Origin of the sequence: Streptomyces sp. TRM68367, from assembly GCF_014495685.1 — a bacterium.
In the GTDB taxonomy this organism is placed as follows: domain Bacteria; phylum Actinomycetota; class Actinomycetes; order Streptomycetales; family Streptomycetaceae; genus Streptomyces.
In genome coordinates this window covers 1-48,886 of the sequence record NZ_JACTVI010000059.1, presented here as the reverse complement: position 1 = coordinate 48,886, position 48,886 = coordinate 1, and the positions used below count along the sequence as shown (strand labels likewise).

Annotated in this window: 41 protein-coding genes, 1 pseudogene and 1 riboswitch; of the genes and pseudogenes, 25 read left to right on the top strand and 17 right to left on the bottom strand. The window is 69.4% G+C overall.

The annotated features are described in order from the left end of the window. Positions 1-178 precede the first annotated feature (178 nt). Positions 179-1,138 carry an IS481 family transposase gene (locus H8R17_RS29785; protein WP_187826329.1) on the top strand — a complete coding sequence of 320 codons (960 nt, stop codon included), beginning with the start codon at positions 179-181 and terminating at the stop codon, positions 1,136-1,138. Here the strand turns inward: H8R17_RS29785 and H8R17_RS29780 are convergent. The 7 genes from H8R17_RS29780 to H8R17_RS29750 all read right to left on the bottom strand — a co-directional run bounded on the left by H8R17_RS29780 (position 1,135) and on the right by H8R17_RS29750 (position 6,363). Further along, positions 1,135-1,782: a hypothetical protein gene (locus H8R17_RS29780; protein WP_187826328.1), complete on the bottom strand. Its 648-nt coding sequence runs from the start codon at positions 1,780-1,782 to the stop codon at positions 1,135-1,137. The genes H8R17_RS29785 and H8R17_RS29780 overlap by 4 nt on opposite strands. Beyond that, the gene (locus tag H8R17_RS29775) at positions 1,779-2,435 is read right to left on the bottom strand and encodes a hypothetical protein (protein ID WP_187826327.1); all 657 of its coding nucleotides are present in this window, start codon (positions 2,433-2,435) and stop codon (positions 1,779-1,781) included. Before H8R17_RS29775 ends, H8R17_RS29780 begins: the two co-directional genes overlap by 4 nt. Then, entirely contained in the window at positions 2,428-2,751 is a 324-nt protein-coding gene (locus tag H8R17_RS29770; RefSeq protein ID WP_187826326.1) for a hypothetical protein, read from the bottom strand. The genes H8R17_RS29775 and H8R17_RS29770 overlap by 8 nt, the downstream gene beginning before the upstream one ends. Before the next feature lie 250 nt (positions 2,752-3,001). Further along, positions 3,002-4,282 (bottom strand): putative T7SS-secreted protein, encoded by a 1,281-nt coding sequence (locus H8R17_RS29765; RefSeq protein ID WP_399477453.1) that lies wholly within the window; start codon positions 4,280-4,282, stop codon positions 3,002-3,004. Positions 4,283-4,338: 56 nt separating this feature from the next. Continuing rightward, complete coding sequence (locus tag H8R17_RS29760; RefSeq protein ID WP_187826324.1) at positions 4,339-4,638, bottom strand: hypothetical protein; 300 nt, start codon at positions 4,636-4,638, stop codon at positions 4,339-4,341. Between the two features lie 22 nt (positions 4,639-4,660). Further along, positions 4,661-5,719 carry a hypothetical protein gene (locus tag H8R17_RS29755; protein ID WP_399477452.1) on the bottom strand — a complete coding sequence of 353 codons (1,059 nt, stop codon included), beginning with the start codon at positions 5,717-5,719 and terminating at the stop codon, positions 4,661-4,663. Beyond that, positions 5,707-6,363, bottom strand: coding sequence for a hypothetical protein (locus H8R17_RS29750; RefSeq protein ID WP_187826323.1), 657 nt, complete (start codon positions 6,361-6,363; stop codon positions 5,707-5,709). Before H8R17_RS29750 ends, H8R17_RS29755 begins: the two co-directional genes overlap by 13 nt. A 219-nt stretch (positions 6,364-6,582) precedes the next feature. On the opposite strand from H8R17_RS29750, the gene H8R17_RS29745 reads away from it, so the two are divergent. The 6 genes from H8R17_RS29745 (at position 6,583) to H8R17_RS29725 (ending at position 15,126) form a co-directional block, all read left to right on the top strand. Beyond that, a complete protein-coding gene (locus H8R17_RS29745; RefSeq protein WP_187826322.1) occupies positions 6,583-6,807 on the top strand; it encodes a helix-turn-helix domain-containing protein in 225 nt (74 codons plus the stop codon). A gap of 503 nt (positions 6,808-7,310) precedes the next feature. Next, complete coding sequence (locus tag H8R17_RS47515; protein WP_262505605.1) at positions 7,311-7,496, top strand: hypothetical protein; 186 nt, start codon at positions 7,311-7,313, stop codon at positions 7,494-7,496. A 210-nt stretch (positions 7,497-7,706) separates the two neighbouring features. Further along, on the top strand, positions 7,707-8,171 hold the full coding sequence (locus tag H8R17_RS47510; protein ID WP_316959561.1) for a hypothetical protein: 465 nt from the start codon (positions 7,707-7,709) through the stop codon (positions 8,169-8,171). Positions 8,172-8,504: 333 nt separating this feature from the next. Beyond that, complete coding sequence (locus tag H8R17_RS29735; RefSeq protein ID WP_187826321.1) at positions 8,505-12,092, top strand: DEAD/DEAH box helicase family protein; 3,588 nt, start codon at positions 8,505-8,507, stop codon at positions 12,090-12,092. Further along, positions 12,089-13,576, top strand: a complete 1,488-nt coding sequence (locus H8R17_RS29730; protein WP_187826320.1) for a restriction endonuclease subunit S — start codon at positions 12,089-12,091, stop codon at positions 13,574-13,576. Before H8R17_RS29735 ends, H8R17_RS29730 begins: the two co-directional genes overlap by 4 nt. Continuing rightward, the gene (locus H8R17_RS29725; RefSeq protein ID WP_187826319.1) at positions 13,573-15,126 is read left to right on the top strand and encodes an N-6 DNA methylase; all 1,554 of its coding nucleotides are present in this window, start codon (positions 13,573-13,575) and stop codon (positions 15,124-15,126) included. Before H8R17_RS29730 ends, H8R17_RS29725 begins: the two co-directional genes overlap by 4 nt. Positions 15,127-15,315: 189 nt before the next feature. Here the strand turns inward: H8R17_RS29725 and H8R17_RS29720 are convergent, their stop codons facing one another. Next, positions 15,316-15,921 carry a hypothetical protein gene (locus tag H8R17_RS29720; protein ID WP_187826318.1) on the bottom strand — a complete coding sequence of 202 codons (606 nt, stop codon included), beginning with the start codon at positions 15,919-15,921 and terminating at the stop codon, positions 15,316-15,318. A 145-nt stretch (positions 15,922-16,066) separates the two neighbouring features. Between H8R17_RS29720 and H8R17_RS29715 the strand changes: the two genes are divergently transcribed. Both H8R17_RS29715 and H8R17_RS29710 read left to right on the top strand, forming a co-directional pair. After that, entirely contained in the window at positions 16,067-16,525 is a 459-nt protein-coding gene (locus tag H8R17_RS29715) for a hypothetical protein (protein ID WP_187826317.1), read from the top strand. Positions 16,526-16,760: 235 nt separating this feature from the next. Continuing rightward, positions 16,761-17,594 carry a trypsin-like serine protease gene (locus H8R17_RS29710; RefSeq protein ID WP_187826316.1) on the top strand — a complete coding sequence of 278 codons (834 nt, stop codon included), beginning with the start codon at positions 16,761-16,763 and terminating at the stop codon, positions 17,592-17,594. Positions 17,595-17,691: 97 nt separating this feature from the next. Here the strand turns inward: H8R17_RS29710 and H8R17_RS29705 are convergent, their stop codons facing one another. After that, positions 17,692-17,919: a hypothetical protein gene (locus H8R17_RS29705; protein WP_187826315.1), complete on the bottom strand. Its 228-nt coding sequence runs from the start codon at positions 17,917-17,919 to the stop codon at positions 17,692-17,694. A 440-nt stretch (positions 17,920-18,359) separates the two neighbouring features. Between H8R17_RS29705 and H8R17_RS29700 the strand changes: the two genes are divergently transcribed. The 6 genes and pseudogenes from H8R17_RS29700 to H8R17_RS29675 all read left to right on the top strand — a co-directional run bounded on the left by H8R17_RS29700 (position 18,360) and on the right by H8R17_RS29675 (position 25,302). After that, on the top strand, positions 18,360-20,483 hold the full coding sequence (locus H8R17_RS29700) for a type IIA DNA topoisomerase subunit B (protein ID WP_187826314.1): 2,124 nt from the start codon (positions 18,360-18,362) through the stop codon (positions 20,481-20,483). Between the two features lie 345 nt (positions 20,484-20,828). After that, positions 20,829-21,353, top strand: coding sequence for a DUF1453 domain-containing protein (locus tag H8R17_RS29695; RefSeq protein WP_187826313.1), 525 nt, complete (start codon positions 20,829-20,831; stop codon positions 21,351-21,353). After that, entirely contained in the window at positions 21,350-22,501 is a 1,152-nt protein-coding gene (locus tag H8R17_RS29690; RefSeq protein WP_187826312.1) for a histidine kinase, read from the top strand. Before H8R17_RS29695 ends, H8R17_RS29690 begins: the two co-directional genes overlap by 4 nt. Continuing rightward, positions 22,498-23,183 (top strand): annotated as a pseudogene (locus H8R17_RS29685) (response regulator). Before H8R17_RS29690 ends, H8R17_RS29685 begins: the two are co-directional and overlap by 4 nt. A 68-nt stretch (positions 23,184-23,251) precedes the next feature. Continuing rightward, positions 23,252-23,713 carry a DUF485 domain-containing protein gene (locus H8R17_RS29680; protein ID WP_262505604.1) on the top strand — a complete coding sequence of 154 codons (462 nt, stop codon included), beginning with the start codon at positions 23,252-23,254 and terminating at the stop codon, positions 23,711-23,713. Then, on the top strand, positions 23,710-25,302 hold the full coding sequence (locus H8R17_RS29675; protein ID WP_187826310.1) for a cation acetate symporter: 1,593 nt from the start codon (positions 23,710-23,712) through the stop codon (positions 25,300-25,302). The genes H8R17_RS29680 and H8R17_RS29675 overlap by 4 nt, the downstream gene beginning before the upstream one ends. Before the next feature lie 159 nt (positions 25,303-25,461). On the opposite strand, the gene H8R17_RS29670 is transcribed toward H8R17_RS29675, so the two are convergent. The 4 genes from H8R17_RS29670 to H8R17_RS29655 all read right to left on the bottom strand — a co-directional run bounded on the left by H8R17_RS29670 (position 25,462) and on the right by H8R17_RS29655 (position 30,363). After that, a complete protein-coding gene (locus tag H8R17_RS29670; RefSeq protein WP_187826309.1) occupies positions 25,462-26,142 on the bottom strand; it encodes a response regulator in 681 nt (226 codons plus the stop codon). Then, positions 26,139-27,815: a sensor histidine kinase gene (locus tag H8R17_RS29665; RefSeq protein ID WP_187826308.1), complete on the bottom strand. Its 1,677-nt coding sequence runs from the start codon at positions 27,813-27,815 to the stop codon at positions 26,139-26,141. Before H8R17_RS29665 ends, H8R17_RS29670 begins: the two co-directional genes overlap by 4 nt. Before the next feature lie 208 nt (positions 27,816-28,023). Then, positions 28,024-28,956 (bottom strand): sucrase ferredoxin, encoded by a 933-nt coding sequence (locus tag H8R17_RS29660; protein WP_187826307.1) that lies wholly within the window; start codon positions 28,954-28,956, stop codon positions 28,024-28,026. Between the two features lie 117 nt (positions 28,957-29,073). Then, positions 29,074-30,363 (bottom strand): citrate synthase, encoded by a 1,290-nt coding sequence (locus H8R17_RS29655; RefSeq protein WP_187826306.1) that lies wholly within the window; start codon positions 30,361-30,363, stop codon positions 29,074-29,076. Positions 30,364-30,496: 133 nt separating this feature from the next. Between H8R17_RS29655 and H8R17_RS29650 the strand changes: the two genes are divergently transcribed. Further along, positions 30,497-31,663: a citrate synthase gene (locus tag H8R17_RS29650; RefSeq protein WP_187826305.1), complete on the top strand. Its 1,167-nt coding sequence runs from the start codon at positions 30,497-30,499 to the stop codon at positions 31,661-31,663. A 439-nt stretch (positions 31,664-32,102) separates the two neighbouring features. On the opposite strand, the gene H8R17_RS29645 is transcribed toward H8R17_RS29650, so the two are convergent. Both H8R17_RS29645 and H8R17_RS29640 read right to left on the bottom strand, forming a co-directional pair. Continuing rightward, complete coding sequence (locus tag H8R17_RS29645; RefSeq protein WP_187826304.1) at positions 32,103-32,339, bottom strand: hypothetical protein; 237 nt, start codon at positions 32,337-32,339, stop codon at positions 32,103-32,105. Between the two features lie 247 nt (positions 32,340-32,586). Then, the gene (locus H8R17_RS29640) at positions 32,587-33,102 is read right to left on the bottom strand and encodes a DUF6082 family protein (RefSeq protein WP_187826303.1); all 516 of its coding nucleotides are present in this window, start codon (positions 33,100-33,102) and stop codon (positions 32,587-32,589) included. Between the two features lie 368 nt (positions 33,103-33,470). Here H8R17_RS29640 and H8R17_RS29635 point away from each other — a divergent pair, with 368 nt between their 5' ends. After that, entirely contained in the window at positions 33,471-34,628 is a 1,158-nt protein-coding gene (locus tag H8R17_RS29635) for a GTP-binding protein (protein ID WP_187826302.1), read from the top strand. Here the strand turns inward: H8R17_RS29635 and H8R17_RS29630 are convergent. Continuing rightward, positions 34,625-37,078, bottom strand: coding sequence for a DNA topoisomerase (ATP-hydrolyzing) subunit A (locus H8R17_RS29630; RefSeq protein WP_187826301.1), 2,454 nt, complete (start codon positions 37,076-37,078; stop codon positions 34,625-34,627). The two genes, H8R17_RS29635 and H8R17_RS29630, sit on opposite strands and share 4 nt — an antisense overlap. A gap of 279 nt (positions 37,079-37,357) precedes the next feature. Here H8R17_RS29630 and H8R17_RS29625 point away from each other — a divergent pair, with 279 nt between their 5' ends. From H8R17_RS29625 to H8R17_RS29610, 4 genes are all read left to right on the top strand, one after another. Then, positions 37,358-38,728, top strand: coding sequence for a pitrilysin family protein (locus H8R17_RS29625; protein ID WP_187826300.1), 1,371 nt, complete (start codon positions 37,358-37,360; stop codon positions 38,726-38,728). Beyond that, the gene (locus tag H8R17_RS29620) at positions 38,725-40,113 is read left to right on the top strand and encodes a pitrilysin family protein (RefSeq protein WP_187826299.1); all 1,389 of its coding nucleotides are present in this window, start codon (positions 38,725-38,727) and stop codon (positions 40,111-40,113) included. The genes H8R17_RS29625 and H8R17_RS29620 overlap by 4 nt, the downstream gene beginning before the upstream one ends. Positions 40,114-40,305: 192 nt before the next feature. Continuing rightward, positions 40,306-40,474: riboswitch (cyclic di-AMP (ydaO/yuaA leader) on the top strand. A gap of 12 nt (positions 40,475-40,486) precedes the next feature. Next, complete coding sequence (locus tag H8R17_RS29615) at positions 40,487-41,251, top strand: M23 family metallopeptidase (RefSeq protein WP_187826298.1); 765 nt, start codon at positions 40,487-40,489, stop codon at positions 41,249-41,251. Between the two features lie 251 nt (positions 41,252-41,502). Beyond that, positions 41,503-42,198: a GntR family transcriptional regulator gene (locus H8R17_RS29610; RefSeq protein ID WP_187826297.1), complete on the top strand. Its 696-nt coding sequence runs from the start codon at positions 41,503-41,505 to the stop codon at positions 42,196-42,198. A 219-nt stretch (positions 42,199-42,417) separates the two neighbouring features. Here the strand turns inward: H8R17_RS29610 and H8R17_RS29605 are convergent, their stop codons facing one another. Next, positions 42,418-42,699, bottom strand: a complete 282-nt coding sequence (locus tag H8R17_RS29605) for an HPr family phosphocarrier protein (RefSeq protein WP_187826296.1) — start codon at positions 42,697-42,699, stop codon at positions 42,418-42,420. A gap of 175 nt (positions 42,700-42,874) precedes the next feature. Here H8R17_RS29605 and H8R17_RS29600 point away from each other — a divergent pair, with 175 nt between their 5' ends. The 4 genes from H8R17_RS29600 (at position 42,875) to H8R17_RS29585 (ending at position 48,459) form a co-directional block, all read left to right on the top strand. Beyond that, positions 42,875-45,808: a bifunctional GNAT family N-acetyltransferase/acetate--CoA ligase family protein gene (locus H8R17_RS29600; RefSeq protein WP_187826295.1), complete on the top strand. Its 2,934-nt coding sequence runs from the start codon at positions 42,875-42,877 to the stop codon at positions 45,806-45,808. A 129-nt stretch (positions 45,809-45,937) separates the two neighbouring features. Then, complete coding sequence (locus H8R17_RS29595) at positions 45,938-46,525, top strand: DUF5998 family protein (protein WP_187826294.1); 588 nt, start codon at positions 45,938-45,940, stop codon at positions 46,523-46,525. Continuing rightward, positions 46,525-47,766, top strand: a complete 1,242-nt coding sequence (locus tag H8R17_RS29590) for an alkaline phosphatase family protein (protein WP_187826293.1) — start codon at positions 46,525-46,527, stop codon at positions 47,764-47,766. Before H8R17_RS29595 ends, H8R17_RS29590 begins: the two co-directional genes overlap by 1 nt. A gap of 42 nt (positions 47,767-47,808) precedes the next feature. Continuing rightward, positions 47,809-48,459, top strand: coding sequence for a thymidine kinase (locus H8R17_RS29585; protein ID WP_187826292.1), 651 nt, complete (start codon positions 47,809-47,811; stop codon positions 48,457-48,459). Positions 48,460-48,886: the final 427 nt, after the last annotated feature.

Below are 48,886 nucleotides of genomic sequence, written 5' to 3'. Positions count from 1 at the left end.
TCCCCATGGGGAATTACGTGACCGCGGGGGTGGGGAATTACGTGACGCGGAACCCGCTCCACCTGGGGAATTTCGTGATCGCTCACAGGCGACACGCCCTGAGTGGTCCTTGAAAGGGGTGAGGGCCCCTGGGTTCGGTGTGGATTGCGACATCTACCCGACTGCCAGGAGGCCCTCGTTGTCCCACCGTAACGCCCCGCTGACGCCGACCGGCAGGCTGCGTCTGGCCCGGTGTGTCGTCGACGACGGCTGGCCCGTGCGGCGGGCAGCGGAACGTTTCCAGGTCAGCCACACCACCGCCGCTCGCTGGGCGGGCCGCTACCGCCACCACGGAGCCGACGGCATGCACGACCGCTCCAGCCGACCCCACCGTTCACCACGACAGACCCCGGCCGGCATCGAGGCGGACGTGGTGCGGCTGCGGCACGAGCATGGCATCGGACCGCTGCGGCTTGCTGCCCGAGCCCGGATTGCTGCCTCCACGGCCCATCGCATCCTCAAGCGGCATGGCCTGCCGCCCCTGGCCACGCTGGACCGGGCCACCAAAGAACCCGTCCGCCGCTACGAACGCGCCCGACCCGGCGAACTGGTCCACATCGATGTCAAGAAACTCGGCCGCATCCCCGACGGCGGCGGCCACAAAGTCCTCGGCCGGGCCGCCGGCCGCCAGAACCAGGCCCGCACCGGGCGCGGTTACCTGTACCTGCACACCGCCCTGGACGACCACTCCCGCCTGGCCTACACCGAAGACTTGCCCGACGAAACAGCCGCCACCTGTGCAGCCTTCCTCAAGCGGGCCACCGCCTGGTTCGCCGCCCAGGACGTCACCATCGAACGGGTCCTGACCGACAACGCCTGGGCCTACACCAAGAACACCTGGCGCAATACCTGCCACGACCTGGGCATCAGCCCGCGCTTCACCCGGCCCTGGCGGCCGCAGACCAACGGCAAGGTCGAACGCTTCCACCGCACCCTGCTCGAGGAATGGGTCTACCACCGGCCCTACACCTCAGAAGCCGAACGACAGGCAGCGTTTCCCGACTGGCTGGACTGGTACAACTACCACCGACCCCACACCGGAATCAGCGGCAACACCCCCGCCAGCCGCGTCACCAACCTGTCCGGACAACACATCTAGTCCTCCGGGTCCACGTCCCAGATACGGATCTGGATCTTGTGCGCCAGTTTCTCGATGTCCTTCGCAGCCTGGATGACCTGACCGACGTCGTCTGTGGCGGTCCACAGGACCGTATCCGTATCGATCTCACCGTCGTGCCAGGCGTACCTCAGCCAGGCCAGCACCTCCGGGGCGTCGTCCTGGCGTACGTACCGCAGTGCGCGCACGCCCTCCCCGAGATTCTCCGTGTGGAACGTCTCGACGACCGGAGGCTCGACTGCATCCGGATCATCTGCCTGTACCAGGGCACGCAGTGCCGCCTCGCGTTCGCCTTCCTCTTCTGCTTCTGCAGGCCGCACTGCGGCGAAGACAGGCAGGGGCGTACTCGTTGGCGAGGCGATATGCAGCAGAGCCCGTGTGTCGAACCGTTCCGGGGCGAACGCGTCCGCGCAGCGCCGCAGCGTGCCCGCGAGAAACGGGATCCCGGACTCGCCCGGGTCCTGGGCGTGTGACCGCCACAACAACTCGGCGCACTCGCTCGCCCAGGAGTCGATGTCGCTCCATGACTCCTCATCCCAACGGGGTGGAATTTCGAGCCACAGGCTCGCGTCGTAGTCGATGACGAGATCGAACTCGTGCTCCAGATCCACCCAGTTCTCCGTCATGCCCAGCTCCATCGGAAGGTCGCCATCAACGCATCGAACCATTCGACGAGCGCGTCGGCCAGGTCGTCTCTCGGGTCTCCGGCCCCGATGGTGGAGAAGGCAGCCACGAACCACCGGCTGGGATCGCCGGGCACGGACACCAGGTAATCCACTCTGCGACTGGCCATTTCAGCTCCGCGGCCAGGATCGGCGGGCATGACGCGTTCCTGCCGCACCGCGAGGGCACCGTCGATCTCTCCGCTGCTCAGATCCAACTCCGTGCCATTGCTCCGGGAGATCAAGCGTGCCGCGACCTCGGCCGGATCGGAAACCGCTACGGCGGAGGCATTGGGAGCGGAGTGTGAGGGCAGCCGAGCCTCCGAGACGACGATCGATGCGCCGAGGTTCATCTCGCCCGACAGCCGCATCGGCAGGTAGATCTCCAGCGCTTTGGCCTTCCGAGCGTCCGCGATGGCGGCACGGAGTCTGCGTTCCATCTCAAGCCGGAGCGGTGTCAGCTTGTCGCGCGGTATGTCACCGGGTGCGCGCCGGAATGCATCGGTGGCAATTCTGTGCACGATTTCTTCTGTTTTGCCTTGGCGCAGCGGAATCTGCACCCAGTCCGAAGGGAGGAGCAGACGGTAACCGGTGGGTGGGGAGGTGACCTCAGCCATGGTCGGCGCTCTGCTTGTTCGTGTACCAGATGCCGACGAATACCGAAACGCTGAAGATCACCGCAGGCCAGAGCTGCCAGCGGCCGTCGAGCAGGGCAAAGGGCAGGGCGTAAACGAGATAGAAGCCGCTGAAGAACCGCAGGTGCGACTCCAGCTGAAACACCCTCCCTCGCAGAGCCGGATCCCGGAATCGGAGCCACACCAGCAGAGGGGTGAGAGCAGCCGCGCTCCACTCCCAGGTCGGAAGCGGCAGAAGCGCCTCGCCCTGGATCCTCCTCGTGGCCATAGACAGAGCAACCCGCACGAACGCCAGCATGCAGATTGCCAGTAGCGTGTATCGGTATCGGTCACCGCGCAGCTCCTCGCGAGATTCAGCTTGGGAGGAGCCGACCTGTGAGGTGTGTGAGGTGCCATGAGCCGCGTCCTGGGCGGCCCGCGCCGAGCGGATCCCTTTGGAAGAAATGCGCGGGGAGCGCTGACCTGGGCTCCGTACGCGTCCTTGGCGCACCTTGCGCGGTCGGCGTTGCGGTGCCGCGTCTGATTCGTCCGTCACCAGCTTGTTTCCCTCACCATTGGGAACCGACAGGCGCGGAGAGCCGCGCCTTCGTGCGATCGTATTCGTCGGACGTCCATGGCAGCTCGCCCGCCAGCTTGTCGCCGGCATCGAGGCCGGTGCCCACGATCCACGATCCCTGGTAGGCGCTGAGGTGCTTGCCGGCGGCGGCCGCGCTTTCGTTCAGCGCCGCGCTGGTGGGGAACTGATCGCGCCAGAGCCGGATGTCCTTCACCTGCTTGATGATTGCCTTGTCGCCGAACACGCTGGCCGACTCCCGCAAGGTGGGCTGGGGCAGCTCAGCCTGCTTCACCTGGCGGGCAGCACTCTTGGCCTTCTGGAAGTCGGCGGTCCTGTGGAGGCGGCCAGCCTTGCCTCCTGCACGTCGCGCGGCAGCACTCGCGCGCTGTGCTTCCTGCCTGGCCTGCTTCTTGGCAAGGCCCTCCGCGACTTCGCGAGCACCCTTCTGCAGCCCTTTGATTGCCTTGGCGGCTTTGATTCCGTTTCTCGCCATTTTCAGTGCGCCGATGTCCATGAGAACGTCGAACCACGACCCATTTCCGGTTAGGGCCTGGGTCAAATGGATCAAGGCGACCGCCCCAGTCAGCGCCAGAGCCACGACACCGAAAGCCGGGAAGAAAATCGCCAGAACGGAGAGGCCCGTCGCGATCCAGCTCAACGCCTCGGCCAGCCCGTCAAGCCAGTCGGCATCGCCTACCCACGCTTTGAAGTCGTTCCACAGACTGTCTTCCATGTCGTCGTCGATCGACGACCGGATCTTGCCCGTGTAGTGATCCGCGCGCTCGTCGTAGAAGGACACCGCCGAGTTCAGCTTCCGGCGTGCCTCCTCCAGATCTTCCTCGGCCCGTTTGACGGCAGGGTCCTCGGACGCCCCACCCTTGTCGGGGTCCTTCTTCGTGCCGCCCTTCGTGTCGTCCGGCTTGTGGGCGTCGATGATCCGCCGGGCATCCTGGGCGTCCCGCAGAGCCCGATCGGCCTTCTTCTGGGCGGTCTCCATGTCGTCCGCCCAGCCGTCGAGGTGCCCCTTGACTTCCCGGTAACGGTCCTCGGCGAGGTCGAGCCGCTTGGACAGGCCGCGGGCCTTCTCGCCGATCTTGTCCGCGTACTTCCCCTTCAGGCCATCGCTGTCGGCGATCGCCTGCATGGCTGCCGCTTGATCACGGAGCTTCTTGGCGATCTTCTTCATGTGCGTGACCTCGTCGCGGATCCCGTCCGGGTCACCAGGAACAGGATCCGCTTCGGCGAGCGGAGACCAGTCAGCCGACCGTGCCATGCAAGATTCCCCCGTGCGGAGTAACGAGCGCCGTCGGTCGGTCGGCGCCCAAGTCGCTACTTCTTCTTCCCTTTGGTGGCGTTGGCCAGATCGTCGTCGAGGCCCTTGAAGGCGTCACGCGTCGTCTCGACCATCTCTCCGACCTCCTCGATCTCCTTGATCAGGCGCTTGCGGTTCTTGTCCCAGTTGTCCACGAAGTCGCCCATGGCCTTCTGGACGCGGGGGTCACCGACGACGGCCCTGACGTCCTTCTTCCACTCACCCAGACCGTTGAACTCATCGCGGATATCGCGTAGTTGCTTCGCGCTCGTGGACAGCAGGTGGAAGTCGACCTGGAGATCCGACTCCTTCGACATGCTCACTCCCCGTGCTTCCCGGTCAGCGGTTGACGGCCTGGATCTCCTGGACCACGACGTCCTGATCAGCGCCGAACGTGCCGTTCGGAAGGTCGCCGCCCTGCCCCGTCGTGCTGGTCCAGTTGATCTTCCAGGTGATGGTCGCCTGCAGCTTAAACGAACCGTCGCCCGAGGAGCGCAGGTACTTCACGCCGCACGGCGGGGTCTCGTCGGCCTTGCCCTTCGCATAGGGTTCGCCGATCTGGCCATCACGGATCTCGCACTCACCGGAGGCGGGGTATGTGACGGCGTCGTCCGTGCCGGGCGCGATCTTCAACGAGACCGGTTCGGCAGTGGTGGTCGCGCTGAGACCGAGCAGCGGGACCGACGCAGTGACGGAGACCGGCTTGAACTGTGCGGTATTCAGCCACGCCCAGGTCGGCAGGTTCACCTTCGTGGCGTTCTGCGGAGCGAGTTCGACCTTGGTCGACGGGACGCGGATCTCGGCATAGGCGAGCTGGGCGAGCATCTCGGGATTGATCGCCTGAGGGATATTGGCCGGCGGTGCGTCACCCTCGTCGACCCAGAAGGGCATTTCGTCACAGTCCTGGGCTGCCGGGTCAGCCTCGCGCCCTGGAGTGGTGTACGCGTCCCACCAGGAGCCCTTGCCCGCCTTGTCCTTGTTGAAGTCCTTGTAGGGCTCGCCCTTGAGGAAGTACTTCTTGGTTTTCAGGTTCCACTCGGGGCTGGGCGCGCTGCTTCCCCACACCTGTTGCATCTGCGCCTCAAGCTCCTTGGGCGTGTGCTTCGGCGCGTAGTAGCAAGCGGGAGGAGTCCAGGACGTCGTCGAGGTGACAGCGCCAGCCGAGTTGCCGCTGCCGTTCTTCGAGCGGTCGAAGACGATCACACCGGAGACGGCTGAGGAGAGCTTGGCGCCATCGGCTCCGGCCGAGGCATCGGTGTCCCTGCTCGGTCCGTCACCGTACGACCCGCCACGGCCTCTATCTCGTTCTGCCACCGCAGCGGGCGCCAGGGACAACAGCAACGCTCCCGCAGTTGCTCCAACAACGGCACATTTTAGAGGCTTCGTCACGGCTGGCACGCTGCGGCTCCGCGAGTCGAAGTGATCTTGGTGAGTTCCCAGATGCCGTCCTTGTTCAGACGCATCTGTCCGGTGTAGGCGACGTAGCTGTCCTTGGACGCCTTGGTTCCCTTGAGCTTGCTGGTCTTGATGACCTTGTCGTAGCCCTTGGTCTCGTCTGCGCAGTAGCCGATCGTTGCAGAATCCCTCGACTTCACCTGCACATTCCGGTCGAAGTAGCGCACGGTTCCGGTGATGGTCAGGCCGTCGTCCACATACCCCTTGACCCACTCGTGCGCAGCCGCAGCGGCCTCGCCCTCCGTATAGAAGCCCAGAGCCGGCAGTTTCGGGTCGCCAGCGACGATGGCGGCGTCCATGGCGCGAATCATCTCTGCGTTGTCGCGCAGCACTGCGTCCTTCACCGGGTCACCGGTCCCCTCGGGGGTGAAGGTGTCCTTGACGTCCGACGGGAGCTTGATCTCGGGGCGTCCGGCCGAGTCCGGCGGGCTGGCGCTCGGCGACGCGGACTTCTCGTTGCCCACGTCGGCTCCCGCAATCTTGTCATTGCCCTTGGAGTTGTCGTCACCGCTCCCGCAGGCGGACAGCGACAGGGCCGCTACAAAGGTCAGCGCAGCGGCTGCGAGCAAGGTGGGGCGGCCGTTCACGAATGACTCCCGGTGGGGCGAGGGTTCTCATGAGCTTGCCAACGGTATCGAGGGGACTTGGGTGGCACCAGTTGGGTTTACGTCAAGCCCGGCCATCCAACCGGACAAATCCCCGCAGAAGCTACCGCGAGCGAAAGGGCCGCATGGTCACTGTTTCGTAACGCAACGAAGTCTGTGAACATGGCCGTACCGGTCGAACACGAGCCCCAGGAGCCCCGGATGGCACACATCCCGTACCCGAACAACGGCAGGTACGTCCTCGGAGCTGAGCGCGAGAGGTACGCGAAGATCGCCGCCGAGCGATATGCCGCCGGCGCCACCATCCAGGACATCGCTGACGAACTGGGGCGCAGCCGCAGCTTCGTGAACGGACTGCTGCATCGTGACACCGACATCGAGGTTCGGCCGCGCAGTGTGCCCAGGCGGACAGCCTCCGATTCCTGATGCCGCTATCGCCACCCGTCACGTACGTCGGGTGGCAGGTGCGCGAACGCACCCAGCCCAGCTGAACATTTCGCGATTCGGCCACTTCGAGATCGGGGGGTGTCCGGGACCTCTGAGTCCACCCCGGACACCCTCCCGGAACCTATCCGACCCTGGCGCCGGCATGTGGGGGTGTCACCTGCCGCGGTGCATGCGCTGTCGGTTCGCAGGTCGGTTCGCAGGTCGGTCGCTCGTTTCGGTGAGCAGAATCCTTGAGCAACACGACAGACCGCGGTGCTGAGGGTCATGTTGGGTGTGCCGCACCCCACGGCGTGATCAGGTATTGTACCGCGCTGGACTTGGGCGACGACCGCGTGACCCATAACGTTCCCCTGGACGCCGACGAGGTGATCGAGGGTGTCGTCGATCATCTGCATGTCAGCTATGACGAACGCGCGGTACTTTGACTGACGTCCGCAGGCGACGAGGAGAGCATCACCGCCGTCGGCAAGGCGCTCTTCGGCGTGAAGCCGGGGGAGAGCCTGCGTCTGCATGCGGCGCCGATCATCATCGCCAGCCAGTTTCAGCGGATAGGCAACCACGTCGTCTTCATCATCGGCGACGTAACGGTCAAGATCGGTGACTCGTCGGGACGCTCCTCGGAGCGACCGCCCCTCACCGACGAGGTCATCGCCCGTCGCCCAACCTGAGCGGCTACCAGCAGCAGGTCACGCCGTTCATCAACTTCGAGCGTGCCGACCTGCGCTTCAACGGCGAGTGGCTGAACAAGGCCACCCGTCGGGGTCCTCGCTCGGGTGTCTCCATGTCGCTCCAGCGCGAAGACTTCCGACCCTACTCGCCGAAGGACACGGGCTGTCCGTGGCCGAGTTCGTCAACTCCGTCGTCTGGCGTGGGACTCAGTGGCCATCGACGCCGATGTCGAACTCGGCGGCGTGGACCAGCTGCTGAACCACCAGATGTGCCGCAAGGTCATGGAGATTTCGGACCAGGCCCCCGAGGTCGTCATCACCACCCCGCTCATGAAGGGCACCGACGGCACGGGCACCAAGATGAGCAAGAGCAAGGGCAACTACGTGGGCCTGACGGCGTCGCCCGACGACGTCTACGGCCGGATCATGTCCATCCCGGACCACCTGACCGAGCCGTACCTCCAGTTGCTGACCGAGTGGACGGATGCCGAGATCCCCGCGGTCACCGAGCGCCGGGAGGTGGGGAACCGCGCACCTGATGGCGGTCAAGCGCATCCTCGTCGGCGAGGTGGTGGCCGCTCTCCACGGACTGGACGCCGCCCGCAGCAGCCCGCGCGGAGTTCACTGCGCGAGCCTCCAAGCGCTCCTTCGGGGGTACCCAGAGCCTGCCCGTAGCCTCCCTGAAGGATCACGCCGAGGACACGCTTGGGGCGCTGATCAGCGGCACGCTGGACTTCGTTCCCAGCATCTCCGCAGAGCTGCGGCTGGGAGGCCAGGGATCCGGTGACACGGCTGAGCGAGTGGAGGCCGGGGGGTGACGGTCGACCACGTGAGGGCCGACGGAGCCCGCTCCGCCCCTCTGACGCTTGCCCCGATGAGTCTTCTTCCAGGGACGCCCCGGACCCGTCGAACACGTTATTGGCCAAAGTCCTTGCCATTGCCAGCTGTTCATGTCATTCTACGAGGCTTTGCACACGACATAACGACCAGCACTCTGGGGGAAAACGCATGGTGACGGAGGCGGTTGGCCCGTCCGGTGGGGACGACGAGCAGGTCGCGCGGTTGGCCGCCGGCTCGGCCAACTTCGGCCACCTGCTTCAGTACGAGCCTTTACTGGTGACACTCGGCTGTGCGGCGGAGTCGTATGTCCACACCGATCCGCACGCGGCCATGGTGAAGGCTCGTCTTTACGGCGAGATCATGGCCAAACACCTGGTCACCCTGGTCAACGTCACCGTTCCTGGCAACAAACAGGTCGACCGCATCAATGCCCTGACCCGGGCGGACGTCCTTGTCCCCCAGGTACGTGCGTGGTTCGAGGCAATCCGCACGACGGGCAACCGGGCGGTCCACGAGTACTACGCCAACGTGCGCGCCGCCCTCCAGGCGGTGGAGACGTGCTTCCGCCTTGGTGACTGGTTGCACCGCTCTCTCGACCAGTCCGACACTACGCACCGCGTCTTCCTGGCGCCCGCGCCCCCGTCCGCTGCACCCGTCCCCGAGACGGTTGCTGACGCACAGGAGTTGGAGCAGCTCCGCAGCGAACTCAACGCCTACCGCCGGAAACTGGAGGAGGCCCGACTCCGGTACGACGGCAAGCAGAGCCGGCTGGAGCGCGAGCTGGCCGCTCGTGCGCAGGCTGAGGCGGAACTGGCCCGCGCCGAGGCCGAACGTGCTGCTCTGCACGAGGTTATCTCCGAGTTGAGCGACAAGATCACCGAGCTGACCGCCCCAGCACTGGAAACGCGTAGCAGTGCCCGACCGCTGGGCGGGGCTTCACAGCGCGACGAATTCATCGCCTATGCGCAGAAGGCGGCCCGCCCGCCGATGAGCGAGGCACAGGTCCGTGCCGAGCTGGACCGCATCCTGGAGAAGGCGGGCTGGGCCGTCCAGGACGACAGCGCCAAAAACCTCTTCGCGGGCCGGGGCGTCGCCGTGAGGGAGGTCTCCACCGCCGTCGGTCGCGCCGATTACCTCCTCTACGTCGACCAGCGCCTGGTGGGAGTCATAGAGGCCAAGCGGGAGGGAGCCGACCTGGAGGCCGCCATGCAGCAGGCCGCGCGCTACGCCACCGGGCTCACCCGCAGCCAGCAGCTCAGCGCCTGGCGCGCCAGCCTGCCCTTCCGGTACGTGGCCGACGGCAACACAGTCCGCTTCCACAACGCACTCGACCCCTCCCCGCGTACGCGTGAGGTCTTCGCCGTGCACCGCCCGGAGACGATCGCCCGCTGGATCGACGAGGCCGAGGCCGACCCCACGGCGCCGACCCTGCGTGCCCGGATGCGCCGACTGCCCCAGACTTTCCTCGACCCGGATCCGCTGCGCCCGGCCCAGGAGAAGGCGATCAACGGCCTGGAGCGCTCCCTGGCAAAGGACGACCCGCGCGCCCTGATTCAGATGGCGACCGGCGCCGGCAAGACGTACACGGTGGTCAGTGAGAGCTACCGGCTGCTTAAGCACGCGGAAGCCAAGCGCGTGCTCTTCCTCGTGGATCGCAACAACCTGGGCAGCCAGGCCGCCACCGAGTTCGAGAACTTCGACACCCCGGACGACGGTCGCAAGTTCACCGAGCTGTACGTCGTCCAGCGCCTTGCGGGCGACACCGTCCTCGGCTCCGCGCATGTCGTGGTGTCCACAGTGCAGCGGCTGTGGCTCGCGCTGACGGGCCAGGCTGTGCCGAGCGCGGACGACAACAACGAGGCACTCGACCGGTACGACCTCGTCGACGAGCCGGTGGAGGTTGGCTACAACCCGGCCCTGCCTCCGGAGTCCTTCGATCTGATCGTCGTCGACGAGTGCCACCGCTCTATCTATGGCAAGTGGCGTGCGGTCCTGGAGTACTTCGACGCCCACCTGGTCGGCCTGACCGCTACTCCGGTCATGCAGACCTTCGGGTTCTTCTTCCAAAACCTGGTCAGCGAGTACCCGTACGAGCAGGCCGTCGCCGACGGCGTGAACGTCGACTTCGACGTCTTCCGTATTCGTACGGAGCTGGGTGAGAGCGGCGGAACGATTCCTGCCGAGACGGTCGTGCCGATGCGGGAGCGGAAGACCCGGCGGGAGCGGTACCAGGAGTTGGAGGAGGATCTGGAGTGGAAGGCGTCCCAGCTGGGGCGTCAGGTCATCAGCAAGGGCCAGCTGAAGCTCGTACTCGAGACCTTCCGCAAGCACCTGTTCACGGACATCTTCCCGCCGGTGGGGGAGGGGGAGGTCCAGCGGTCGCGTACGCATGTGCCCAAGACGTTGATTTTCGCCGTGGACGACAACCACGCCGACGAGATCGTCCAGATGGTGCGGCAGGTCTTCGGCGAGAGCGACGACTTCTGCCGGAAGATCACGCATGCGGCGAAGCGGCCTGCCGAACTCATCAAGGCGTTCCGTAACAGCCCCGAGCTGCGTATCGCGGTGACCGTGGACATGATCGCCACGGGGACGGACATCCCGCCGCTGGAGTGCGTGTTCTTCCTGCGGGACGTCAAGAGCTGGGCGTACTTCGAGCAGATGAAGGGCCGGGGTTCGCGGACGGTGGACCCGGCGGAGTTCCAGGCGGTCACGCCCGACGCCGAGGTCAAGGAGCGGTTCGTTATCGTCGACGCGGTCGGCGTCACGGACTCGCCTCGCGTGGACGCACGCCCGCTCAACCGTGTCTCCGAGCGGAAGATTCCGCTCGAGCGGCTGATGGCCAAGACGGCCGGTCTGGCGATGACGGAGGACGAGGTCGCTACACTCGCGGGTCGCCTGGCGCGCCTTGACCGGCAGCTCACTCCGGAGGAGCGCGAGGAGGTCGAGGAACTCGCCGGCCAGCCGCTCCAGGAGATCGTCGGCGGTCTGGTCCGGTCCGTCGACCCCGACCAGCAGGAGCGGGCCCGACGGATCGGCGGCCAGGGGCAGGTCCGTCAAGACATGCTGGAGGCCCTGAAGCCGATCGCTTCGAACCGTGAGTTGCGAGACCGACTGATGTCGATGCGCCGCGCCCACGACATTGTCATAGACGAGGTGAGCGTGGACGAGGTGAAGGAGGCGCGCGGCATCACGGCGGACGAGCTGGCGATTCGGCGTGTGTCCTCCTGGCAGCAGTACCTGAAGGACCATCGGGACGAGGTCGCCGCGTTCACCATCGCGTTCAGCGAGCGGCGGGATCCAAAAGAGGTCTACCGACGCCTTCGGGATCTGGCGCGGAAGATCGAGCGTCCTCCGTTCCAGTGGACTCCGGCGCGGCTGTACGACGCGTACGTGCAGCTGGGCAAGGCGGCTCGGCATCCACGGGGAGCGGCAGGCGTCGTCGATCTGATCGGCTTGCTGCGGTTCGAGCTGGGGCTCGATGAGGAGGTACGGCCGTACCGGGCGCTGGTGGAGGAACGGTACGCGGCGTGGCGGGCCCGGCAAGACCAGGCGGGGGCGGCGTTCACGGCGGATCAGGTGTGGTGGCTGGACCGGATGGTGGACGTGATAGCGACGGATGCGGCGATCGAGCCCGAGCACTTGAAGGACGTACCCTTCATCGAGCGCGGGGGCGTGGACGGGTTCCTGAGGGAATTCGGGGCCGATCGGGGGGCCGATATTTTGGATGAGCTGGGACGGGAGTTGGGTGCGTGAGTGGGTTGCCTAGCGGATGGGTGCGGGTCCGCCTCGACGAGATCGCCGAGGTGCAGGGAGGTATCCAAAAGCAGCAGAAGCGGCGCCCGGTTGACAACAAGTTCCCCTTTCTTCGGGTCGCGAATGTCGCCAGCGGGTCCCTTGATCTCCGAGATGTGCATGAAATCGAACTATTCGGAGGTGAGCTAGAGAGGTTCGTACTCCGCCCCGGTGATCTGCTTGTTGTGGAGGGGAACGGCAGTGTTTCCCAGCTCGGGCGGGCCGCTCGATGGAATGGTGAGATCGAGAACTGTGTGCACCAGAATCACTTGATCCGGGTACGGCCAGGTCCCGCGATTTCGACTCGATTCCTGGAGTTGCTGTGGAACTCGCCTGTGGTCTCAGAGCAACTGCGGAGTGTGGCGGCTTCGACCAGTGGGTTGCATACGCTGAGCACTGCGAAGCTGAAGAGGGTATGCATTTCGCTGCCTCCGTTGGAGGAGCAGCGGCGCATCGTTGCTGCGCTGGAAGAGCAACTATCGCGGCTCGATGCAGCACAAGGCAACGCGGCGGACATGCGCAGGAAGTTGCTGGCGTACAAAGCGAGTCGCGAACGTGAAATCGTGCCTTCACCGAGCCCTGATGTCGCGGAAAAGGTACTCCCGAAGGAATGGCGGATGGTGGGACTGGGTGATATTTCGCACTCATCTGGTTACGGTACGTCCACCAAGTGCGGCTATGACGGTACTGGCAGTCCGGTGTTGCGTATTCCGAACATCCAAAGTGGCTCCATCGATGCTGCTGACCTCAAGTATGCGTTGGACTCAGACCTCGACCTACAGGGCTACAAGGTAAGAGCTGGCGACTTGCTCGTTGTCCGCACGAATGGGAGTAGAGACCTGATCGGGCGAGTAGCGGTCTCGCAGCAGGATACTGACTATGCGTTCGCGTCTTACTTGATCCGCTTCAGGATCAATACGGATATCTCTTCCCCTACTTGGGTGGCCAAGGTTCTCTCTACTCGTTCGTGGCGGCGACTCATTGAGGCGGCAGCTGCGTCGACCGCGGGACAGTACAACCTGAACCTGAAGAAGTTGGCCTCGCTGCCGATTCCATTGCCTCCGCTCCAGCAACAGCATTCACTGGCCGCTGCACTGGATGAGATCGATGAATCAGTGCGGCGTCTTACTAGCGCCGTCGACGATGCTTCGCTGAAGGGAGACGCTCTCCGCCGCTCCCTCCTCGTCGAAGCCTTCGCTGGCCGACTCGTCCCACAAAACCCCGCCGATGATCCCGCCGACGCCCTACTTGACCGCATCCGCGCCGAGCGTGAGGCGGCCGAAGCAACCAAGCCCCGGCGCCGAAGCCCCCGCCGGACGCCCGCGCAACGTAAGCGCACGCCGGACACCGCACAGGCACCGGACGCGCCTCCGCCACCCCCGGCCGACGCTCCAGCCCTCGCCACCGCCACTCAGCCCACCCTCGACATGGAGATCCCCTCGTGACCACGACCGAGGCCCGTCGGCTCGTCGACAAGCTCTGGAGTTACTGCCACGTCCTACGCGACGACGGCGTCTCCACCATCGACTACGTCGAGCAGTTGACGCTTCTTGTGTTCCTGAAGATGGCGCACGAGGCGCAGTCCCGCCCGCCCACGTTCCGCGAGCAGATCATGCCCGAGGGATCGGTCTGGGAGGGCCGTGGTTGGCCCGAGTTGCTGAACAACGACGGCGCCGCGCTCGAAGCCGCGTACACCGAGCTGCTCGAGGACCTCGGAAACCAGCTCAAGGCCACCACCTTCCATCTGATCTTCAATGGGGCCAGGAACCGAATCCACGACCCTGCCAAGCTCAAGCGCCTGGTCAAGGACCTGATCGACAAGGAGAACTGGTCGGGTCAGAAGACCGACATCAAGGGCGACGCCTACGAGGAGCTGCTATCCCGGGGCGCGGAGGACATCAAGTCGGGTGCAGGGCAGTACTTCACCCCGCGCTCGTTGATCCAGGCGATCATCGACTGCGTCCGTCCGACCCCGGACGACACGATCACCGACCCCGCCTGCGGAACCGGCGGCTTCCTTCTGGCCGCCGCCGAGTACATCCTTCACGAGTACGGCAAGCAGCTCACCCCCGATCAGCGCGCGCACCTCAGTAGCGGCGGCATCTGGGGCACCGAGCTGGTCAGGAACACCGCCCGTCTCGCCGCGATGAACCTCTTCCTGCACGGCATCGGTCAGCCCACCGGACCCGCACTGGTTCGCACCAAGGACGCCCTCGCCGCCCCGCCTGACAAGCGGGCGAGCCTGGTCCTGGCCAATCCGCCCTTCGGTAAGAAGTCGTCCATCACCGTCTACGGCGAGGACGGCTCTGCCGCTCGCGAGGCGATCGCCTATGAGCGGCGCGACTTCTGGGTCACCACGACCAACAAGCAGCTGAACTTCGTCCAGCACATCGCCTCGCTGCTCGAAATCCACGGCCGGGCGGCGGTCGTCGTCCCCGACAACGTGCTCTTCGAGGGCGGCGCGGGCGAGACCATCCGGCGGCGCCTGCTGAACGAGTACGACGTCCACACGCTGCTGCGCCTGCCCACCGGCATCTTCTACGCGGGTGGGGTCAAGGCCAACGTGCTGTTCTTCGAACGCAAGCCGGCCCGCCCCAACAACCCCTGGACCGAGAAGCTGTGGGTCTACGACTTCCGTACGGCCCAGCACTTCACCCTCAAGCAGAACCCCCTCACACGGGCCCACCTCGAAGACTTCGTGCAGTGCTACCGCCCTGAGGAGGACCGCTCCAAGCGCGTGGAGACGGAACGCTTCAAGGCTTATTCGTACGAGGAATTGATCGCCCGCGACAAGGCGAATCTCGACATCACCTGGCTCCGCGACCCGAGCCTCGACGACGCGGACAACCTGCCCGCGCCTGAGATCTTGGCCGCCGAGATCGTCGAGGACCTTCAAGCCGCCTTGGAGGAGTTCGCGGCGATCGCGGAGACGCTGCAGCAGGCCCGGGGCGAGGGGGAGAGCGCTGCAGCGGAGGAAGCGCACGTCGCGGACTGAGCGGCACATGCGGCCCGGTATGCGTGAAGTCGGGTACGCGGCCCGCTGGACAGAGATCCTGGCCGTTGAGTAGGGCGGCCCTTCCCTGCCTCCGGTGGTGGCGGGCGCCATGGTCGCCGCCGCTGCGGGACGCTCGTGCGCCGGACGTGCAGCCGGTGCGGGTTCGTCCTGTGGAGCTGAGCCCTTCTACTACCTGATGACGATGTTGAAGTGTGCATTGCCAGCGTCGTCCTCGAACTGCAGCGTGCCGGAGTTGTTGGGGACTCCGAGTACCTCCGTTGCCTTGACATGCTCGCCGGGGCGCGGTTCGGGCGTGCTGGAGAAGGGGTCGTACGGGATCAGCTTGGGATCCTCGGGTCCGATCACGAAGACAGGACTGACGGCTTCCCTGTTGGTACCGGACCAGCGTGGGCTTTCCAGCCAGGAGGTGTTCCACTCGGTCGTGCCGGTCGAGCTGAGGTTCTTGACCTGCATGGTGTAGACGACGTACTGCTGTCCGGCATCTGCCTTCGCGTCGCCGATCGCAGTGGCGTTGTGGACGGCCAGCAGGGTGATCTCAGCAGGCCCGTCCTCGGTCGTGACGGTGATGATCTGCCCGGCCTTCAGCTCGCGCGCCTCCGACGGTGTCGGCTTAGGCGGAGGTGTGGGCGACGGGGACGCCGGTGGCGGCGACACCCCCTCCACCCCGGTCAGCGTCGGCGTCGGGGCGACTTCATCGTCGTCACCGCAGGCGGTAGCGCCGAGAACGAGGCCGGTTGTTGCCAGTGCAGCTATTAGGCAGTTCCGGATGTTCATGTTTCCTGACAGTACGCCTGCTATGTCCCTTCACCTGCTCTACTGGCCGGTATTGATTCGTCGGCGGCTAGGACCTTGGCCGTCGCCATCGACCTCGTGCGGGACCGCGCTCGCGCCGGGGACCGTTGAAATGAGACGCGGCCCCGTGAGGGCAGCCCTGCATGCCGAGAGCGTCGACCGCGGAGCAGTGGGGTGTAACGTCGAAAACGCACTCATATCGGAGCTGCCTGCCTCGCACGTCGAGAAGGTTCTGCTGATGACTGGCACCCCGCCTTCGCAGCCCCCGCAGTGGGGGCCTCGCCCCGAGGGTCCGTCGCCTCCCGCCTCGGGTGCGAAGATGAAGAGGCCCCGAAGGATCTTCCTCTGGATCTTCCTTTTGGTGCAGTTGCTGTTCGTGATCTGGATCATCACGGGCGTTAACGCGGCCAGCGACGACCCCTCATGTGAGGGTCTGACCGGCGAAGACCTCCGGATCTGTGAGGAGGCCGGGGACGTTGGTACTGCGCTCGGTGTTGGCCTCATCATCGCGCTATGGGCCGCCGTGGACATCATCCTCGGCATTACCTACGGCATCTATCGGCTCAGCCGGAGGCCGCGATCGTGATAAATCCAGGATATTTCAAGGCGCACGCTCCTCATCGACCTGCGTTTATGCAGGTCAAGCACAGCGCTCACCCATCCATACTGCGCGACTACCTCGACTAGGTCGCGGCCCGTACGACGGACAAGGCCCGGTTCCCTCGCAGGGAGCCGGGCCTTCGTGCTGTCCCACGGATGCGGGACGCGCTGAGCTGGATCACTCTGGGTGTCCCATGATCACCTCAGAGTGAGGAGTGCGCATGCGAGGTCGCTTTGTCCGGGCGCTGGCCCGGCCGCTGGTGCTGGTGGCGGCGGCAGTTGCCCTACCAACGGCGTCCGCCGGCCCCGTGGCCGCCGACAGTGTCGTCGTCGGTGGTTTCCCGGTCGATGTGTCGGAAAGTCCGTGGACGGTGGCGCTGTCCAGCCGTGACCGGTTCGGCGGTACGCGCGCGGGGCAGTTCTGCGGGGGTGTGGCGGTCGGCCCGACCACCGTGCTTACCGCGGCCCACTGCATGGACGAGGAAGTCCTGGGCGCGCCGCCGGACCGGGTGCCGGACCTCCGGGTCATAGCGGGCCGCACGAACCTGCTCTCGGACCGGGGTGCCGAGGTTCCCGTGCGCAGTACCTGGGTGAACCCGGGCTACGACGACTACAGCAACTCGGGGGACTTCGCCGTGCTCACTCTCGCCGAACCCCTTCCCGCGGGCTCGGTCATCGGGATGGCCGCCGCCGGCGATCCCGCGTACGCGCCGGGTACGAGGGCCATGGTCTACGGCTGGGGCGACGCCACGGGTGCCGGTCAGTACCCGAACGGTCTGCGGGCGGCACGCGCGCGCGTGCTGCCCGACGCCAACTGCGCACGGGCGTATCCGGGCGGTGGTGAGGGGACGTACCGCGCCGCGAGCATGCTGTGCGCCGGGGAGGCGCGGGGCGGCCCGGACGCCTGTCAGGGGGACAGCGGCGGCCCGCTGGTCGCCCAGGGGCGGCTGATCGGGCTCGCGTCCTGGGGCAGCGGCTGCGGACGGCCGGGCAGTCCCGGCGTGTACACGCGCGTGGCCGAGATCCTGCGGACGCTGGGCTGGGCGCGGGCGTAGCTGCGCCGAGCGCACGAGCGGGGCGGCTGCCCTTGCCTCGGCAAGAGCAGCCGCCCTTTCACCGGCCTGTGCCGGGCTGGCTCGTCGGACGCGAGTGTCAGCGCTCTTCTTCGGAGGATGCCGGAGCGGAAGTCAGGCGCTCCGTCTCGTCCTGTATCTCAGCGGCGATCTTCTTGAGTTCCGGCTCGAACTTGCGACCATGGTGGGCGCAGAAGAGCAGTTCTCCGCCGCTCAGCAGGACGACGCGCAGGTAGGCCTGGGCGCCGCAGCGGTCGCATCGATCAGCGGCCGTCAGCGGGCTCGCGGAAGTCAGAACAGTAGTCACGTCGCCTCTTCTCTAGCTCGACGAGCTGTCGTACCAGGGTCAACATCCAACCAGCCTCAAAACGTTCCCGCTCGTGGCTTCTCCTTGAAAAATCTCTCGGAGGCGGCTGTCTGCTGCCGGTTTGGCGGCGAATGTGCCGTAGTGCGTGTCTGTGTGTCGTACGGGTTCGCGCTGTCGGTCAGTGTCTGGTCCTCCCGGCTGGTTGCCGGTTTGTTCATGAGGACGTGCCCGGAGCCTAAATGGTTCATGCCTCGAAGGGAACGTGATATGTACTTCACTCCATCGAGGGATCGAACAAGCATGCGACTCTGGACTAGTGTGACTTCAGAGGAGGGTGGCGTTACAACGGCTCTACCAGGCCTCGGTACCCTCTGAACGACGATGGAGCCGAGCCCTTACCCAGATGGGCCCCAGATGAAATTCAGCGAGGAGCGAACCGCGTGACCGCCGAGACGTCCGTGCCGTCCACTGCGCTGCTGGCAGGAGCAGACCGGGACGGGTCCAACTACACCGCGCGGCACCTGCTCGTCCTTGAGGGGCTCGAAGCCGTGCGTAAGCGCCCTGGCATGTACATCGGGTCGACCGACAGCCGCGGCCTGATGCACTGCCTGTGGGAGATCATCGACAACTCCGTGGACGAGGCCCTCGGCGGCTACTGCGACCACATCGAGGTGATCCTGCACGACGACGGCTCGGTCGAGGTCCGTGACAACGGCCGCGGCATCCCGGTCGACGTCGAGCCCAAGACCGGCCTCTCCGGCGTCGAGGTCGTCATGACCAAGCTGCACGCCGGCGGCAAGTTCGGCGGCGGCTCGTACGCCGCCTCCGGCGGTCTGCACGGCGTGGGCGCCTCCGTGGTGAACGCCCTCTCCGCCCGCCTCGACATCGAGGTGGACCGCGCGGGCCACACCCACGCCATCAGCTTCCGGCGCGGCGCCCCTGGTGCCTTCGCGGCCGCGGGGCCGGACGCCAAGTTCGAGGCGAAGAGCGGGCTGCGCAAGGCCAAGAAGATCCCGAAGAGCCGCAGCGGCACGCGCGTGCGGTACTGGGCCGACCGCCAGATCTTCCTCAAGGGCGCCAAGCTCAACCTGGAGACACTGCACCAGCGCGCCCGCCAGACCGCCTTCCTGGTGCCCGGACTGACCATCGTCGTCCGTGACGAGTTCGGCCTCGGCGACGGCGGCAGCAAGGGCGAGGAGTCCTTCCGCTACGACGGTGGCATCAGCGAGTTCTGCGAGTACCTGGCCACCGACAAGCCGGTCTGCGACGTACTCCGCCTCACGGGGCAGGGCACGTTCAAGGAGACCGTTCCCGTGCTGGACGACCGCGGTCACATGACCCCCACCGAGGTCGTGCGGGAACTCGGCGTCGACATCGCCCTGCGCTGGGGCACCGGCTACGACACGACAGTCAGGTCGTTCGTCAACATCATCGCCACCCCCAAGGGCGGCACCCACGTCGCCGGCTTCGAGCAGGCCGTCGCCAGGACGATGAACGAGGTGCTGCGGGCCAAGAAGCTGCTGCGCGTCGCCGAGGACGACATCGTCAAGGACGACGCCCTGGAGGGCCTCACCGCGGTCGTCACCGTCCGCCTCGCCGAGCCTCAGTTCGAGGGGCAGACCAAGGAGGTCCTCGGTACCTCGGCGGCCCGCCGCATCGTGAACCAGGTGGTCTCCAAGGAACTCAGGGCGTTCCTGACCTCCACCAAGCGCGACGCGGCCCAGCAGGCCCGGGTCGTCCTGGAGAAGGCCGTCGCCGCGGCCCGTACGCGCATCGCCGCCCGCCAGCACAAGGACGCGCAGCGCCGCAAGACGGCCCTGGAGTCCTCCTCCCTGCCCGCCAAGCTCGCCGACTGCCGCAGCGACGACGTCGACCGCAGCGAGCTGTTCATCGTCGAGGGCGACTCCGCGCTCGGTACGGCCAAGCTCGCCCGGAACTCCGAGTTCCAGGCGCTGCTGCCGATCCGCGGAAAGATCCTCAACGTCCAGAAGTCGTCCGTGACGGACATGCTGAAGAACGTCGAGTGCGGTGCGATCATCCAGGTCATAGGAGCCGGATCCGGGCGGACGTTCGACATCGACGCGGCCCGCTACGGCAAGATCATCATGATGACCGACGCCGACGTGGACGGCTCCCACATCCGCTGCCTGCTGCTGACCCTGTTCCAGCGCTACATGCGGCCCATGGTCGAGGCGGGCCGGGTGTTCGCCGCCGTGCCGCCGCTGCACCGCGTCGAGCTGATCCAGCCCAAGAAGGGCCAGGACAAGTACGTCTACACGTACTCGGACCGCGAGCTGCGCGACACACTCATGGAGTTCCAGACCAAGGGCATCCGCTACAAGGACTCCATCCAGCGCTACAAGGGTCTCGGCGAGATGGACGCCGACCAGCTGGCCGAGACGACCATGGACCCGCGCCACCGCACCCTGCGCCGGATCAACCTCGCCGACCTGGAGGCCGCCGAGCAGGTCTTCGATCTGCTGATGGGCAACGAGGTGGCTCCCCGCAAGGAGTTCATCTCCAGCTCGGCGGCGACGCTGGACCGGTCGCGTATCGACGCGTAGCCGCTGCGGGACGCTGCGCCGGGCTCGGACCGGGGCCTCACCGGGCCCCGGCCGAATCGGATTTCAGCGCCGGCCGACCGTGTCGATTTCGTTGTCGGGCGCCGGGCGGCCCGGTGAGGTGTCCTCGTCACGTCATCGGCGGCCGTGAGCGTTGTGCCGGTGCCGGTGCCGGTGCCGGAGTCGGAAAGGGCGGGTGTGTCCACCCGTGGGTGGAGTCCTCGCCCGGTCGGGTATCCACCCATGATCCACCCGGGCTCCGACCCCGCGACCTGGCGATTTCCGTAGCGTCGAAGGCGTCGGCGGCACTCGCTGCCGGCTCTCCCTTCCTCGCACACGGAGGCTGTGATGTCCGGGCTCGTTGACGCGTTGGTGATCGTGGCGGTTGCCGGCCTGGTGATCGTCCGGCAGTTCCGCCCAAACCGGATCGACGACGAGCGGCGCTGGTGGGTCCCGCCCGTGGTCCTGACCGTCGTCGCCCTCCGCGAGCCCGGCCTGCTCGACACGCATCACCTCACCGCGTCGGCCCTGCTGCTCGGCACCGAGGTGCTCGTGGGCCTGGCCATCGGAACCGGCTGGGCCTGGACCACCCGCATATGGGCGGCGGAGGACGGCACCGTGTGGAGCAGGAGCACCGGGGCGAGCGCCGCCGTGTGGATCGTCGGCATCGGCCTGCGCGCCGGTCTCTTCGCGCTCGGCGCGGCCATCGGCGTGCACCAGGACAGCTCCGCGCTGCTGCTCGCCCTCGCGGGCACGCTCCTGGTCCGCTCGGGCATCCTGGCCTGGCGCGCTCAGCTCCTGCGCCCGGCCGCGCCGACGGGCACGGCGTACGGGCACGGCGTGTACCGGCCCGCGCGAAGGGAGTCCGTGTGACAGAGCACACCTGGACGCGCTGGCCGTCCCGGGAGGCGCTCGGCCGCGAGGGGATCTCGGGCCCCCGTCGCCTGCTCGCCGCGGTCATCCGGACGCTCGTGCTCGGCATGCTGCTGTGGGGCGTCGTCAGCGACTCCCACGCGCGCGGCTGGGCCGCGGTCGGCGCGGCCGCGGGCATCCTCCTGGCCGGCTTCGTCGCATGGGCCTTCTTCCGCACCACGTACGCGCACAGACTGTGGCCGTCCCTGGCCCTCATCGCCGTACTCCTGGGCTGCGCAGCCGTGGCCCAGTTCACCAATCTGGGTGTCGCCGCACTCGTCCTGTGGTGCGGCTGTGCCATCTGCGCCCTGGAACGGCTGCCCATGGCGGCTGCCTTGCCCGTTGCGTCGGTGTCCCTCGCGTCGTACGCCGCAGTCAACGACGACCCTTGGCTGACCTCGGCGGTCACAACAGCGGGGCTCGCCCTCGCCGGATACGTCCTGCGGCTGGACGCCGAGGCGCGGGGCAGCGCCCAGCGGCTGCTCGCCCAGGAGCGCGCCGCGCGGGCGGCCGAGGCGGAGACGGCGGCGCTCGCGGAGCGGGGCCGGATCGCCCGGGAGATCCACGACGTGCTGGCGCACAGCCTCTCCGCGCAGCTCGTGCACCTGGAGGCGGCCCGGCTGCTGCTCGAACGGGATGCCGACCGGGACCAGATCCTCGACCGGGTCGTGGCGGCACGGGGCATGGCGCGCGACGGGCTCGCCGAGACCCGGCAGGCCCTGTCCGCGCTACGCGGGGAGCTGAGCCCGCTGGAGGACTTCCTCACCCGTGTCGCGGGTACGGCGCCCGGTGCCGAGGTCACCGTCACGGGTGAACGCAGACCCCTGCCGGCGGAGGCGTCGCAGGCCGTGCGCAGAGTCGCCCAGGAGGCCCTGACCAACGCCCGCAAGCACGCCCCGGGCGCCAAGGTCAGCGTGTTGCTGGACTACGGCCCGCACGAAGTGACGCTGGACGTAAGAGACTCGGGCGGCTCGCCGGGCGAGCTGAGCGGGTCCGGAGCCGGGTACGGTCTGCTGGGCATGCGGGAGCGTGCCGAACTGCTCGGCGGTTCGCTGGAGGCGGGGCCGGGCGAGGAGGGGTTCGTGGTGACGTTGAAGGTGCCGGTGTGACGGAGGAGGCCGAGAGGGAGACCGCGCGTGTGGTGGTCGCGGACGATCAGACCGTGGTCCGTGAGGGCATCGTGATGCTGCTGGGGCTGCTGCCCGGCATCGAGGTGGTGGGTGCGGCCGGGGACGGGCAGGAGGCGGTGCAGCTCGTCGCCGAACTTGCCCCGGACGTGGTGCTGATGGACCTGCGCATGCCCCGCTGCGACGGAGTGGAGGCGACCGCGCGGATCCGCGCCGAGCACCCGGCGACGCAGGTCGTGGTACTCACCACCTACGCGGACGACGACTCGCTGTTCCCGGCGCTGACAGCGGGGGCGCGCGGCTACCTCACCAAGGACGCGACCGGGGACGAGATCGTGCGAGCCGTGCACGACGTGCTGTCGGGCGACGCCGGGCTGTCGCCGAGCATCCAACGGCGGCTGCTGGAGCGCCTGTCGGAGCCCGGGCCGCCGAGACCGGCGGAGCCTGCCGGGCCGCCGGACGGGCTCACAGCGCGGGAGACCGAGGTGCTGGTGCTCATCGCCGAGGGACTAAGCAATCCGGAGATCGCCCGACGACTGCACGTCTCCACGGCGACGGTGAAGACCCACATCAACAACATCTTCACCAAGACGGGGCTCAAGGACCGTGCCCAGGCGGTGCGTTACGCGTTCGGGAAGGGATCGTGAGGCCACCAGCAGGTTAGTCACCTGATGGGGTGAACAGCGCGGGGAAGAAGCGTCGGGGATGTGCCCGTTCTGTCCATCCTTGGGCATGCAGTCACGCAACGGTTACGACGACCCCTGGTACGACGCGCTCGCCTCGGGCTGGGGTGAGGCGGTCGACGCGCGGGGCACCGTACCCGGCCCTGCCGTGCCCGTGGAACCCCGGGAACACGGGGCCGCGGCCGACGTGTATCTGGAGGTGCAGCGCAGTGCGGCCTTCCAGGAGGTGCGCAGACGACACCGGAGGTTCGTCGTGCCGGCGGTTGTCGCCTTCTTCATGTGGTACGTGGCGTATGTCGTGACCGTCACGACCGCGCCGGAATTCATGGCCCGGCCCGTGGTGGGCGCGGTGAACGTCGCGATGCTCGCGGGGCTCGGGCAGTTCCTGACCACCTTCCTGCTGACCTGGGCCTATGCGCGGCACGCGCGGTTGCGCAGGGACCGGGCGGCGCTCGAACTGCGCTGGGACACCCAGGAACTGGCGCGCGGCCTGAGAGGCGGCACCTCGTGACGGGCGATCATCAGACGCTGGCGCTGCTGCTGTTCAGCGGGTTCGTCGCCGTCACGCTGGCGATCACGTCCTGGGTGAGCCGTAGCCGGCGCGGTTCGGCGGAGGAGTTCTACGTCGGCGGCCGTCTCTTCACCCCGTTGGAGAATGGTTTTGCCATCGCGGGCGACTACATGTCGGCCGCCTCCTTCCTCGGCATCTCTGGGCTCATCGCGCTCTACGGCTACGACGGGATGCTCTATTCGGTGGGGTTCCTCGTGGCGTGGCTCGTCGTGCTGTTTCTCGTCGCCGAACTGGTACGCAACTGCGGACGGTTCACGCTCGCCGATGTGGTGGCGGCGCGGATGAGGGAGCGGCCGGTGCGGATCGCGGCGGGAACCTCCTCGGTCACCGTGTCCGTTCTGTATCTGGTGGCGCAGATGGTGGGCGCGGGCAGCCTGGTGGCGCTGCTGCTCGGGGGCACGGGCGAGGCGGCGCAGGCCTGGACCGTCATCGGCGTCGGCGCGCTCATGGTGATCTATGTCTCGTTGGGAGGGATGCGGGCCACCACCTGGATCCAGATCGTGAAGGCGGTCCTGCTGCTCGGCGGCACCATCGCGCTGACCGTGCTCGTGCTGCTGCGCTTCCACGGCGACCTTGACCGGCTGCTGCTCACCGCGGCCGAACGCAGCGGTCACGGGGCGGACTTCCTTGCGCCGGGGCTGAAGTACGGCGAGGACTGGACCGCCCGCTTCGACTTCATCAGCCTCGGACTCGCCCTGGTGCTGGGCACGGCCGGGCTGCCGCACATCCTCTCCCGCTTCTACACCGTGCCCACCGCCCGGGCGGCGCGGCGCTCGGTCGTCTGGTCGATCGGCCTCATCGGCGGCTTCTACCTGATGACGATCGTGCTCGGCTTCGGCGCCGCCGCCGTCGTGGGCCCGGACGCCGTCCGCGGATCCAACGCGGCCGGAAATACGGCCGTGCCGTTGCTCGCGCTCGATCTGGGAGGCGGTGCGGACTCCACCGGCGGAACGGTTCTCTTCGCGGTCGTCGCCGCCGTCGCCTTCGCCACGATCCTCGCCGTCGTCGCCGGGATCACGCTCGCCTCCTCGGCGTCCGTGGCCCACGACCTGTACGCGTCCCTGCGGCGCCGGCGCGCGGAGCCGCGCGGCGAGGTGGCCGTGGCCCGTGTCGCCGCGGTCGGCATCGGCCTGGTCGCGATCGCCCTCGGCCTGCTGGCCCGCGACCTCAACGTCGCCTTCCTGGTGGGACTCGCCTTCGCCGTCGCCGCGTCGGCGAACCTGCCGGTACTGCTCTACTCCCTGTTCTGGCGCGGCTTCACCACCCGCGGCGCCGTGTGGGCCGTCTACGGCGGCCTGATCCCGGCCGTCGTGCTCGTGCTGCTGTCCCCGGTGGTGTCGGGCAGCCCCGAGTCGCTGTTCCCGGGGGCCGACTTCCAGTACTTCCCGCTGCAGAACCCCGGCCTGGTCTCCATCCCGCTGGGTTTCCTCGCCGGCTGGCTCGGCACGGTCACCTCGGCGGAGGTCCCGGACGAGGCCAAGCACGCGGAGACGGAGGTCCGGTCACTGACGGGGGCGGGGGCCGTGTAGCGGGCGCGCCGGCACCGATCGTACGGCTGTCGCACGACGGTGGCGTCATCTGGTGGCCGCGTCGTCAGGACCCGGCCCGTGTCCGTCGAGACGGTGAGGGGCCGGCATCCGTATCGGAGGAGGGCGAGGTTCCCTTCCCCCGCTCCACGAGCCGTGTCCTCAGGCGCGGGTCGCCCACACGTAACGGTGTTCCGGGCGGCCCGCGTCGCCGTACTTGAGGGTCAGCCGGGCCCGTCCCGTGCGCTCCAGGAGTTTCAGATAGCGCTGCGCGGTCTGGCGGCTCACCCCGGTGCGTTCAGCGATCTCCTGGGCCGACAGGGGCCCGTCGGCGTTCATCAGGGACTGGCGCACGAGCTCCGCGGTGGTGGGGGAATGCCCCTTGGGCAGATCGGGCTCCGACGGCGCCGACAGGGCGCCGAAGATCTTGTCCACCTCGGCCTGCTCCGCCTCGCCGCCGCTGTCGAGCGTGCGGCGCAGCTCCGCGTACGCCTCCAGCTTGGCGCGCAGCCCCGCGAAGGCGAACGGCTTGACCAGGTACTGCAACGCGCCGTGCCGCATCGCCGCCTGCACGGTGGACACGTCCCGTGCCGCCGTCACCATGATCACGTCGGTCTGGTGGCCGCGCCGGCGCATCTCCTGGACGACCGCCAGACCCGTCTCGTCGGGCAGGTAGTGGTCCAGGAGCACCAGATCCAGCCGGGGCAGCGTCTCCACCCGGCGCAGCGCCTCGGCCGCGCTGTGCGCCTCGCCGGCCACGTGGAAGCCCGGCACCTTCTCGACGTAGGCGGCGTTGACCCGTGCGACCCGGATGTCGTCGTCCACGACCAGGACCTCGATCATCGTGACCCCTCCTCGGCGGCGATCCGTTCGGCTGACGGCGCCGTCAGGGCCGGTACCGGGCCCGGCTCGGCCAGTGCTTCGGGCAGGACCACGGTGAACTCCGCGCCCCCGCCGTGCGCCTCGCCCACGGTCGCGCTGCCGCCCTGCCGTTCCGCCAGCCTGCGCACCAGCGAGAGCCCGATGCCCCGCTTGCGGTGCGCCGGCGGCTCTTTGGTGGACCACCCGTCGGTGAAGATCAACTCGCGCTGTTCCACCGGAATTCCGGGCCCCGTGTCGCGCACCACGAGGACCGCGGTACGGGCCTCGGCGCGCAGTTCCACCTCCACGCGCGCGTGCGTGGTGCCCGTGGCGGCGTCGAGGGCGTTGTCCACCAGGTTGCCGGCGATCGTCACGAGCCCCTGGGGATCGACCAGCCGGTCCGGCAGCCGGGTCCGGTCCGAGATCCGCAGGGCGACGCCGCGCTCGGCCGCGACGGTCGCCTTGCCGACCAGCAGGGCGGCCAGCAGCGGGTCCTGTATCTTCTCGGTGACCTGCTCGGCGGTGGCCCGGTGGTCGCCGACCACCTCTCCGACGAACTCGACCGCGTCGTCGTACATGTCCAGTTCGAGCAGCCCCAGGAGTGTGTGCATCCGGTTGGCGTGCTCGTGGTCCTGGGCGCGCAGGGCGTCGATCAGGCCGCGCGTGGAGTCCAGCTCCCGGCCGAGCTGCTCCAGTTCGGTACGGTCGCGCAGGGTGGCGACAGCGCCGCCGTCGTCGGTGGGCATCCGGTTGGCGACCAGCACGCGCTGGCCGCGGACGGTGAGCAGGTCGGTCCCGGTCACCCGGCCGGCCAGCACGTCGGCCGTACGGCCCGAGCCGAGCGCCTCGTCGGGCGAGCGTCCGACGGCCTCGTCGCCGATGCTCAGCAGGCGCTGCGCCTCGTCGTTGAGGAGGCGGACACGGCCGGTGCGGTCCAGGGCGACGACGCCCTCGCGGATGCCGTGCAGCATCGCCTCGCGTTCCGCGAGGAGCGCCGCGATGTCGGAGAAGGCCAGGTCCCGGGTCTGCCGCTGGACCCGCCGGGAGATGAGCCAGGCCGCGAGCGCGCCGACGGCCAGCGCGCCCCCGGCGTACGCGAGCAGCCCCGGGATCGCGTGCAGCAGCCGGGCCCGCACGCTGTCGTACGCGATGCCCACCGAGACCGCCCCGACGATGTCGCCGCCGCTGTCCCGCAGCGGCACCTTGCCGCGCGCGGAGCGGCCCAGGGTGCCGCTGTCGATCTCCATGACCTCCCGGCCTGCCAGGGCCTGGCCGGGGTCGGTCGAGACGTGCCCGCCGATCCGCCCGGGGTCGGTGTGCGACCAGCGCACCCCCCGCCGGTCCATGATCACGACGTATTCGGCCTTGGTGGCCTTCCGGATCCGCTCCGCCTCCTGCTGCACCGGTCCGTTCGGCGACGGCCGGGTGCTCTGCAGGTCCTCGACGATCTGCGGCTGCTGCGCGGTGGTCTGCGCGATCGCGAGCGCGCGGCGCATCGCCTGGTCGTCCAGCTGGTTGCTGAGCGGCGCGAGGAACAGCCCGGTCGCGAGCACCGCGACTCCCGCGGCGATCGCCACCAGCATCAGCAGCACCTGCGAGAACACCCGCCGCGGCAGGCCGAGGCGCAGGCGGCGTGCGGGGGGAGTGGGGCTCATACCCATGACGGTACGTGGGCGGGCGGGGCGGGCCGTAGGGGTGTGGCGTGGATCTCTTGGAGGGGCGGCGGATGACGGTGGCAGATCTCAGCAACCGTCACCCGTGATCCGTTACCCGGCGGGCGCCCAGGGTCCTTCTGATGGATCTCCGCAGGAGAAGGAGCGGCGTTCGGTGCGTGCGATCGGCGTGCGGTGCGTCAGAAGGGCCCTAAGTCCCGGCAGCCACCTCCCGCACGTCCACCACGTCCATCCGCGCGGGTGCCTCCAGCACCGACGCCCCGCAGCTCTCCGCGCGCGGCGGCAGCGATGCGCCCTGAGCCACCACGACCCGCCAGCGGCGCCCGTCGGTGTGCGCGACGGTCACCTCCCAGCGCGGCGCCGCGCCGGCGGTCCGTACGACGCTCAGGGCCTGCGCCGCGTTCTCGCGGACCGTCCTGCGCACAGCCAGCTCGGCCGCCTGGCCGGGGCGCTCCCAGGCGGAACTCCCACGGCACCCGTCCACGACGATCCGGCCCTCTTGGACGCCGTGCAGGACCTCCTTGACGGCGTGGGCCTCGGCGCGGCCGTACGTGTATCCGTGCGGCAGGACGAGCAGCGTCGGGGAGAAGCGGTGACCCCCCAGGTGGGTGACCTCCCAGACGCCCTCGACCCCGGAGGCGGCGAGTTCGGCCGCGAGGGGGCGGCCCAGGAGCGCGCAGCAGCGGTCGCGCTTGCCGTTGGTGCAGACGAGGGCGAGCGGGTCGCCCGTGTGGGGCGCCGCGTCCAGGGCCGTGTCGAAGCTGCGGGGGTCGCCCTTGCCGAGGGCCGCGAAGTCGAGGCCGAGCAGGCGCCGGGGGTCGGTGATCGTGGCGCCGTGCAGCCATACGTCGCCGGGGACCGTGTGGGCCGCGTACACCCGGCGTTCGGTGGGCGTGCCGCAGTCCGCGTGCCGTCCGGGGCGGCGGATGAGGGCGATGCGTACGCCCGTGCCCTGCGCCGCCGCCTCCAGGGCGCGGCCCAGCTCGGGATCCAGGTGGCTCGACGTGAGCGCCTGGGCACCCCAGGGGCCGGGCTGTTCGAACAGCAGCCAGGTTCGCGCGGTGGCCGCGGTGCCCGCGACGGGCTCGTCGAGGTCCCGCGATACGGTTGAGCACCTACTCACAGAGGTGAGCCTAACCTGACTTGGCGCGGGGCGTCTTTCCGGTCCGTCCGTGTTCTGCTCAGGTGGGGAGGACAGGCTGCTCAGGAGGGGAGGCGGGCCGCCAGGCGGGGGAAGGGGCTACTCCCGCGGAGTCCAGAGGTCCTCTTCCGGAAGTGGCCGGGGCGGCTTCGGCCCGGTGTACAGCCCGCTCGGACGCATGCGCAGCGGGCGTTCGCCGTACTCCTCCAGGGCGTGGGCGATCCAGCCCGCCGTACGGGCCACGGCGAAGATCGTCTCGCCCGCGGTCGCGAGCATGCCGCTGGACGCCGTGAGGACGGCGAGCGCGAGGTCGACGTTGGCGTGCAGCGGGGTGTGGCGGGCGGTGGTGGCGACGATGTCGCGGGCCGCGGCGAGGGCGGGCTCGGCGCGCGGGATCTCCTCCAGCAGGCCGAACAGGGCACGCGCGCGCGGGTCCTCGCCGGAATAGAGCCGGTGGCCGAGTCCCGGAACGCGGCGCCCGGCCCGCAGCTCGTCCGCGATCACCGGGGCCGCGTCGCCGTGGTCGAGTACGTCGAGCAGCAGCCGGTGGGCGAGTCCGCTGGCCGCGCCGTGCAGCGGGCCCTCGATCACGCCGAGGCCCGCGGAGACGGCCGCGTAGGCGTGCGCGCGGGCCGACGCGGCGACGCGCACCGCGAGCGTCGAGGCGGCCAGGTCGTGGTCGACCAGGAGTGCGAGTGCCGCGTCCAGGGCGCGCAGGGATGCCTCGTCGGCGGGGCGTCCGCTCAGCCGGGTCCACAGACGGTGGGCCAGTGGGCCCTTGCCGCGCCGGTCGTGCCGCACCGGGGGAAGGGCGGCGACGAGGGTGGGGATGAGGGTCCGGGCGGTGCCGAGCACGGCGTCCTCGGACAGGTCGAAGCGCAGCGGGTCGGCGGTCGCGGCGGCGATCGTCGCGACCCGCAGCCGGTCGGCGGGCGCCGCGTGTTCGGGTAGGGCGTCGACGGCGCGGCGGGCGACCTCGACGGAGGCCTCGGGCGCGGTGAAGGTGACGCCGGGACGCAGCCGGCCGGTCCACAGCCACTCGGCGACCTCTTCGTAGGTGTGGCGGGCGGCCAGTTCGGTCGCGTCGACGCCCCGGTAGTAGTACCGGTCCTTGTCGATGAGCGTGATGCGGGTCCGTACGGACAGCTCCCCGCCGGAGCCCGGACTCCCGCCGTTTTCCCGCCTGTTGCGCCGGGCGAGCGCCTCCACCTCCTGCGCGTCGAAGGTGCTGCCCCGGCCGCCGGGCACGCGGCGGCTGCTGAGCTGACCGCGGCTGACGTACGCGTACACGGTCTCGGGCTTCACGCCCAGCAGTTCGGCGGCCTCCTTGGTGCTCAGCCGCCGCTCCCCGCCGACGGGACCGGCAGAGGAGGGTTCTTGATCGCGCATAGGGGTCACCGTATCCGCCTGGTGAGGCATTGACCGACGTATTGATCACTACAGGATCTACATGTTGACTTAATCAATGTTGACAGTGAAATAGTCAATCATGGACAGTCAAATCAAGTCCAGGGAGGAAATCATGTCCGTCAACAGGTCCACAGCCACTCTCGTCGACGTGCCGCGGGGACTCGCGGGGGTCGTCGTCACCGACACCGAGATCGGTGACGTCCGTGGCCTCGAGGGCTTCTACCACTACCGGCAGTACTCCGCCGTCGAACTCGCGCAGACTCGCAGCTTCGAGGACGTCTGGCATCTCCTGGTCCACGGTGGCCTGCCGGGCGCGGAGCGTGGCGCGGCCTTCGCCGCCGAGACCGCGGCGCTACGGCGGCTGCCCGAGGGGGTGCGGGCGGCGCTGCCCGCCATCGCGGCGGCCGGCGGGCGCTCCGGCCCGCTCGCCGGGATGCGCACGGCACTGTCCCTGCTGGGCGCGGCGCAGGGCTTCCGCCCGGTGTACGACATCGACGCGGACCGGCGCCGCCGCGACACCCTCGTGGCGGTGGCCGCCGTACCGTCGCTGCTCGCGGCGCTGCACCGACTGGGCAAGGGGCTCGAACCGGTGGAGCCGCGCGAGGACCTGTCGTACGCGGCCAACTACCTGTACATGCTGACCGGTTCCGAACCGGACGAGGCGCGCGCCCGGGCGATCGAGCAGTACTTGATCTCAACCATTGATCACGGATTCAATGCGTCAACCTTCACGGCGCGGGTCATCGCGTCGACCGGCGCGGACGTCGCGGCCTGCCTCGCCGGAGCCGTGGCGGCGCTGTCCGGGCCGCTGCACGGGGGAGCGCCCAGCCGGGCGCTGGACACCCTGGACGCGATCGGCACCCCGGACCGCATCGACTCCTGGATCCGTGAACGCGTCCTCGCCGGTGAGCGCATCATGGGCTTCGGGCACGCCGTGTACCGCACCGAGGATCCCCGCTCGCGGATGCTGCGGGAGGTCGCCCTGGGCTTCGGCGGTCCGCGCGTCGACTTCGCCGTGGAGGTGGAGCGCCGGGTCGAGGCGATCCTCGCGGAGCTGAAGCCCGGCCGCGAACTCCACACCAACGTCGAGTTCTACGCGGGCGTGGTCATGGAACTCTGCGGTCTGCCGCGTGAGATGTTCACGCCGACGTTCGCGGCCGGGCGGGTGGTCGGCTGGAGCGCCAACATCCTGGAGCAGGCGCGGGACCCGAAGATCATCCGGCCGGCGGCGCGGTATGTGGGGCCGGTGCCGCCGGTGGCGGTGCCCCACGTGACCTGAGACGGTTGGTGTCCTCCCTCACGGCGTTCCGGGAGGGGCGTGGGACGGAGCAAAGACCGCGCTGACGCCGCCGAAGTATTCCCCAGGGTGCTTCGTCGGCTGCCCCGGAGTGCGCGGAGACGATATCCGCACCTGAGCGAGGAAACGCCGTCTGAAGGCGGTCGACGCCATTCCGCGGGCGAGGGAGGATCCGGTCCGCTCGGGCGGCAGCTCACCGTGGAGCGGCGCGGTTGCTCCGTGTCCCTCATGGCCAGGTAAGGCACGCTGTGGTGCGCGGCCCAGGGGGCGACATAGGCCCGGCCGCCCGGTCCGGCGGGGGAGGGCACGCATAACCACCGTGTGCGGTCACGGTGGTCGCCGACACCCCAACCAGCCGACACCCCAACCAACGGACCCCGTGCCGGAAATGGCGGCACGGGATCCGAGGCGGAGGGCAGGCTTACGCCTCGGGAATGTCGGTTTTGGCACGCACCAGGGTTTCGCGGCTGATCACGACGATGCGTTCGTCGTCCGCACGTGCTGCGTCGGGTGGCAGCTCACTGTCCAGGGCTGTGGTGGCCTCAGTGCCGATGACAGCGAAGTTGCCGTCGCTGAGCTCGAAGATGTCGGGGCATGTCTGGCCGGTGGCGCTGCCGCGCTCCCGGGGCGAGGCGCCGACTCGACGCACGATCTTCAAGTCCGTTCCTAAGTCGATCGAGGGAGGGGCCGACGCGTGCGCCGGACGCTCCGCGAGCTGATGGCCTCATCTTGCGTCCAGTGAAGCTCATGAGTGGGCCCACTGATGCTCATGAAGGGCTGCTGTTCCCTGTGGGGACGGCAGCCCTACGCAGTACCAGTTGCCGCCGCACAAGGAGTTGCTCTTGAGGCGGACGGGGGCAGACTACACCTGATCATCCTGGCGATTCGGGGACTCCGAGCGATGATCACTCGTCCGGCGTCTGCCCGACGACCCACCACTCCTCGCCATCGTCCTGATCTTCAAACAGGGAGCCCATGTCCTCGACGAGCGCGTCCATCATTTCGCCCAGCACGGCTTCCTCGGACGAAGCCGGCAGACTCTCCCGGTGATGACGGGTGGCGGCCCAGTACTCGCGGAAGATGTTGTTCCGGCACATCACCCTCAGATGCCCGTACAGTTCCGCCAGGTTCAGCGCTCCGATGCGATGGAAGTACAGCGCGTTGACGTACAGAGCGTTGGCGAAGAGGTACTGGCGCTGCCTCTCCGGCGACACGTCGCTCTCGTAGGTGTCCAGGACCGCGGCCAAGGCCGGGTCCGCCATGGCTTTGCACAGCAGGTCGAAGTGGAGCCGGTGCTGCTCGGCGAGTGCTGCTCGCTTGCGATGCCGCAGGCTGCGCTCCGCGATGGTGTGCGCGGCGATCGCAAGCCTCGACCGTGCGGTGGAGCCAAGCCTCCGTATTCCGGAGCTCTGTGTGGCCATGTCAACCCCCGAATCAGGCGGCCGTCCGCCGGTCGTCGGGGTGCGGGTCGCCGGAGGGGACCGGCGAGCGGTGGGCGGCGCTTGCCGTCTCCCAGAGTGCCGAGCGGCTCTGATCGGCGGGGAGGCGGAGAGGAGGCGCACAGAGGGATGTGCAGCTCGCGTTTCCCTGCGCCCTGCACAACGTGTGCCCCGCGAGCGCCGCTAACAATCGTTCACTTCGCGGTGATTCCACCCACTCGTATCCTGGGGCGGCATTCAAACCTCGTACGAGAGCCGCCCCGTTCCGGGGAGCGCCGGTCCGTGAGCTGCTGTCGTACGTCCGCCGGTGCGTGAGCCGGCGCACGCAGCGGTGTGAGAAGGGGCGCACGTTGAGCAAGCAGCAGATCCCGGTCGTGGTGCTCGCCGGATTCCTGGGTTCAGGGAAGACCACGCTCCTCAACCACCTGCTGCACCGCAGCGGCGGCAGCCGGATCGGGGCCGTCGTCAACGACTTCGGGGCCATCGAGATCGACGCGATGGCCGTCGCGGGCGCGCTCGGCGACTCGACCGTCTCGCTGGGCAACGGCTGCCTGTGCTGCGCCGTCGACGCGAGCGAGCTGGATCACTACCTCGAGCGGCTCGCCCGGCCCGAGGCGGGCATCGACGTCATCGTCATCGAGGCCAGCGGCCTGGCCGAGCCGCAGGAACTGGTGCGCATGCTGCTCGCCAGCGAGCAGCCGGAGATCGTGTACGGCGGGCTGGTCGAGGTCGTCGACGCGGCCGAGTTCGATGACACGCGCGCGAAGCACCCCGAGATCGACCGGCACCTTGCCCTCGCCGACCTCGTCGTCGTCAACAAGACCGACCGGACACCGGACGCCGGGCGGGTCGTCGGCCTCGTCCGGTCTCTCGCCGACGGCGCCGCGGTCGTCCCGGCCTCCTACGGCCGTATCGACCCCGGGTTCCTCTTCGACTGCCGGCCCAGTGGGGAGCGCATCGGGCAGCTGTCCTTCGACGACCTGCACGACCACGACGGGGACGGCCACGCCGACCACCTGCACACCGCGTACGACAGCCTGCCCTTCGTCTCCGATGTGCCCCTCGACCCGCGCCGGCTGATGGAGTTCCTCGACGGCCGGCCCGAGGGGCTGTACCGGATCAAGGGGTACGTCGACTTCGGCCCGTACGACCCCCGCAACCGCTACGCCGTGCACGCCGTCGGGCGGTTCCTCCGCCTCTACCCGGAGTCCTGGCGGGCGGGCGACGCGCGCGCGACCCAACTCGTGCTGATCGGCTCCGGCATCGACGCCGCCGCGCTCGGCAAGGAGCTCCAGGCGTGCAAGAACGACGCCCCGCACGCCGACGAGCAGGGTATGTGGGGCGTCCTGCGCTATGTACGGGAGGCCGAGGATCCCGGGGACTGGGACTTCGAAGTCCGGGACCTCGAAGTCCGGGCCCCCGACGACATGGAAGTCCGGAACCCCGACGATCTCGACATCCGGGACCCCGACGAGCAGGGCGCTGACCACCCGCGTCAGTACACCTAGACCGGCCCCGCCACCACGGCAACCGTCTTCTGCAGAGACACGCCCGAACCGTCCCGCCGCGGGTCCATCTCCGGCAGGTCCGCCGGGGAGCCGTTCTTCTGCGCGGCCCGCGCCGGCGCGGCGCCCGCCCAGGCCAGGGACAGGCAGTCCTCGCCCTTCAGGAACCGCTGGCAGCGCACACCGCCGGTGGCCCGGCCCTTGCGCGGGAACTGGTCGAACGGAGTCAGCTTGGCCGTCGTCTGCACGGAGTCGTCCAGCGTGCCGCGTGAGCCTGCGACCGTGAACACCACCGCGTCCGCGGCGGGGTCGACCGCCGTGAAGGAGATGACCTTCGCGCCCTCGGCGAGCTTGACGCCCGCCACGCCGCCCGCCGGACGGCCCTGCGGGCGGACCTGCGAGGCCTGGTAGCGCAGCAGCTGCGCGTCGTCGGTGATGAAGACCAGGTCCTCGTCGCCGGTGCGCAGCTCGACCGCGCCGACGATCCGGTCGCCCTCCTTGAGCGTGATGACCTCCAACTCCTCCTTGTTGGCCGGGTAGTCGGGCACCACACGCTTGACAACACCCTGTTCCGTGCCGAGCGCCAGGCCCGGCGACGACTCGTCGAGAGTGGTCAGGCAGACCACCGTCTCGTCGTCCTCCAGGGAGACGAACTCCGCCAGCGGCGCGCCGCCCGAGAGGTTCGGAGAGGCCATGCTCTCCGGCAGCTGGGGCAGGTCGATCACGTTCACCCGCAGCAGGCGGCCGGCCGACGTCACCACGCCCAGCTCGCCGCGGGCCGTGGCCGGCACCGCGGAGACGATCACGTCGTGCTTGACGCGCTTGGCATCGGCACTCTCCGGGAACGGCTCGCCGTTCGCCGTACGGGCCAGCAGACCCGTCGCGGACAGCAGCACCCGGCAGGGGTCGTCCGCCACCTGCAGCGGCACGGGCGCCGGGGAGGTCGCCGACTCCAGCAGGACCGTACGCCGGTCGGTGCCGAACTTCTTGGCCACCGCGGCCAGTTCGGCGGAGACCAGCTTGCGCAGCTCAGCGTCCGACTCCAGAATCCGGGTCAGCTCCTCGATCTCCGTGTTGAGCCGGTCCTTCTCCGCATCCAGCTCGATCCGGTCGTACTTGGTGAGGCGGCGCAGCGGCGTGTCGAGGATGTACTGCGTCTGCACCTCGCTCAGCGAGAACCGCTCCATCAGGCGCTCCTTGGCCTGCGCGGAGTTCTCGCTGGAGCGGATCAGGCGGATGACCTCGTCGATGTCCACCAGGGCGACCAGCAGACCCTCGACCAGGTGCAGCCGGTCCCGCTTCTTGCCGCGGCGGAACTCCGACCGGCGCCGTACGACGTTGAAGCGGTGGTCGAGGTAGACCTCCAGGAGCTCCTTCAGGCCCAGCGTGAGCGGCTGGCCGTCCACCAGGGCCACGTTGTTGATGCCGAAGGACTCCTCCATCGGCGTCAGCTTGTACAGCTGCTCCAGGACCGCCTCCGGCACGAAGCCGTTCTTGATCTCGATGACCAGGCGCAGGCCGTGCTCGCGGTCGGTGAGGTCCTTGACGTCCGCGATGCCCTGCAGCTTCTTGGACCCGACCAGGTCCTTGATCTTGGCGATCACCTTCTCCGGGCCGACCGTGAAGGGCAGCTCGGTGACGACCAGGCCCTTGCGGCGCGCCGTCACGTTCTCCACGGACACCGTCGCGCGGATCTTGAACGAGCCGCGGCCCGTTTCGTACGCGTCGCGGATGCCGGTCAGGCCGACGATCCGGCCGCCGGTGGGCAGGTCGGGGCCCGGGACGTGCTTCATCAGGGCGTCGAGATCGGCGTTCGGGTACCGGATCAGGTGGCGGGCGGCCGCGATCACCTCGCGCAGGTTGTGCGGCGGCATGTTCGTGGCCATGCCGACCGCGATGCCCGAGGCCCCGTTCACCAGCAGGTTCGGGAAGGCGGCGGGCAGGGCCACCGGCTCCCGCTCCTGGCCGTCGTAGTTCGGGACGAAGTCGACGGTGTCCTCGTCGATGGACTCCGTCATCAGACTCGTCGCCGCGGCCTGCCGGCACTCGGTGTACCGCATGGCGGCAGGTGGGTCGTCGTTGCCCAGCGAGCCGAAGTTGCCGTGGCCGTCGACCAGGGGGACACGCATCGAGAAGGACTGGGCCATGCGCACCAGGGCGTCGTAGATCGACGCGTCGCCGTGCGGGTGGAGCTTGCCCATGACCTCGCCGATGACCCGGGCGCACTTCACGTAGCTGCGGTCGGGGCGCAGGCCCATCTCGTTCATCTGGTAGACGATCCGGCGGTGGACCGGCTTGAGACCGTCGCGGGCGTCGGGCAGCGCACGGGAGTAGATGACCGAGTACGCGTATTCGAGGTAGGAGCCCTTCATCTCGTCGACGACGTCGACGTCGAGGATCTTCTCCTCGTACGAGTCGTCGGGCGGCGGTGTCTTCGTGCTGCGGCGGGCCATCGCTGCCGGCTCCTTGCTGACGCGTGATCGGGTTCTGACGCGGACCATTGTGGACCGCCGCACTGACAACCGGGACCAGGACCCGGTACCGGGCACCGTGCCCGCGGCCTCCCGCGGGTCACGTCAGCCTCACCGCTCACCCTTTTCTCGCTCTCGGCGTACGCCGACCGGGAACTTCACCGGCGCCTCGCGCGCTTGCATACAGTGGCAGGACCGGAAGACCGCGGTTCGGGACGACCACCTCCGCACACGACCGCCTCCGCAATCGAAGGGACATACATGCCCATGGGTCACACGGCCACAGCCCAGGCAGGCTCCGGCGGCCTGACAGCGACCGAGCACCGCCTGGCCAACGGCCTGCGCGTGGTGCTCTCCGAGGACCACCTGACCCCCGTAGCGGCGGTGTGCCTCTGGTACGACGTCGGCTCGCGCCACGAGGTCAAGGGACGTACCGGCCTGGCTCACCTTTTCGAGCACCTGATGTTCCAGGGCTCGGCCCAGGTGAAGGGCAACGGGCACTTCGAGCTGATCCAGGGTGCGGGCGGCTCGCTCAACGGCACCACCAGCTTCGAGCGCACCAACTACTTCGAGACCATGCCCGCCCACCAGCTGGAGCTCGCGCTCTGGCTGGAGGCCGACCGCATGGGCTCCCTGCTCGCCGCCCTGGACGACGAGTCCATGGAGAACCAGCGGGATGTGGTCAAGAACGAGCGCCGCCAGCGCTACGACAACGTCCCCTACGGCACGGCCTTCGAGAAGCTGACCGCCCTCACCTACCCGGAGGGCCACCCCTACCACCACACGCCGATCGGCTCGATGGCCGACCTGGACGCGGCGACCCTGGAGGACGCGCGCGCGTTCTTCCGCACCTACTACGCGCCGAACAACGCGGTGCTCTCGGTCGTCGGGGACATCGACCCGGAGCAGACCCTCGCCTGGATCGAGAAGTACTTCGGCTCCATCCCCGCATACGACGGCAAGCCCAACCCGCGCGACGGCTCCCTTCCCGAGACCATCGGCGACCAACTGCGCGAGGTCGTCGAGGAGGAGGTGCCGGCGCGCGCCCTGATGGCGGCCTACCGGCTGCCGGAGGACGGCACGCGCGCGTGCGACGCGGTCGACCTGGCCCTGACCGTCCTCGGCGGCGGTGAGTCCTCGCGCCTGTACAACCGGCTCGTACGGCGGGACCGTACGGCCGTGGCGGCCGGCTTCGGCCTGCTCCGGCTGGCCGGGGCGCCCTCCCTGGGCTGGCTGGACGTGAAGACGTCCGGCGACGTGGAGGTGCCGGTCATCGAGGCCGCCATCGACGAGGAGCTCGCCCGGTTCGCCGAGGAGGGCCCCACCGCCGAGGAGATGGAGCGCGCCCAGGCCCAGTTGGAGCGCGAGTGGCTGGACCGGCTGGGCACGGTCGCGGGCCGCGCCGACGAACTGTGCCGGTACGCCGTCCTGTTCGGCGACCCGCAGCTCGCCCTCACCGCCGTCCAGCGGGTGCTCGACGTGACGGCCGAGGAGGTCCAGGAGGTCGCGGAGGCCCGCCTGCGGCCCGACAACCGCGCGGTGCTCGTCTACGAGCCCGTCGCCACCGAAGCCGAGGACGCCGACGAGGCGGCAGCCGCGGCCACCGACGAGACCGAGGAGGCGGCGAAGTGACCGAGCTCGCCACGATGGAGTTCCACCCCCAGCCTCAGGGGGGCGAACCCAAGCCCTGGGCGTTCCCGGCCCCCGACCGCGGAACGCTCGACAACGGCCTGACGGTCCTGCGCTGCCACCGCCCCGGCCAGCAGGTCGTCGCCGTCGAGGTGCTGCTGGGCGCGCCCCTGGACGCCGAGCCGGCCGGCCTGGACGGCGTCGCCACGATCATGGCGCGGGCCTTCTCCGAGGGCACGGACAAGCACTCCGCCGAGGAGTTCGCCGCCGAGCTGGAGCGCTGCGGCGCCACCCTGGACTCGCATGCCGACCACCCCGGCGTCCGCCTCAGCCTCGAGGTGCCGGCCTCCCGGCTCGCCAAGGGGCTCGGCCTGATCGCCGACGCCCTCAGGGCGCCGGCGTTCGCGGACAGCGAGGTCGAGCGGCTGGTCCGCAACCGCCTCGACGAGATCCCGCACGAGCTGGCCAACCCCTCGCGCCGCGCCGCCAAGGAGCTCTCCAGGGAGCTGTTCCCGGCCAGCTCGCGCATGTCGCGCCCGCGCCAGGGCACCGAGGAGACGGTAGCGAACATCGACTCCGCGGCCGTACGAGCCTTCTACGAGAAGCACGTCCGCCCCGCCACGGCCACCGCCGTGGTCGTCGGCGACCTCACCGGCATCGACCTGGACGCGCTGCTCGGCGACACGCTCGGCTCGTGGACGGGCTCCACGGTCCAGCCGCGGCCCGTGCCGCCGGTCGTCGCCGACGACACCGGGCGGGTCGTCATCGTGGACCGCCCCGGCGCGGTCCAGACGCAGCTGCTGATCGGCCGCATCGGGCCCGACCGGCACGACCGCGTGTGGCCCGCGCAGGTCCTCGGCACGTACTGCCTGGGCGGCACCCTCACCTCCCGCCTGGACCGCGTCCTGCGCGAGGAGAAGGGCTACACCTACGGTGTGCGGGCGTTCGCCCAGGTCCTCAGGTCCTCCCCGGAGGGCACCGGTGCCGCGATGCTCGCCATCAGCGGCTCCGTCGACACCCCGAACACCGGCCCGGCCCTCGACGACCTCGTCAAGGTGCTGCGCACGCTGGCCGCGGAGGGGCTCACCGACGCCGAACGCGACGTCGCCGTGCAGAACCTCGTGGGCGTGGCGCCGCTGAAGTACGAGACCGCCGCGGCCGTGGCGAGCACACTGGCCGACCAGGTCGAGCAGCACCTGCCCGACGACTACCAGGCCGCCCTGTACCGGCAGCTGGCCGCGACCGGCACCGTGGAGGCCACCGCGGCGGCTGTGAGCGCCTTCCCGGTGGACCGGCTGGTGACCGTCCTCGTCGGCGACGCCGCGCAGATCAAGGCGCCCGTCGAGGCCCTCGGGATCGGCGAAGTCACCGTGGTCTCCGCCGAGTAGGCGGCACGCGCGCGTAGCGGCCCTGGTGACTCGCGGGTCACCAGGGCCTCTGTATGTCCGATTTGGGGGAGAGGCTACCCGTCTGCCCTGTGGCATGCGCTACAAAAACCCTGTTCCGTTTGGGGATTGAAAGCGATCGCGCTTAGCTTCGTCCGGGCTGTTCGTCAGGCAGTGCGCCGCACCCGCGGCACCGGACAGTCATCGCCGAGTCCCCGTACGGCGCGAGCCAGGGGAGCCGGGGACCCAACTATGCAAGTCCCTGGGGTGAATCGGGCGCCCGCGCACATCGCGAGGGGGTCCGTAGGAGACCTTCCTGCTCCGAACCCGTCAGCTAACCCGGTAGGCGAGAGGGAAGGAAAGGACCAGCCTGTACATGGCGTTCACTCGCGCCACCGGGAAGCACCGTCGTCCCAGCCGGACGCAGCGCACCTCCGCCCGCGTGGCGGGCGTCGCGGCGCTCACCGCCACCGGCGCCGTCGGCACCATCGCTGCGCCCGCGCTCGCCGCCGAACCCGCCACCGAGCAGACCGGCCTCACCCCCGTCATCACCATCGGTGACTCCATCGCCGCCCAGATCGACGCCCAGGCCGCCGCCCAGCAGCACGCCGCCGAGGAGGCCAAGGCCAAGAAGCGGGCCGAGGAACTCGCCCGCAAGAAGGCCGCGGAGGCCGTCGCCAAGGCCCGGGAGGCCAAGGAGCGCGCCGCCCGCGAGGCCAAGCGCAAGCGCCTCAACACCTTCGTGCCGCCCATCTCCGGCTCCTACGTCTCCACCGGCTACAAGTCCGGCGGCGCCGTCTGGTCCTCCGGCAGCCACACCGGCGTCGACTTCCACGCCTCCAGCGGCACGCCCGTCCACGCGGTCGGCATGGGCACCGTCGTCGAGGCGGGCTGGGGCGGCGCCTACGGCAACCAGGTCTTGATCAAGATGAACGACGGCACGTACACCCAGTACGGCCACCTGTCGTCCATCGGCGTCTCCGTTGGCCAGCAGGTCACCCCCGGCCAGCAGATCGGCCTGTCCGGCGCCACCGGCAACGTCACCGGGCCGCACCTGCACTTCGAGGCCCGTACGACCGCGGAGTACGGCTCCGACATGGATCCCGTCGCCTACCTGCGCTCGCACGGCGTGAACGTCTGACGGCTCAGGCCCCTGAACGTCCGACAAGCACGCGCCCGTCTCCTGAAGCCCCGGCTCCCCGAGCCGGGGCTTTCGGCGTTCCGACGGCCCGGGTGCCCGCACTTCCGGCCCCGCTGCCCGTTTCGCCCCGCCGTTGTCCAAAAAATATCCTCGGATTCCGGTCCGCCGTCGGAAATTCCGGCTCATTGGAATAGAGTCACGGAACACACGTCCATCGTCGGCGTTTCACGGGGATTAAGCGGAGGTCGGGCATGCGTATTCCCGCGCACTCGGTGTGCACGGCGATCCGGGACGACATCGTCGCGGGTGTCTACGAACGCGGCAGCCGGCTCACCGAGGAACTCCTCGCGCGCCGCTACGGCGTCTCGCGCGTCCCCGTCCGGGAGGCCCTGCGCACGCTGGAGGCCGAGGGGTTCGTGGTGACCCGGCGGCACGCGGGCGCGTGCGTCGCCGAACCCACCGAGCAGGAGGCCGCCGACCTGCTGGAGATGCGCATGCTGCTGGAGCCGCTCGGCGCCTCCCGGGCCGCCCAGCGGCGCACCGAGGCCCATCTGAAGGTGCTGCGCGGCCTCGTCCGGCTCGGCCAGGAGCGCGCCCGGCGGGGAAACAGCGACGACCTGCGCTCCCTGGGCGGCTGGTTCCACGAGACGCTCGCCCAGGCCTCCGGGAGCCCCGCACTGACCTCGATGCTGACCCAGCTGCGGCACAAGATCGCCTGGATGTACGCGGTGGAGGCACCGGCCGACCCGGTGGAGTCCTGGACGGAGCACGGCGCCATCGTGGACGCCGTGGCCCGCGGCGACAGCGAACGCGCGCGTGCGGTCACAGCCCTGCACAACGAGCGCGCGAGTGCCGTGCACCGACTGCGCTTCGCCTCCGGCGCGGACCGCGCGGAGCGTGTGAGGAACTCGCAACATCCCGTAAACACGCCGAGCCTGCGGCATTAACACGGGCGCCGTATACAAAGAGAGAGCAATTCGCGGGGGATTATTTTTGCTGCCCGAAAGCGAGAAATGCGAAGGGCTCGCCCGTTGATTTCGGGCGAGCCCTTCTGTGTGGGTGGATGCCGCCTGTCAAACGACGACAACCGCAACCATCGATTGAGGAACCCCAACGACGCGCAACCAGGTCCGCGAAAGCGGCGCCGGCTTAGGCGCAAAAGGGGCTCAGACGGTCTCGGGCAGCTCCTCAAGGCCCTCGGAGACCAGCTTGGCCAGCCGGTCGAGGGCGGCGTCCGCGCCGTCGGCGTCGGAGGCGAGGACGATCTCCTCGCCGCCCTTGGCGCCCAGGCCGAGGACGGCCAGCATGGAGGCCGCGTTGACGGGGTTGCCCCCGGCCTTGGCGATCGTCACCGGGACGCCTGCGGCCGTGGCGGCTCGGACGAAGATGGAGGCGGGGCGGGCGTGGAGACCCTCGGCCCAGCCGACGTTGACGCGGCGCTCAGCCATGTGATGCTGCCCTTCAGGTGTTCAGGTTGTCTAGACCAGTTTCCCACAACGTGAAGCAAGCCGGGGCGGTCCTTCGTCCCGCCCCAGGTGGCGTCGGGCCGCGGCCTCGGCCCGACGTTCGTCCTCCACAGACTGCCCTGCGCCGTTGTCGGACGCGAGCCGTACTCTGGGGCCCATGCAGACCTCGTCGGACCGACAGGAGTATCCCGCCCACTGGGAGGCCGACGTGGTGCTGCGCGACGGCGGCACCGCGCGCATCCGCCCCATCACCGTTGATGACGCCGAGCGCCTGGTCAGCTTCTACGAGCAGGTGTCGGACGAGTCGAAGTACTACCGCTTCTTCGCGCCCTACCCTCGTCTGTCCGCCAAGGACGTCCACCGCTTCACGCACCACGACTTTGTGGACCGGGTGGGACTCGCGGCCACGGTGGGCGGCGAGTTCATCGCCACCGTACGCTACGACCGGATCGGCCCTGACGGAACGCCCGCGTCCGCACCGGCTGACGAAGCCGAGGTCGCCTTCCTGGTCCAGGACGCCCACCAGGGCCGCGGCGTCGCCTCCGCCCTGCTCGAACACATCGCCGCGGTCGCGCGGGAGCGCGGCATCCGCCGCTTCGCCGCCGAGGTGCTGCCCGCGAACACCAAGATGATCAAGGTGTTCACGGACGCCGGGTACACCCAGCAGCGCAGCTTCGAGGACGGCGTCGTACGCCTCGAGTTCGACCTCGAACCCACCGACCGCTCCCTCGCCGTGCAGTACGCGCGCGAGCAGCGGGCGGAGGCGCGGTCCGTGCGGCGGCTGCTGACGCCCGGCTCGGTCGCCGTCATCGGCACCGGCCGCGCGCCCGGCGGGGTGGGCCGCAGCATTCTCGGCAACATCCGGGACGCCGGCTTCACCGGCCACCTGCACGCCGTGAACCGGGCCTTCCCCGAGGAGCTCAAGGACGTCGACGGCGTGCCCGCGTACCGTTCGGTGCGGGACATCGAGGGACCGGTCGACCTCGCGGTCGTCGCCGTGCCCGCCGGGCACGTCCCCGGGGTCGTCACCGAGTGCGGTGAGCACGGCGTGCAGGGACTCGTGGTCGTCTCCGCCGGGTACGCCGAGAGCGGCCCCGACGGACGCGAGCGCCAGCGCGCCCTCGTACGGCACGCGCGCGCGTACGGGATGAGGATCATCGGGCCGAACGCCTTCGGGGTCATCAACACCTCCCCTGAGGTACGGCTCAACGCCTCCCTCGCCCCCGAGATGCCCCGCCCCGGCCGGATCGGCCTGTTCGCCCAGTCCGGCGCCATCGGCATCGCGCTGCTCTCCCGGCTGCACCGGCGCGGAGGTGGGGTCACCGGCGTCACGGGCGTGTCGACCTTCGTCTCGTCCGGCAACCGCGCCGACGTCTCCGGCAACGACGTCCTGCAGTACTGGTACGACGACACCGACACCGACGTCGTCCTGATGTACCTGGAGTCCATCGGCAACCCCCGCAAGTTCACCCGCCTCGCCCGGCGCACGGCGGCGGCGAAGCCGCTGGTGGTCGTACAGGGCGCGCGGCACGGGGGCGCGGCACCGCAGGGGCACGCCGTACGGGCCACCCGGCTGCCGCACGCGACAGTGTCCGCGCTGCTCAGACAGGCCGGCGTGATCCGCGTGGACACGATCACGGACCTGGTCGACGCGGGGCTGCTGCTCGCGCGCCAGCCACTGCCGACCGGGCCCCGGGTGGCGATCCTAGGGAACTCCGAGTCGCTCGGCCTGCTCACCTACGACGCGTGCCTCGCCGAGGGGCTGCGCCCACACCCTCCGCTGGACCTGACGACGGCCGCGTCGGCGCGGGACTTCCACGCGGCGCTTTCGCGTGCGCTGGCCGACGACACGTGCGATGCGGTGGTCGTGACCGCGATACCGGCGGTGGGGGAGGGGTCGTTGGGGGATGCGGAGTTGGCGGAAGCGCTGAGGTCGGCTGCCGAGGCCGTTCCGGGAAAGCCGGTGCTGGTCGTGCACGTGGAGCTGGGGGGCCTTGCGGAGGCGCTGTCGGCTGCGGCGAGCACTGCACCACAGGCAGGTTTGAACGCACCCGGCGCTGCGGGCGGTGCCCGCCCGTTCCGCCCGGCGGAGCGCCTGCCCGCCGCGGTAGCGGGTGCGGGTGGGGCACAGCCGCCCGCCGAGGCGGAAACGCTCCCCTCCGGCACCTCCGTCGGCGCCGAATCGTTCCCCTCCCGCACCCCCGCTGGCGCGCGAACGCCCTCCGGCTCCCTCCTCATCCCCGCCTACCCCGCCGCCGAGCGTGCCGTACGCGCGCTCTCGCAGGCCGTCAGCTACGCGCAGTGGCGGCGCGACGGCGCCGATCCCGGCAAGGTGCCCGAGTACGAGGACATCGACGAGAAGGGCGCCGCCCGGCTGATCGACGGACTGCTCGCGCGCGGGCAGGGGCTCACGCTCGGCACCGAGCGGACCTGCGATCTGCTCGGCATGTACGGCATCCATGTCCACCGCGCCCTGCCCGCCCCCACCCCCGACGCCGCCGCCGAGGCCGCCCGTACTCTCGGCTACCCGGTCGTCCTCAAGGCCACCGCCCCCCACCTGCGGCACCGCGCCGACCTTGGCGGCGTCCGCCTCGACCTCGCCGACGAGGAGCAACTGCGCAGGGCCTACGCCGAGTTGACCGGGCTGTTCGGCAGGCCGGAGGAGCTGCGGCCCGTGGTGCAGCGAATGGCGCCGCGCGGCGTCGACACCGTCGTACGGGCCGTGATCGACCCGGCGGCAGGGGCCGTGCTGTCCTTCGCCCTCGCCGGGGCCGCCTCGCAGCTGCTCGGCGACATGGCGCACCGGCTCATCCCGGTCACCGACCGGGAGGCGACCTCGCTCGTCCGCTCGATCCGGACGTCACCGCTGCTGTTCGGCTGGCGTGGCTCGACACCGGTCGACACGCCCGCCTTGGCGGAGCTGCTGCTGCGCGTGTCCCGGCTGGTCGACGACCACCCGGAGGTCGTGGCGGTCACTCTGGAGCCGGTCGTGGTCGCCGCGCACGGCCTGAGCGTCCTCGGCGCCTCCGTACGCTTGGCCCCACCCCCGGCCCGCGACGACCTCGGCCCGCGCACGCTGCCGGCGTACTGAGAAGGCCGCGCACCCGGACCGCGGCCCGGCACGCACGCGCGTGGGCCGCGATCACCGAGACACACCGGACGTGCCGGGACCACGCCGAGCGGTGCCTCGCAGTCAGTGGTCCCCCGTAGGATGGGCGTCATGGCCAAGACCAGTACGACGACCCAGGGGCTGCGTGCGGCAATCGAGCGCAGCGGCTACTACCCGGCTCTCGTGGCCGACGCGGTGGAGGCCGCTGTGGGCGGCGAGCCCATCCGGTCGTACCTGGTCCATCAGGAGACGACGTTCGACCAGAACGAGGTGCGGCGGCACGTGACGGTGCTGGTCCTCACCGGCAACCGCTTCATCGTCAGCCACACCGACGAGCAGGCCGCGGACACCACCTCCCCGACGCCGTACGCGACGACGTCCACGGAGTCCGTGAAGATCGGCCGGATCTCGTCGATCGTGGTCAGCCGCGTGGTCGCCAACCCCGAGTCGTACCGGCCGGGCACGCTGCCCCGCGAGGTCGTGCTCACCATCGGCTGGGGCGCCGTCTCCCGCATCGACCTGGAACCCGCCGCGTGCGGCGACCCCAACTGCGAGGCGGACCACGGCTACACGGGCAACTCGACGGCGGACGACCTCAGCTTGCGGGTCAGTGAGGCCGGCGACGGCCCGGAGACGGTCCGCCAGGCGCTCGCCTTCGCGCAGGCCCTCTCCGAGGCCACCGCGGACGTCACCCACTGATGTCCACGCCGTCCCCGCCCGCCGCCCATGACCGGGGGAGTTCCGCGGTGCCCGCTCCCGCCGCCTGGGGCCGGCACCCGGAACCGCTCGCCCCCGACTCCGCGCCCCTGCCCGCATACGGCGCCGGATCGCTCGCCGACCTGCTGCCCACGCTCGCCGCCGGCATGGGCGTCCCGGGCATGACTGCCGCCATCCGGGAGCTGACCCCTGCCGACCGGAACTGCGTGTTCCTGATCGACGGGCTCGGCTGGGAGCAGCTGAAGGCGCACCCCGAGGACGCCCCCTTCATGACCTCGCTCATGAACACCTCGCGCGGCGGCACCGGCCGTCCGATCACCACCGGCTACCCGGCGACCACCGCGACATCCCTCGCCTCCGTCGGCACCGGCCTGCCGCCGGGCTCCCACGGTCTGCCCGGCTACACGGTCCGCGATCCGGACACCGGCGAGCTCATGAACCAGCTGCGCTGGCAGCCGTGGACGGAGCCGGGCGCCTGGCAGCCGTACCCCACGGTGTTCCAGCTCGCGGACGCGGCGGGCGTCCACGCCGCCCAGGTGTCCTCCCCCGGCTTCGAGAACACCCCGCTGACCAAGGTCGCGCTCAGCGGCGGAACCTTCCACGGCCGGCTGTCCGGCGAGGACCGCATGGACCTCGCGGCCGAACAACTGGCCGCCGGCGACCGCTCCCTGGTCTACACGTACTACGCCGAGGTCGACGGCGCCGGCCACCGCTTCGGCGTCGACTCCGACACCTGGCGCGGCCAGCTCATGTACGTCGACCGCCTGGTCCAGCGCCTGGCCGAGCAGCTCCCGCCGCGCAGCGCGCTCTACGTCACGGCCGACCACGGCATGATCGACGTCCCGTTCGACGAGCAGCACCGCATCGACTTCGACGAGGACTGGGAGCTGCGCGCCGGCGTCGCCCTGCTCGGCGGCGAGGGGCGCGCCCGGCATGTCTACGCGCTGCCGGGCGCCGGTAGCGACGTGCTGACCTGCTGGCGCGAGGTGCTCGGCGAGCAGTTCTGGGTGGCCTCGCGGGACGAGGCGATCGCGGCTGGCTGGTTCGGGCCGCAGGTCGAAGAGCGGGTGTACGCGCGCATCGGCGACGTGGTCGCGGCCGCGCGGGACGACGTCCTGATCATCGCCTCCGAGCGGGAGCCGAAGGAGTCGGCGATGGTCGGCAACCACGGTTCGATGACCCCCGCCGAGCAACTGGTCCCGCTGCTCGAAGTACGCTCCTGAAGCCCGTCGATCACATGTTCGCCGAAAGGTGCTCGTCTCGCCATGCCCGAGCTGGTGTTCTTCTCCGGAACGATGGACTGCGGGAAGTCGACTTTGGCGCTACAAATCGAACATAATCGAACGGCGCGTGGTCTGCAGGGGTTGATCTTCACGCGTGATGACCGTGCGGGGGAGGGCAAACTGTCGTCGCGTCTGGGGTTGGTGACCGACGCGGTGGAGGCCGGGCCGGGGCTGGATCTGTACGGATACGTGGTCGAGCAGTTGTCTCGGGGTGGCCGGGTCGACTACGTGATCGTGGACGAGGCCCAGTTCCTGCTGTCCGGGCAGATCGACCAACTGGCCCGGATCGTGGACGACTTGGAGCTGGACGTCTTCGCGTTCGGCATCACCACCGACTTCCGGACCAGGCTCTTCCCTGGCTCCCAGCGTCTGATCGAACTTGCCGATCGCCTGGAGACTTTGCAGGTCGAGGCGATGTGCTGGTGCGGTGCTCGGGCCACGCACAATGCGCGCACCGTGGGGGGAGATATGGTCGTCGAGGGGGAGCAGGTCGTCGTGGGCGACGTGGCTCAGTCGGCGGCGGAGGTCGGGTACGAGGTGCTCTGCCGACGTCATCACCGCAGGCGTATGACGAGCGCCGCGGCGCGGGCAGCGGCGTTGTCACCGGACGTGCTGCCGGTCACCGCCACTTGACCTCTGGCCGGCGAGAAGCGCGTCGACTTGTTTGCCGGCCGCGCTGGCCGTGGCGAAGGAGCGTTGGGGAGCGGCAGGCTCTGGACCGTGGGCTCGGAGGGTGGCCTTGGTCGGCAGGTTCGAGTCCTCGGCGGGAGCCAGAGGAGATGGCTGGTCGTGCGTGGGGCGCTGATCTGCGGATTCGCGTCACGGTAAGGGCTGAGGGGCGAGCGCGGCTTGTGCCGCTCGCGCCGGGGACGGTCTCGACGGCGGCCGAATCCGCGGGCATGGCGAAGAAGAGTACCGCCGCAGAGTGGACGCGTGACGGGACGGCCGCCCCGGCTGGCCTTCTTCTACACAGGCCCTAGTAGGGCTTTGTTAGGTCCTGTGGTGGGGTTCGGGGGTGGGTGCGGGCTGGCCGCATATCGAGCAGGCGCCGGTCCAGGTG

Excerpts from the sequence above, each read along its gene's own strand:
- H8R17_RS29615 (WP_187826298.1), top strand. The coding sequence starts at position 40,487 with ATGGCGTTCACTCGCGCCACCGGGAAGCACCGTCGTCCCAGCCGGACG.
- H8R17_RS29610 (WP_187826297.1), top strand. The coding sequence starts at position 41,503 with ATGCGTATTCCCGCGCACTCGGTGTGCACGGCGATCCGGGACGACATC.
- H8R17_RS29775 (WP_187826327.1), bottom strand. The coding sequence starts at position 2,435 with ATGGCTGAGGTCACCTCCCCACCCACCGGTTACCGTCTGCTCCTCCCT.
- H8R17_RS29650 (WP_187826305.1), top strand. The coding sequence starts at position 30,497 with ATGTCCGTCAACAGGTCCACAGCCACTCTCGTCGACGTGCCGCGGGGA.
- H8R17_RS29585 (WP_187826292.1), top strand. The coding sequence starts at position 47,809 with ATGCCCGAGCTGGTGTTCTTCTCCGGAACGATGGACTGCGGGAAGTCG.
- H8R17_RS29735 (WP_187826321.1), top strand. The coding sequence starts at position 8,505 with ATGGTGACGGAGGCGGTTGGCCCGTCCGGTGGGGACGACGAGCAGGTC.
- H8R17_RS29680 (WP_262505604.1), top strand. The coding sequence starts at position 23,252 with ATGCAGTCACGCAACGGTTACGACGACCCCTGGTACGACGCGCTCGCC.
- H8R17_RS29745 (WP_187826322.1), top strand. The coding sequence starts at position 6,583 with ATGGCACACATCCCGTACCCGAACAACGGCAGGTACGTCCTCGGAGCT.
- H8R17_RS29590 (WP_187826293.1), top strand. The coding sequence starts at position 46,525 with ATGTCCACGCCGTCCCCGCCCGCCGCCCATGACCGGGGGAGTTCCGCG.
- H8R17_RS29605 (WP_187826296.1), bottom strand. The coding sequence starts at position 42,699 with ATGGCTGAGCGCCGCGTCAACGTCGGCTGGGCCGAGGGTCTCCACGCC.
- H8R17_RS29595 (WP_187826294.1), top strand. The coding sequence starts at position 45,938 with ATGGCCAAGACCAGTACGACGACCCAGGGGCTGCGTGCGGCAATCGAG.
- H8R17_RS29665 (WP_187826308.1), bottom strand. The coding sequence starts at position 27,815 with ATGAGCCCCACTCCCCCCGCACGCCGCCTGCGCCTCGGCCTGCCGCGG.
- H8R17_RS29670 (WP_187826309.1), bottom strand. The coding sequence starts at position 26,142 with ATGATCGAGGTCCTGGTCGTGGACGACGACATCCGGGTCGCACGGGTC.
- H8R17_RS29760 (WP_187826324.1), bottom strand. The coding sequence starts at position 4,638 with ATGTCGAAGGAGTCGGATCTCCAGGTCGACTTCCACCTGCTGTCCACG.
- H8R17_RS29780 (WP_187826328.1), bottom strand. The coding sequence starts at position 1,782 with ATGACGGAGAACTGGGTGGATCTGGAGCACGAGTTCGATCTCGTCATC.
- H8R17_RS29710 (WP_187826316.1), top strand. The coding sequence starts at position 16,761 with ATGCGAGGTCGCTTTGTCCGGGCGCTGGCCCGGCCGCTGGTGCTGGTG.
- H8R17_RS29720 (WP_187826318.1), bottom strand. The coding sequence starts at position 15,921 with ATGAACATCCGGAACTGCCTAATAGCTGCACTGGCAACAACCGGCCTC.
- H8R17_RS29600 (WP_187826295.1), top strand. The coding sequence starts at position 42,875 with ATGCAGACCTCGTCGGACCGACAGGAGTATCCCGCCCACTGGGAGGCC.
- H8R17_RS29765 (WP_399477453.1), bottom strand. The coding sequence starts at position 4,282 with ATGGCACGGTCGGCTGACTGGTCTCCGCTCGCCGAAGCGGATCCTGTT.
- H8R17_RS29770 (WP_187826326.1), bottom strand. The coding sequence starts at position 2,751 with ATGCTGGCGTTCGTGCGGGTTGCTCTGTCTATGGCCACGAGGAGGATC.
- H8R17_RS29655 (WP_187826306.1), bottom strand. The coding sequence starts at position 30,363 with ATGCGCGATCAAGAACCCTCCTCTGCCGGTCCCGTCGGCGGGGAGCGG.
- H8R17_RS29640 (WP_187826303.1), bottom strand. The coding sequence starts at position 33,102 with ATGGCCACACAGAGCTCCGGAATACGGAGGCTTGGCTCCACCGCACGG.
- H8R17_RS29695 (WP_187826313.1), top strand. The coding sequence starts at position 20,829 with ATGTCCGGGCTCGTTGACGCGTTGGTGATCGTGGCGGTTGCCGGCCTG.
- H8R17_RS29630 (WP_187826301.1), bottom strand. The coding sequence starts at position 37,078 with ATGGCCCGCCGCAGCACGAAGACACCGCCGCCCGACGACTCGTACGAG.
- H8R17_RS29625 (WP_187826300.1), top strand. The coding sequence starts at position 37,358 with ATGCCCATGGGTCACACGGCCACAGCCCAGGCAGGCTCCGGCGGCCTG.